Here is a 44,634-nt window from a genome sequence, read left to right as displayed (position 1 = left end):
ATTGTAAAGAATCAAGACTTTATTTGTTTAATCAAAACTTTATTATAAATGAAGCAAGAGTTTTTTTAGTAGAAACACATACGTCATGCCCATTGTTTCATTCACTTGCATCTGAATGATGTCTGGCTGCTGATATTCGACTGGATCCTCAATGGTTACAATACTTTTTCCAAGCTCTTGCTTCAAATAATCAATTAGCGCATAAGTCGTTGTTGTTTTGCCAGAACCAGTCGGACCACTAATTAGCAAAAGTCCTGCTTGTTTCGTCGCCATCTGCTGAAGCGCGGCTACATTTCGATAAAAATACGGAATCTCATGAAGTTGCTTTTGGTGTGTGTGATTAATCAGCCGCAACACAAGGCTTTGATAGTGTTGAGTGGGAAGAATGGAGACCCGACAATAATAGGTAAGTTCTTGATTTTGAAGCCTCAAGAGACCTGATTGAGGTTGTTTGGGGTGCATGAGTGAGAGTGAGGCTTGGAATTTAATATAGGCTAATAGACTTTCATATTGAGTGATTAAAAGTTCTTCGTATGGGACCATAAACGCTCCGACTCGAAATTCGATGCACATCTTTTCATTCTTCATGACAAAGTGAATGTCACTCGCTTTTAATTCGTGAGCACGTTCTAAGATAGCTAAAAGTTTGGATTGAATTGGCATTGATCTTCACCTCCTGACATATATTACGCTTGAAACTTTAGGTTTCTTTTTTTTGTTTGAAAAAGATGAACGGGGTAGATACCGTTTCACGCCAACGAAATGTGATTATACTATAGTAACGAAATTTTATTAAAATAGGTGAACAGATATGAACAATAAAATAACAGAAGATAAAATGTTACAGGTTTTAGATACTTGTTATGAAAAAGCTATTCAAGGGCTACCAGGTTTTGAAACTGCTCAAGAACTTGGAGATAAATATTTAGAAAAATATCAAGATGTTGAGAAAGCCATTGATAAATTTATCGCTCTTCAAGAAGCGAAATGTATGACAAGTGGATTTATAACTGGATTGGGAGGAGTGTTAACTTTGCCGGTTGCTATCCCTGCCAATGTAGCATCGGTTTTATATGTTCAAATTCGAATGATTGCTGCTATTGCCCATATGAGAGGATATGATGTGTTAGATGACCAAGTTAAAACATTTATTTATGTGGCGTTAACTGGGAATTCTGCAGGAGAAATTTTAAAACAAAGTGGCATTCAAATTGGTGTCAAAATGGGGACATCTTTAGTAAAAAAAATCCCAGGTAAAGTGTTAACTAAAATTAATCAAAAAGTCGGATTTCGATTATTGACCAAAATGGGGAAAACAGGTGCAATTAATTTAATTAAATTAGTTCCGATTACAGGTGGAATTGTGGGAGGAGGTTTTGATTTGATTAGTACAGCTACAATTGCTAAAACAGCTAAAAAAATTTTTGTCTAAAACTTCATCCGAACTTCATGGAAAAATATTGCATAATTGATTAGAAGTCAGTAGAATAGGATTATAATTGATGAAAGTGATGTGAGAGAATGTTTTGGACAATTCCCTTTTTTATAACTGGCGGTGTTCCGTTTATTTTAGTTTTAATTGCCTTATTTCAAAAGATAGAGTGGCGTGGTGAAATTAAACGACATGCACGTGCTCAATTTCAAAATAATTCATGGGCTAAATTTGCACTAATTTATGCTGGAATTTGGATTGTGATGGCGATTGTGTCTAATCTGATTTCCTTTATCCCGCTTTTAAATGTGTTACTGAATATGGCAGTGACTGGATTGGTTGGGTATGGGTCTGTTGATGTCCTAAGAAAAATTCGTCGTGGTGAAGATTTTACGATTCGTGACTTTTTCCCGACTGATGAGTTAGGGTCGGTGATGGCCTTAACGTTTGTAAAGGATATTTACCTCTTTTTATGGTCATTATTATTTGTCATTCCAGGCATCATTAAGGGCTATTCGTATTCACAAGTTTATTATATTGCGAATGAAAATCCAGGGATGTCAGTGGATGATATCATTACTGAAAGCCGTGAAATGATGGATGGACATAAATGGGAGTTATTTATTTTACAAGTTAGTTTTATTGGTTGGGGAATTTTAGCTGCCTTAACGTTAGGGTTAGTAGGACTTTACATTTTGCCACTATACTCAATGTCTCTTTATCTATTCCACGAGTATGTCAAAAAGGGCTATCTTCAATCAAACACTCATAAAAATGTGTACACAATTTATTAAGAAGGGACTGAAAAGTCCCTTTTTTATGACGTGAAATCTGATGAGAAGAGAGGGAGATGATGAATGAGATTGAGATAAAATGGGATAATCTTTAAACCTAAAAACATTAGAATTTAGACTAAAATAAGGATTGTTTTTATGTCAAATGGGTTTTTCTTTAATAAATGAATTCAAAGTAGAAATATTGATTTATTAAAGAAAGGTAAAACATGTTAAGAATTGACTGTTTTTGTTTTTTCATTAATATAATTGAAATTTGAGAGGATAATTTTGAGTATCTTAAAGGAGGAATCGATGATGTTATATCTTGTTTATATTTTCGCAGGAATAGGGGCAGGTGTTGTAACAGGACTTGCAGGTCTTTCGGCGGCAGTCATCATTACACCTTTACTAGTCAGTATTTGTGGATGGAAGAGTTATGATGCTGTAACAGTTGCGCTTGCAGCAGATGTTTTGGCTAGTTTATTGACGGCATATACTTACTATAAAAACAAAAATATTGATTTAAAGCATGGGATGCTAGTAGCAATGACTGCTTTTGTCGGAACGATTGTTGGGAGTTACAGTGGATTTCTTTTTTCTCAGTCGCAACCAGATGGACTTGGCTATATTTCAATGTTAACAACTATTTTTCTCGGGATCAAGTTTTTAGTCAAACCCATTGAGGAAGGGCATGATGCAGAAGCTGGACTAGAACAGATTAGTAAGAAAAAAATGATACAGGCCATGATTTTTGGATGTGGAATCGGTTGGATTTGTGGTTTTACTGGAAGTGGCGGAGGAATTTTAATGCTGACAGTGTTCACTTTACATCTGGGTTATAATTTAAAAGTAGCGGTCGGAACAAGTACGATGATTATGACACTAGTGGCTTTAATTGGAACGATTAGTCATTTTTCTATGGGGGCAAGCATACAGGTTATTCCGATGTTAGTCGTGATTATCTGTTGTGTAGTAGCGGCTTATGTGAGTGCTAAATTTGCGAACAAGTGTGAGATTAAAACGTTAAATAAAGTAGTAGGAATGTGCCTTGGTATTCTTGGAATCATCACGATTTTAATCAAATTAATATAATTGAGGTTGATCAGTTACCATTTAAAATAATGGCGATAACAAAAAGGATGTCTTGCTGACATCCTTTTTGTTAGTTCTATTAAGATAGCGTATTGATTAGAGCGGAAGAATAGATCTTGTAATATGATAATTGAGCTTATAATCTCCGAGTGCGTCTTCAACGGATAAGATAATGGCATAGTTTCCTGTTTTTTTGATTTTTAGATGGTTGTAATAAGAGGTCGAATCGGTTATTTCAAACTCATCGATAACGCCGGTTTCATTGATTAGATAGTAATGATAAACGCCACTAGAGGTTGGGATAACTTCAAATTCTAGAGTTAGCTTGCTACCACGTGTTAAATTTCCTTCGTGAACGAGATAAAGACTCGTTTGAGGTTCAACAATAGCTCCACCTATTGTATAATTCACTGGAATAAACGGTTTTTGTTTGGGATAAGAGAAACGAGTCTCTGTCTTTAAGTCACTTAATTCATAGGTTACACCTGTTTCAGTGGATGTAATTTGCTCAGCGATATGATCTAAGACGGCATCACAAACCGTTGAAGTGGTGATGGTTGAAAAGGCAAAAGGACCTAATAACAGTGCTCCACTCAATGTGATAAAAATTCCTGTTATGATGATGACGAGTAAATATTTTTTGATAATAGACATGCTACCCTCCCCCCCTTAAAGTAACCGCTTACTAATAGTGTATCACATGTCTGTTTATGACGAAAGCCTTAATAGAAAAAGTTTTTTTATGGCTTAAGAAAAATAATTTCAAAAGGCATGAGAATCTCTGAAGCATTCATCTTTAGTGGCAATACTCTCTTACTTTACCGTTTACTAGATTAACTAGGGGACGGAATAGGCTCTGTGTTTTATTTGAATGATCATGTTACCTACTCTTTAAAACGTCTTATTTTAAGGGAGTTTTATCAGTGCGGAAACGTTAAATGAAATTTTTAAGTCGATTTGTGCTATAATAGGTTAGTTAAGAAAGTGAGTGATGATATGATCCGAGTATCGCAGATTAAAATTTCAATTGAGGATCCGATTGAAAAAGTAAAAGAATTAGTGTTAGCACAATTAAAGCTTCGTGAAGAAGATTTACTGGAATATAGAATTTATAAACAGTCAATTGATGCGCGTCGTCGCGGAAAAATGGAGTTCGTTTATACCGTCGATATTGCCCTTAAAAATGAAGACCAAATTTTGAAGTTAAATCGACCAAATATCGTTAAAGCACCTGAATTAAATTATGCGTATCCCTCTATGGGAGAAAAACCGATGTCTCACCGTCCAGTAGTCGTTGGCTTTGGACCTGCTGGGATGTTTTCAGCATTAATTTTAGCGGAAATGGGGTATAAACCAATCGTTCTTGAGCGTGGTGGAAGTGTGGATGACCGTGTGAAATCGATTGAGGAATTTTGGAGCGAAGGAAAGTTAGATCCAAATTCAAATGTTCAATTTGGTGAAGGTGGAGCCGGCACGTTCTCAGATGGGAAGTTAACGACGCGTGTTAAAGATTTACGTGGACGTAAGGTGTTAGAAGCGTTAGTTGAAGCGGGAGCACCAGAAGATATTTTATATATGGCACATCCTCATGTTGGGACGGATTTATTACGTGGTGTCGTTAAAAATATTCGTGAAAAAATTATTTCGCTTGGTGGAGAAGTTCGCTTCAATACACAAGTGACAGATTTTATCGTCGAAAATAATCAAATCACAGGAGTTAAAGTAAAAGGTGGAGACGTCATTGAATCTAATCATGTGATTGTGGCAATTGGACATAGTGCACGTGATACGTTCTATCACATGTATGATCGTGGGGTTCAATTTACAGCTAAACCATTTGCAGTAGGAGTTCGTGTTGAACATCCTCAAACGCTAATTGATCAAGCTCAGTATAAAGAATTTGCAGGTCATGAGAAATTAGGAGCAGCAGAATATCGTTTAACACATACGGCATCAAATGGTCGAGGCGTTTATACGTTCTGTATGTGCCCAGGTGGTTTAGTCGTTCCATCAAGTTCTGAAAAAGGGCGTCTCGTAACGAATGGAATGAGTGAACATGCGCGTGATCAAGAAAATGCGAATAGTGCCTTATTAGTGCAAGTATTTCCAGAAGACTTTGGATCAGATCATCCATTAGCAGGGGTGGAGTTCCAACGTCGTTTAGAAGAAAAAGCTTTTGGTATGGGTGGAAGTAATTACACAGCCCCAGCTCAACTTGTTGGGGACTTCTTAAAAGGACAAGCGTCTAAAAAACTTGGAAGTGTGACCCCTTCTTATGCATTAGGTGTTAAATTAACGAATTTGAATAAATTATTACCAGATTATATTACAGATGCCATGCGTGAAGGCTTAATTGCATTTGATCGTAAACTAAAAGGATTTGGGATGCATGACGCTGTGATGACGGGAGTCGAGTCTCGTTCATCTTCTCCAGTACGTATTGATCGTGATAGCGAAAGTTTACAATCATTAACGGTTAAAGGGATTTATCCATCAGGTGAAGGAGCTGGATTTGCAGGTGGAATCGTCTCAGCGGGTATCGATGGAATTAAATGTGCTGAGGCATTGGTTCGTGAATTTCACAAAATGTAATTAAAATTAAATAATTAGATAAAACGCGTTATAAATTCATCGTATTTCATCATATTATGATAGGGATTAAAGAGCATTAAAATCATATTACGAGGTGAATTTATGGCGCGTCTTTTATATATAAAGGCTAATCCGAAAGCTAATGATCAGTCGTTAACCTTTACATTATCTGATTTTTTTATTAAACAATATCAATTATCACATCCAAATGACACGGTCGAAGTGTTAGATTTGTATCAAACGATTATGCCGATTATGGATTGTGAGCGATTAGCATTGTATAATCAAGGAAAAGAAACAGAAATTCGGCATTTAGCAGAGCAATTTAAATCTTTTGATAAGTGTGTGATTGCGGCCCCCGTTTGGAATCATAGTTTTCCAGCGATGCTAAAAATTTATTTAGATAATATCGTGTATCGTCATGTGACATTTGGTTATCAAGACGGAAAAGTAGCTGGTCTTTGTTCGGATATGAAAGTGATGTATATTTCAACATCCGGACAACCTTATAGCGGCAATCGTTCTTTTTTAAATCATCATGTTTCGCAAGTTGAAGCTGTGCTGAGTCTCGTTGGAATTACTGACGTGGATTCAATTACCCTTTGGGGACGTAACAGTTTTAACGAGGATCAACTCAAACAACAAATTTGTTTACTACAAAATCAAATGGTTCAAAAAGCCAAACAGTTTTAAAAAAAAGGTCACAAAGCCAAATGCTTCGTGACCTTTTTTTAAGGCTTCAATTTAATTACTTGACCAGGTGCTAATTGTAAATCTTCATTTAACATCAATAATTCTTCAGGTGTTAATTTAAACCGAATGAGTAGATCTTGAATCGTTTCATCTGATTTAACGACGTGTTGATTGAGATGTGGAAGTAGGGGAACTTTAATTTGACGGTTAGCTTTAATAATGAGGGGTTGATTTCCATTCAGTTGGATCAATACTTTTGGAGTAGTTTGAAACAGATTGGCAATCGTTTGAATTGAATCAGTCGATTTAATCATATAATTTGCTACTTCAATACGTTCATTTTCCATACGACTCACTTCCTTCCTTTTCTTCACGTCATGATGTAAGAAATCGCTTTATCTACTATAACGTATGCAAAGAGATTGGGCAATTGACCTATTTTAACTCATTATTTTAGTCATCAAATAAACACAATTTTGACTTTCACTCATACCATACAGTAAAAGAGTGAAAGGAGGAGTACAGATGAGTAATATTTTAATTGCTTGGGTAACCTATACGATTGTCTTACATCTTGAAATGAACAGTTCATTGCACGAAGAATTAGAAGCAGACATCAATCAGCTTATTATTTTAGGTTCATTACTTCATAGTAATGAAGTAAGTACGACTCTTCGTTCTCGACTTGAAAAAGGGGCTTTGCTTCTTCATGAAAATCCTCAGCTACGTGTCATTGTGACGGGAGGAAATGGAACAGATTTGAAACTTCCAGAGGCCCATATCATGAAAAACGTATTGATAGAAGAATTTGGGATTTCAGAAGATCGTATTATCGTTGAAGATTTAGCCAGAAATACATTTGAAAATTTATTGTTTTGTAAACCTTTAATTAAAGAAGAACGCGTTGCGATTGTAACCAGTGAATTTCACAGCATTAGAACGAGATTACTTGCTCACCGATTACATCTTAACTGTCAGCTTATTGGAGCGAAAACTGATTCAAGAAAACGATATAAGTGGGAATTAAGGGAACAGTTAGCACTTGTGAAATCTTTATTTTTAGATCGAGAAAAACGGTAAAATTTAATCATATTTGTTAGGAATTGATGTTTTTACAAGAAAGTATTGAACTTTCTATTCTGAAGGACTATAATCAACTCATCAGTCGAAACTATAAGTCCCGATAAGTTTTCTAGAGTTTTTGAAAACTTTAACAAGACTATAGTTTCTATTCGTACTAAAGTATTTGAATAATGATGACTGAAATCAGATCGTGACAGGATTAATCAGTCAGTATATAGAGGTGAGTTCGTGGAAGCATGTTGTGTTGATTCAATTCATAATGATGTCATTAAAAAAGTAAAAGATGTCATGCCAAGTGATGAAGAATTACTGAAATTATCAGATTTATATAAAGCGATGGGAGACTTGACTCGTATTCGAATCATCTCAGCCCTTGTTAACTCGGAAATGTGTGTGTGTGATTTAGCCTCCTTACTAGATATGACACACTCAGCGATTTCACATCAGTTACGTGTTTTAAGACAGGCTCATTTAGTCTCGTTTCGTAAAGAGGGAAAAGTCGTTTACTATTCTTTAGATGATAATCATATTAAAATGTTATATGAACAAGGATTAGTCCATGTTTTACATCAACATTAAAAAAGAAATCAGTGCGTACCGCTGATTTCTTTTTTGCTTTTTGCACACTAAATGAGAGAGAGGAAGATATTCATTAGAGAAAGGGGGATAAAAAATGATGAGAATATTAATGATTGTCGTCTTATTAGTCATTGTTGATTTTTTTACTGGCTATGTGAAGGCCTATTTGAAGTGTCAGTTAAATAGTTCAGTGGGATTAGATGGATTGATTCGTAAGGCCATGATTTTATTTTCGATGCTTGTGTTTAAATTACTCGATGAGATGCTTGGCTTTAATTTACTCAATTTATTACCAAGTGAGGGGATGTTATTTTTTTGTGAAATGGGAGTGGAGAACGTCGGATTAATGGAGATTTTAGGAGGTGGTGTAGTGTTGCAAGAGGGGACCTCGATTTTAGAAAATCTTCATGAACTCGGAGTACCTATTCCTACGGTTTTGGCGCGACGTATTGAACGAATTAAAGAGGTGTTTTTGGATGAAAGGGGAGATAAATACGAATCAACCGACGGATGATGGGATGATTGCAGCAAGGGTTAGGGCTTAAATTAAATTGGGATGAGAAATGAATGATGAGCTTTTCTGTTTAACGAATATATGAGACGACGGTTAAAGAGATATCACGAAATAGTTTTTTTGTCATAGGATGTAGTATAAACAGTGAGATAAATGAATAAATTGATACAAATGAGGGTTTGTATCCTGAAAAAGAGTAGCGTGTAACTACTCTTTTTTTGTACCAGGGGGAGTGAGAACATGATTGTGAATGAAGAAGGAATTTTAGAGTTTTTAAGTCAAACGAAAGACGCATTAGACTCTTATATCAATTTACGAAATACAAATATCTTAAGTGTTGCCTTTACAAAGGATGAATATGATGATTTTTTAAGTTTACTCTTTCATTTACAAATGTATGAACGCGAGTTAAACGAACTCATTGAAACGGAAGACTTAAAAGATGAACTTGTTCTGTGCTTAGCTGAGTTACTTATTTTCGATATTATTGAAGTTTGCCGTGAATTGCATGATGATTACGGCGAAGAAGCTCAATTAAAAGTTAGATATGGAGAACTTGATGAAGCTAAAATTGCGGTCATTCGATTGCTAAAAGGATTTCACCGGCCTTTAGTGGCAGATTGGCAGACACTTGATGAGGTCGCGACTGATGCTAAATTATTTATTACGATTGAAACTAAAGGAGACTATGCCTATTTTAAATCACATGAAACACAAAAAGACGCGTATTTGTATGCTATTAGTCATGGGATTGCAAAAGATCAGGTGTTTAATCGATTATTAATATGACCTCTTAGGAGGTCTTTTTTTGATAGGGATAACTGAAGATTCAACAAAGAAAAGGCTTTTGTCGCTATCTTTTATTAGAGGGGAATGTCAGGAAATATCTTCAATTAGCGTAATAAAATGAGGGGCGAGAAGCGTATAGTTTAATATAAAGTAAGGGGGGATCAGGGTGGGAATCAATCGCTTTAAACGATGGGTTTGGCAAGGTCGTTATCTTATTTTTTGTATCGTTACAATGATAATGGTTGTTTGTTTTTTACGTACTAAAGGAACAAATTCACAAGAAAGTGGGATAGCTCCGTATCAAGAAGAAAGTGTCCAAGTTTTGAAAAAATTAGAGGAAGTGAGTGTGAGTGAAGTACTAGACATGATTGCAAATAAACAAGCTAAAGAGCCCGATAGATTAGAAATAAATCAAGAAGAATGTGATTTTAAACAATACTTTGCGTCTTCTGTTTTTATGGGAGACTCGATTGTTGAGGCCTTTACCGCGTATGATTATTTAGATCCTTCTTCTGTTGTAGCGAAAGTTGGACTTCGACTTGCAACAGCAGAGGAAGAAGTTCAAAAAGTCATTCGTTTAAGTCCTGATGAAGTCTTTTTACTTTTCGGTGCGAATGATTTACTCGTCTATAAAACGGCGGATCAATACATTGAACGATATGAGGCCTTAATTCAAGAAATGAAACAGGCATTACCTCATTTAAAGGTTTATATTGTGTCTATTTTTCCGATTCGAGAAGATATCGCCAAAAATATACCTGAGTTAAGTTTAGAACGTGTCACAGTTTTTAATGAGGCATTAAAGACATTATGTGAGGTGTCAGATTATCGTTTTTTAGATGTGGCTTCTTATGTGAGGGAAGACATGTATGAACCGGATGGAATTCATGTAAAATCGACGTTTTATCCGATTTGGATGCAAGTGATTAAAGCGTATAAGGAGGCAGAGCCAAAGTGATGAAAAAGTTAAGCATCTTGGTTTTAGGAAGCTTTATTTTAATCAGTATGTTAACAGGATGCGAGAAAGCAACCAATGTCTCACTAGAGCAGATTAAAGAGGCGCTACTCGTCGATGAAACGCGGGTTAAAGAGGTGGGGAGTAAGGAGTTAAGACGGTTCATTGGAGTTAATCCAAATGAGATTTTGGGTTATGTTTATTACGTGTCGATTTCATCGATGGAAGTTGAAGAGATATTGGTTGTCGAGGTTAAAGATCGTTCGCAACTTGAGGACATCGAGTCAATGGTTGAGGCTCGCGTTGAAAGTCAAATCAATCGTTTTAGCGGCTATAAGCCAGAAAATTGTAGCTTACTAGATAACTATGAGCTAAAAGTTCGAGGGAGTTATTTGTTTTTTGCGGTATCAAACGAAGTCGACACATACTGTGATGCCTTTTTGAATGCATTTAGGAAGTAGGGTGAGAATCAATGGTTTTTAGTAGCTTGTTTTTCATGTTTGTCTTTTTTCCTATCGTGTTTCTGGCTTATTTTTTGATGCCAAGACGGGGACGAAATCTCGTTTTATTAATCGCAAGTTTAGTATTTTATGCGTGGGGAGAGCCAAAATATATCGTCTTGATGCTTTTATCCATTGTTGTTAATTACGTGTTGGTTCTTTTGATGGAAAAAAATCCGAATCAAAAAAAAATCTTATTTATGGTGGCACTTCTTTTTAATTTAGGGTTACTTGGATTTTTTAAATACTATGATTTTTTCATTGAAAATGTTAATTACCTCTTTCATTTAAGCTTAGAGGGTCAACATATCCCGCTTCCGATTGGAATTTCATTTTACACGTTTCAAATTTTATCGTATGTTATTGATGCATATACTGGAAAAACTAAAGCGCAACAAAATATTATTTCATTCGCCTTGTATGTCACGATGTTTCCACAACTTGTAGCGGGACCGATTGTCAAATACACTGACATCCAAATTCAATTAAGCGAACGTCAGGAGAGTTTTGAAAAGATTGGATTAGGTGCGGAGCGCTTTATCGCAGGTCTTGCTAAAAAGGTGTTGCTTGCGAATACTATTGGGTATTTATTTACAACGATTCAAGAGATGGAATTTGGTAGTTTGTCAGTCCTAACGGCATGGCTTGGTATGATTGCTTTTACATTACAAATTTACTTTGATTTTAGTGGATATTCAGATATGGCGATCGGTCTTGGAAAAATGTTTGGCTTCGATTTTTTAGAAAATTTTAATGATCCGTATATTTCAAAAAGTGTCACGGAGTTTTGGCGACGTTGGCACATGTCACTGGGAGGGTGGTTTCGAGAATATGTTTATATTCCACTTGGAGGAAATCGATTAGGAATAAAAAAACAAATCAGGAATTTACTGATTGTATGGTTATTAACTGGACTTTGGCATGGAGCGAGTTGGAATTTTGTGATATGGGGCGTTTATTATGGCGTCTTGCTTTTTATTGAAAAAATCATCTTAAAGCAATGGCTTGAAAAATGGCCTTCATGGTTAAGACATGCGTATACATTAATCCTTGTGATCATAGGTTGGACGTTTTTTAGTATTGAAAATCTAGGGGACTCCTTTTCTTATTTAAAGGTGATGTTTGGATTTTCAGGACACGCGTTGTATGATAAAACGTCGATGTATTATTTGATGAGTTATGGCCTCTTATTGATTCTAGGAGTTATTTGTTCGACGCCACTTTTAAAACAGATTCAAATGACCTTAAAAAGCACCAGGTGGGGTGGATTACTGCTAGTGGTGCAAGTCACGCTCCTTCTTTTAAGTACGGCTTATTTGGTGACAACGACGTATAATCCATTTCTATATTTCAGGTTTTAGGAGATGAGCTCATGAGGAAAGGGATGTATTGGAGTAGTTTAGCGTGTGTGTGGGTGATTTTTATTTTTGTGTTTTTTACGTTGAATTTATTAAGTGATAATGTAGCATTTTCAGAAATGGAGAACCGGAGCTTAGCACAAAAACCAACGTTTAAATGGGATCGGGTGCTAGAAGGTCGTTATAGCAGTAAATATGAAAAATATGTAAACGATCAGTTTTTTGGGCGAGATGCTTGGGTCCAAATGAAGTCTCAAACCGATTTGTTACTTGGACAAAAGGAGAATAATGGTGTCTACTTTGGATCTGATGATTATTTAATAGAGGCTTTTCATCCCGCTTCAGAGGAGATTCTTAATCAAAATCTGATAGCGATTAATGATTTTTCTAAGGAGTTAAAAACGTCTTTTTTAATGGTTCCCAATGCGGTCTATGTGTTAAGTGACAAACTTCCAAGAGAGGCACCGGTTATCGATCAACAGGCGTCTATTTTAAATTTTGCGAGTCAGTTAAGAGAGGATATCTTATTTGTAAATGCTACTGAAGCATTGAAATCGCATAAAGAAGAAGCGATTTACTATAAGAATGATCACCACTGGTCAACTCTTGGTGCCTACTATACATTTTTACAGTTGGCAAAGAGTTTGGATTTAGAAGTGGATTTGGACTATCATGTTTTAACGGTCACGGAGTCATTTGATGGAACGTTGAGTGCGAAAAGTGGATTTGAAGCGAGAAGTTTAGATACGATTGAGGTGTATTTACCACAAACGGATGTTTTGTATGTCGTAACGTATGTAGAAGAACAGCAAAAAAGCACTACGGTTTATCAAACAGAGGCGTTAGAGGGAAGAGATAAATACACTGTTTTTTTAGGTGGCAATCATTCGCTAGTTAAAATTCAAACGACCTCTTCAAGTGAGAATCGGTTGCTAGTCCTTAAAGATTCTTATGCCAATGCCTTGATTCCTTTTTTGATTCCGTATTATGATGAGATTTTAGTGGTGGATCCGCGTTATTATTTTGATGATTTAGAGGCACTCATTGAAAAGGAAAAGATTAATGAATTGTTATATGTCTATAATGCGAATACTTTTTTTAGCGACAATTCTTTGAATTTAGTCTTAAATAATGACTAAAAAAAGCAGAGCAAAAAAGAGACATTGGCAAAACGCCCATTCCTCTATTGTGCTTTTCGCATATATAAATAGTGGGCACTTATTAAAATAGAGGAGTGATAGAATGCCTTATATTGTAGTGGATGCAGGACATGGTGGACATGATAAAGGAGCTCATTATCATGGGTATAATGAAAAAGATATTACCTTAACAGTGGCAACCAAAGTAACAGCTCGCTTAAGAGAGCTTGGATTTAAGGTGACACAGTTACGAACAGATGATACATATGTTGGAAATGCCTCAGCCAGAGGACGCGAAATTGCTGAATTACAACCTAATTTAGCGATTAGTATTCATGTTAATAGCGCAGGTGGTGGAGGGGAATCAAGTGGAGCGGAGATCTATACCCCACTTAAAGAAGATAGTGCACGTTTTGAATATTATTTAAAACAAGAATTAAGTCGTTTAAATAATTTCCGTGCGATTTATTCAAAAGCCTATACAGGTGAGCTTTATGAACGATTTATTGATCCTGAAACCTTAAGATATACACAAACGTATAATTATACGGATTATTATGGAATTATCCGTGAATCTTGGCGTGGAGGTGTTTCAACGGATATTATTGAAATGTTTTATTTAGATAATGAAGCGGATTTATATACGTTCTTAAATCAAGAAGATGCTTATGTTGAAGCAATTGTTGTCTCATTATGTAAAGCGTTTAATGTAGATTATGAACGTGGAGGACTACGAACAGAAGAATCAGACTTAGTGAAAGAAACGAAAAAAGAAACCTATTATCGTGTGATTTGTGGTTCTTATTCAAGCTTAAATGATGCGAAACAAGTTCAACAAAATTTAGTGAATCAAAATTATTCAGGGGTATGGATTCAACCGGTTGAAATGAAACGTTAACGAAATGAAAAGGTAAGATTCTCTTACCTTTTTTTTTATGTTATCATAAATTTAACGAGGTGAATCAGGAGCGTTTTACATGTGTTAAATGGAAGGATGCAGTTTAATGAATTTAAGTGAGCGAATCGGATGAAACCAGGAGAGGGATATGTTTTATTTAATCAAGCAATGTATGTGAAAGGGAAAAGCTATTATCTTTTCTGAATCATCTAGTTAAACTCGAATTAAAGCGTGAAAAATCACCTCAAAAGAATATTAAGCTATTGTCCTACAGTTGTTCATTCCATTAGTGATAAATTTATTTAGTCAAATCAGATTTTATTTTAAACACGATCTGTTTGGTCAACTGAATCAGTTGAGATTAATTGCTCTTTTAGAATAGATTAACTTTCAAGGAATGATTTCTCTAAAAGCTCAAGGCTAAAGGAAACGGGCGCTTTAATTTACTATCGTCAGTTCGTTTGTCAAAGGAAATGAAAAGTCTTTTTATCAAAAAGAAGCGGTGATTCAATGTTTGAGTTACGTTGAAGAAGGATAAAAAATTAAGACTTACATCAAGTTAAACCCCAATAAGAGCAAAGAGGACTTGATCTTGTCCTTGGTGAAACAAGGTGAAGCTGATGGACTGCGTTAATTGATGAAGGTCGAAAAAAAATAAAGAAAAGGTTAGCAAGGATGGGGAAGCAACATGAAATTACAATTCGAGACGTTTGAAGTTTTACTTGAACGTAAAAATATTAAAAATATGTACTTAAAAATTAGACCAAGTGGTGAAATTGTCGTGACGGCGAATTCGAAGATGGAACTTTCGTTTATTAAAGACTTTATTTTATCTAAAGAAACTTGGATCCATCAAAAGCTGCAGCAGATAGCGAATACTTCAACGGTTCTGTCAAAAGATGAGATTCGTTATTTGGGGAAGACATTAAAAAAGCGTCGATTGGCTTCTAATCACACGTGTTTTTCAATTGAGGCAGATAGTTTACGACAAGAAATGCCGCCAAGTGTCAGCGAAGAGAGGGCTGAACGGTTATGTGAGGCGTGGCTTCAAAAGCAGTTAGAAGCGTTAATTCATCAATATATGAGAAAGTATTGGCGATATTTTGAGCAGTCAGGAATTCGGCCTGTTGAAGTGAAATATCGTCAAATGATATCAACATGGGGTGTTTGCCGTCCTGTTAGAGGGAGTATTACGTTTAATAAGCGTTTGATCCATGAGAAAGAGACGTTTATTGAATATGTGGTGGTTCACGAATTATGCCATTTGATTCATCCTAATCATAGTACGAAGTTTTATGAGTTAGTCGCTTGTTTATTACCTCAGTGGAAAGTATATGCTAAAAAATAATTTTTCAAAAAAAACAGTAAACTTTTCCATAAAATGGTAATATAATGAGGTATAGACAAAGAGGTCTTAGATAAAAGATAAAAGGTGGACAAAGGCGTTCTCAAAAGAGGACGCCTTTTTGATTTTCTTCTGACGTCAAAGAACAATCGTAACTCACCCCATTTCGTTAAAGAAAACAGTTTTTTAAAAATTGAGGAGGGAATGAATATGACGATTGATTTAAGTGTAGTGATTGATACGCTATGGATGGTCATAGCATCCATTTTAGTGTTTTCGATGCAAGCTGGTTTTGCTTTAGTAGAAAGTGGATTTACACGGTCTAAAAATGCCGCCAACATTATGATGAAAAACTTTATGGATTATTCCATTGGAACGATTATTTTCTTTATTGTTGGGTTTTCACTTATGTTCCATGGTAGTGTTGCCGGTTTATTTGGTATTCCGGATTTATGTGTAAGTGGTGATTATACCTCTTTAGGATTGATAGTTCCGCTACTTGCTTTCGTCTTTTTCCAAAGTGTGTTTTGCTCAACTTCAGTGACGATTGTTTCAGGAGCCGTAGCTGAACGAATGAAATTTTCAAGCTATCTGATTTTTAGTTCCTTGATGACGGCTATTATTTATCCGATTAGTGGTCACTGGGTTTGGGGTGGCGGTTGGTTAGCACAACTTGGATTTCATGATTTCGCTGGTTCATCAGTTGTCCATGCGCTAGGTGGATTTGCCGCTCTTGCTGGTATTATATTGCTTGGAGCTCGGCGTGGAAAATTTAATCAAGATGGGAGTTCAAATACTATTCATGGTCATAGCCTAACAATGGCTGCTCTTGGTGTTTTTATTTTATGGATTGGATGGTTTGGATTTAATGCAGGTTCAACATTAACTGCGAGCGATCCATGGGCCATTGCTCATGTTGTCATGACCACCAATTTAGCACCAGCAGCGGCGGCTGTTACAACGTTGATGATGTCATGGTTCAAAGGCAAACCAAGTGTGGGAGCGGCATTAAATGGTTCATTGGCTGGATTAGTCGCTATCACGGCAGGTTGTGATTTAGTTTCACCACTAGGAGCGATTGCGATTGGGGTCATTGCCGGAATGGTTATGATGTTTGGAAATGATTTATTAGAGCGAAAATTTAAACTTGATGATGCAGTAGGGGCAATTCCTGTTCACGGTTTTTGTGGGGTTGTCGGAACAATTTTGACTGGACTATTTAGTACAAGCAACGGCTTGTTTTATACCGGAAGCTTTAGCTTTTTAGGAATTCAAATAATAGGTGCCTTCGTGATTGCTTTGTGGGGATTTGTCATGGGATATCTTCTACTAGCTCTTTTGAAAAAAATCAGTGGAATACGGGTAAGTGCAACAGAGGAAGAGAATGGATTGGATTTATCTGAACATGCTGAATCTGCTTACGGTGAATTTTTACTCAAAGAAGATGTCAAAACATCTGAAAACTAAAAAAACACCCTAGCTCTGAATTGAACTAGGGTGTTTAACTATCAAAAAGGAGGCCAATAGGCCTCATGAAAAGTAAATAAATTTGGGGTAAATTTATTGGTTCTCTGGAAAAGAGAGTAAACTAGATTGGTTCATCTAATTTTCAAAATATAGAAAAGAACAGCCATTCAAGTGGCTTGTTTCAATAATAACATATTTTTCCTTAAAATGAAAGTGTTTTTGGATAAAAATGTAATAAAAAGCCAATAAATGTAATAAAATGTTATCTAAAAGAGGTGCAATTCTTTCTAAACTCTAAAATAGAGGATTTAATTGAAAGGGGAGTGAAATTGTAAAGAAAGGAAGCAAGTGAAGATGAGATCAATGCGTTTAAATAGTGTTAGCTATCTTATTTTAGTTGGAACTCGTTTAGTTGTTTAATGAAAAAACTAAACGACCTAGCGTAAATAAATAATATGACTATTTATGAAACCTTGTTAAAGGATTAGAAAAAAGAAGTGTTCTCTCGGACACTTCTTTTTTTCGGAGTTTTAATGATATATTTTTTCACAATCCGAACAAAAGTTTAATTTTTATTGACAAAAAAGGTAAATCTTATGCTATACTATAACAAACAAATGTTCGAAAGAAGTGGTAAGAATGGAAACGAAAACTAGGTTTCGTTCTATTTTGTGTATTGATTTGAAAAGTTTTTATGCTAGTTGCGAGTGTGTCGCTAGAGGGTATGATCCCTTTCAGGTTTCCCTTGCCGTTGTTGGAAGAATGGGGGAATCAGGGAGCATCGTTCTCGCAGTTTCCCCCGCTTTAAAAAGACAAGGAGCCAAATCAAGGTGTCGAGTTTATGAGTTAGAAGGTTATCAAAATGTATGGTTTGTCCCATGTAGAATGAATCACTATTTGAAAGTATCACAAGATATTTTGAAAATATATTTGAGGTATGTTTCTTATGAGGACCTTCATATTTATTCAATTGATGAGGTATTCATCGACATCACGTCATATTTGCGTTTATACAAATGTGATGCATACACGTTAGCTAAGCAGATGATGTGCGATATTTTAAAAGAGACGGGAATTCCCTCAACTTGTGGAATTGGTCCGAATTTATTACTTGCTAAAGTTGCCCTTGATATAGAAGCAAAGAAGGCCGTTAATGGCATTGCACAGTGGAGTTATACAGATGTTAAGACAAAATTATGGCCATTGACCCCGTTATCTAAGATGTGGGGAATCGGTATTCAGCTTGAAAAACGTTTAAACCGGATGGGGATGTATTGTGTTGGAGATATTGCACAATATCCACTTGACTTTTTAAAACGTGAATTTGGTGTTTTAGGTGAACAATTATATCAGCATAGTCATGGAATTGACGAGAGTGATTTACATGACGTTTATCAAAGTAGGTATCCAACAATCGGAGGAGGTCAGGTTTTAATGCGAGATTATTATGCTTATGATATTAAAACAATCTTACTAGAGCAGGTTGAGGAAGTGATGTTCCGCTTACGAAAGAAAAATCTTTATTGTGAAGTGGTGCATCTGGCAATCGGCTATAGTAAATCCGTTAGAGGTGGATTTTCTAGACAAACAAAACTTTCTCAGGCAACTGATTTGACAGAATCCGTATTTGAAGCCTGCTTGAGACTATTCGAGGCCAATTACACAGGACAACCGATTCGAAAAGTGTCCATTTCACTTGGTGGATTAGTTGAGCGTGGGCAAACTCAACTTAGCTTATTTGAAGACGTGACGAAAAAACAGCAGTTGAGTTATGCGATGGATGAAATTAGAATAAAGCATGGTAAAAATGCCTTGTTACGAGCTATTTCTTATGAAAAGGGAGCAACAGGACGTTATCGTAATACGTTAATGGGTGGTCATCAGGCAGAATAAAGAGGAGGTGATAACGATGAAAGATCGAGGGATGATGAAATGGAAAGCCTTTGTCTCGATGGTAGAACAACAACAAGCTATTGAGGAGGTTCTAAACGAATTGTCAAAGATAGAAAAACCACTACTAGATGAGTGGCAACATGAGCAAAACTCTAATTTAGTTGTTGAAGGCTTTTTAAATCAAACAACCATTACGCTTGTTTACTTTGAGCGAGGACAGTTACTTAGGGTAAAGGGAAACGTTGAAAAAATCAATGAGGCCTATCGTTATTTTATCCTATCAGATGGTCACCAAAGAAAGAAGATTTCATTTAGTAGTGTCGTCGAAGTAAAAGGATAGAAAAGGTCATCTTTATATTTTTATGGTATAATGGGGAGAAGTTATGAATTAGGAGAGATTAGTTTGGAGCAGTTTTTAGTTGAGATTGATTATGTCCTTGAATTGTTAAATCAAGCCCATTGGACTGATTATTTAGTGATTACCCTTATGTATCTAATTTTAATTTTAATGATGATAGGAAAGTGGAAAAAAAGTAAGCGACAAATTTGGTATAACTATTTGTGGCTGATGTTATGTCCACCTGTTGGAATTTATTTAGTTAGCCAGAACCGTAAAATTAAAAAGAAAGAAAAAAAACAAGTCATTACCATTTCAGTAACAGGATGGGCCATTATATTATCCTCTATTTTCATTTATTTAGGATGGATGCCAAAACCACAGTATCAAGAAAGTCTAAATCAAAGTCATGTTGGACTTGAAGTTCGGCCTAGTCATCAAGAACTCCAGGTTCATTTTATTGATATTGGACAGGGGGATTCGACCCTGATTATTTATGATGATTTTCATATTTTAATTGATGGTGGAAATAATGGAGCAGAAGATATTTTATTAAATTATTTAGAAGCCGTTGGTGTTGATGATTTAGAAATTGTGGTGGCAACTCATCCCGATGCCGATCATATTGGAGGATTGGCAGAAGTGCTACAGACATACTCGGTTGATTTGATTATTGATTCGGGCGAAGCCCATACCTCTCAAACTTATAAAGCGTATTTAAAGCAAGTTGAAGAACAAAAACAACTAGGGGCTCAATACTTAGAAGATGATGATTTAGTATTTGAACTTGCAGATGGAGTGACGTTTGAAGTAATCGAAACGGGTGATGATAACGGTGATCGTAACAATAACTCAGTTGTAACGAAGTTAACATATAATGATGTTGCCTTCTTATTTACAGGAGATATGGAATCTGACGTTGAAAAGAAAATTTTATCTCGGGATTTAGATGTAGATATTTTAAAGGCAGGACATCACGGTTCAAAAACGTCGTCTTCGATGGCTTTTTTAGAGGTGGTAAAGCCTAAAACAGTCGTGATTAGTGCTGGAAAAAACAATACCTATGGGCATCCACATCCGGTTTTATTAAACCGCTTAAAAGCTTATACGGAGGATATTTATGTGACAGCTGATCTTGGACATATCGTGATTACGACGGATGGCCAAACATATGAGGTAGAGACTGTTAAATAGCACAATATTTTACAAGTATAGACACTTTATTAAAGTGGGAAACTAAAAGTAGCAAAAAATGCTACTTTTTTTACTTTAATGAGGTGATGGTCTTGAAAAAATCGATAAGTTTCTTACTTATTGTGATGAGTTGGTTTGTAGTCTCACAAATCATTCAAGCTCATGCTGAATCGATAGATGAGACGGCTGTAAAAGTCATAGAACCTAAAAAAAATTATCAAGGATTTTATTCGATAGATCCGGAAACATTTGATTATTTATATACGTTCAAGCAAACAGACTCCAAGCACTTTGCCAATTTTATTGATGGATTGATTGAACATGATGCGTATGGGAATTTAGTTGGCGCTGTTGCTAGTCATTGGGAAAGTAATGAGGATGCAACGATTTGGACGTTTAAGTTGAAAGAAGGAATTAAATGGTATACAGATGAGGGGAGTGTTTACGATGAAGTCAGGGCGCATGATTTTGTGGCTGGACTTTGGCATGCTGCTGATTTTCAATCTCAAACCTTATATCTTGTCAAAGATGTTATCAAAAATTTAGAAGCCTATGTCAATGGAGAAGTAACATTTGATGAAGTGGGGGTAAAAGCGATTGATGATTATACGTTACAATATGAGCTAAATTCTCCGACTCCGTACTTTCCAAGCATGACGACATACTCGATTTTACTACCGGTGAATCAAAGTTTTCTAGAATCGAAGGGAAGTGGATGTCGTCTTGGAAGTCCAGACTTATCGAATTGTTCATTTGGAAATTTAAATCCAGAGTCTATCCTTTATAATGGCGCGTATCGTTTAACAAACTTTACTTCAAAATCTGTGATTGAGTATACCGCAAATGTTGATTATTGGGATGCAGAATCAGTTTATATTCCAAAAGTAAAACTCATTTATTCGGAAAGTTTGGATCCGACTAGTCTATTTTTAGCTTTTGAACGAGGAGAAATTACATCAGCTCCGATTGATGTTTATAATGCGGCTATTTATGCCTTTGCGAAGAAAAAGTATGGCGATTCTATTTTTGTGACGGAAACAAGTAGCGCAACCTCTTTTGCTTGTTTTGTGTTTAACCGTCAAGCGTATCACTCTCCGTTAGATCCCCGAATTGACATTTCGCCTAAAACAGCTAAGCAACGTGAGGATACGAAGTTAGCGATTTTAAATCAAGCTTTTCGCCAGGCCATTTTACATGGACTGGATGTATCAGCTGTTAATGCACAAAGTGTTGGTGAAGAACTGAAAGAGATTTCCGTTCGAAACTTAATTACCCAACCTGACTTTGTTCAAACCTCTTATCATCAAACATATGGTGAGCTAGTCGGCGATTCATTAAAACGACTCAATCCAATGTTATATCCCGAAAACTTTACGGTTGAAGATGGTCAAATGAGCTATTTTAATCCAGGACTTGCAAAAGAATTGATGCAAGTAGCTAAAGCGGAATTAATGGAACAAGGGGTAGATTTTCCAGTTTATCTCGATGTTTTAATCAATGGTGAGAGTGAAATGAGTTTTAGAAGTGCCCAAGCATTAAAGAATAGTCTTGAAACTGAGTTAAAAGGAGATGTGGTGATTAATTTAATCACGACTTCAAGAGAACATCTGGCCGCGACTAAGTCAGCTAGTCTAGTGAATACCGATCTTTATTTTGCAACCGCATGGTCACCTGATTATGGTGATCCTAAAAGTTATATGGATATTTTAGATCCTAAGCAGGGAGATATGTTGAAATATTTTGGATTGAATCAAGCCGTGATTGAAACCGAAGAAGATCGTCAAATTAAAGAACAAATTGGACTAAATAAATTTGGATATTTAAAACAAGCCGCATCTGATGTTGTAAATGACCCAGATTTACGGTATGAATTGTATGCGCAGGCTGAAGCTTTTGCGATTGATCAGGCGTATTTTATTCCTCTTTCAACCTCTGGTGGAAGTTATGCCGTCTCAAAAATTATTCCGTATACCAAACCCTATAGTTCTTATGGTTTATCGACGATGAAGTTTAAAGGAATGCAAATTAGTGATCATATCATTACCGTCGTGGAAAGAAACCAATATAAAGAACAGTGGATACAAAAACGTAATCAAATCGTTCCGTCTATCAATGTCGATAAAATCCTTCCTTAACTAAAATTAACAACTGAATTTTTGAAAATGTTCTTTTCATCTTTTCAAATCTTAGATATAATCGAATAAGGAAAATTTCAGTCGAAGGGCGCAACGTCGTCACTTGGGAAAGGAGAGTCACGATGAGTGTTTTAACTGTTACCAACTTGAGTCATGGGTTTGGGGATCGTGCGATTTTTGAAAATGTATCATTCCGTTTATTAAAGGGTGAGCATGTCGGTTTAATCGGAGCAAATGGTGAAGGTAAATCAACATTTATGAATATTATTACTGGAAAATTAGTGCCAGATGAAGGGAAAGTAGAATGGTCACGTAATGTTCGTGTTGGATATTTAGATCAGCACGTGGCACTACAACCTGGTATGACCATTCGTGATGTGTTAAAAACAGCCTTTCAATATTTATTTGATATGGAAGCTAAAATTAACGATTTATATATGAAAATGGGAGAAGTTGATCCTGATGAGATGGATAAACTTCTTGAGGAAGTCGGGGTTTTACAAGATATTTTAACAAACAATGACTTCTATGTCATCGATGCAAAAGTAGAAGAGGTGGCTAAAGGATTAGGACTTCAAGATATTGGACTTGACCGCGATGTTTCAGAATTAAGTGGTGGACAACGTTCAAAAGTATTATTAGCGAAATTATTACTGGAGAAGCCAGATATCTTATTACTTGATGAGCCGACGAACCACTTAGATGAGGCGCACGTGACATGGTTAACTCGTTATTTACAAGAATATGAAAATGCTTTTATTTTAATCTCTCATGATATCCCATTCTTAAATAGTGTAATTAACTTAATCTATCACATGGGGAATCAAGAATTAAACCGCTATGTAGGAGATTACGATAACTTTGTTCGTATCTATGAAGCAAAAAAAGCACAATTAGAGTCTGCTTATAAAAAACAACAGCAAGAGATTGCTGATTTAAAAGATTTCGTTGCTCGAAATAAAGCCCGTGTTTCAACACGTAATATGGCGATGTCACGTCAAAAGAAATTAGATAAAATGGAAGTGATTGAGCTAGCTTCTGAGCGTCCAAAACCAGAGTTTAACTTTAAAGGGGCTCGTACAGCCGGTCGTTATATTTTCCAAACAAAAGATTTAGTGATTGGATATGGTGAGCCATTATCATCTCCATTAAACTTAACAATGGAACGTGGGCAAAAAATTGCGATTTGCGGAGCAAATGGAATTGGGAAAACAACGCTACTTCGTAGCCTTTTAGGTGAAATTCAACCGATTTCAGGATCTGTTGAACGTGGAGAATTTTTACACATTGGTTACTTCGAACAAGAAATCAAAGGTGGAAAAGATAAAACATGTTTACAAGAGTTCTGGGATGAGTTTCCTCATTTAACACAAGGGGAAGCTCGTGCTGCGTTAGCGAAATGTGGATTAACAACGAAACACATTGAAAGTAAAGTCATGGTCTTAAGTGGAGGAGAACAAGCTAAAGTTCGCCTTGCTAAGTTAATTAATCGTGAATCAAATGTTTTAATTCTCGATGAGCCAACGAACCACTTAGATGTTGATGCGAAAGATGAGTTAAAACGTGCCATTAAAGAATATAAAGGAAGTGTGTTACTGATTTCCCATGAACCTGAATTCTATCGTGATGTGGTGACAGATATTTGGGATGGAGAAAAGTGGACCACTCGTTTAGTTTAGTTAAAAAAGCATGAAAGCCTGTTAAAGAGCTTTCATGCTTTTTCTTATTTTATGAAAGTGCCACCTTTTGATGAAGAGCTTGTTGTTGATTGGAAAGTGACATCCTTTAATGATGTTATTTTTCTTTATAAGGAGAAGTAAAAGATGATTTGGATCGTGGATTTCTGTCTGTTTTGTCATAAGAGAGGGTTAACGTTCATAAAGACTTAGATACTGAGAATGTAAACTAAGGATAAAAACAAGGAAAATTTCGTGGAATTGCTAAGTTTCTTGTATATTTGCACTTTTTCTCTCTTATAATGAAGTGAAATGCAAAATTTTTAGGTAGGGATGAACATGAAGCGTAAAAAAAAGGTGGAATATAACGAAATTTGGGTAAAATCAAGTGTTTGTGTTTTACTTGGGATTGGCGTCATTGGAGGAGTTTGGTTAAAACGTCGCGAAGAAAAAGCGGAACAGGATTTAAAGGAAATTGGGCAGGCATTGTTGAATGAGCATATCAATGAATTAAAACAAAAATTTGGATATGAAGAGATTGACTGTCAGTGTACATTAAATCAAATTGAAGTGGTTTCTAAAAAAAGAGATGAGTTTTTGTTAAGGCTTAACTATGATTTAGTGATTGCAAATGAGATTGAGCGAGATTATAGCACTCAGACCTGGATGATGAGAGTCAAACACGTCAATGCAAAAGGATATGAAGTTATTGAGCAAGGGGAACAGTTGAATGATTTATAAAAGGGTTTACAAAAAAAGAAAAAGGTGATAGTTATTCAACGGAAAATGTGATATAATGACAGATATTTACATATTCCGGAGGGGATAGAATGAAGCAGGGTGAGTTATTAGCGACAGATGGGATTAAAATTGACTTAGAGCGCGAGGACATGCTAGATGTCATTGAAAATGATTTAGAACATCACCATCACATTATGGCCTATTTTTACGAATTTCCCAAACATTCAGTTAACCATCAAGAGATTTATTTAAGTGTGGTTGTGCAGCCCGTTTTTTATGAGAACTTTGTTAAACATAAGCGTTCTTTGGTTGCAGCTTGGGGAAAAGTTTTATTTTATGAAGAGGATTACTATGATGTCACACGATTAGTGGTTCAATATGATAGCTTAGTGAAACTACATTTAAAGTTATATGAACCAAAAGATGTAAAGCCATCTGTGCATCATAAAAAAATTGAAGTGGCGTATGACCCATATGGTTTAATGAACTATGTGGCTGAAAAGTCTGAATGTAGCGCGTACCAGTTAAATTATGAAGCATTAGATAATTGGCGTAGTAAATTCTTCGCTAGTTACTATGAACTTTATCGAAGTATCAATGCCCGTGAATCGTATCAAACCTTACATAGCTTAGATAGGATGCGTTGGTTAATTTCAACGATGTGGATTCTTAAAGCTGGAAAAGTCCCGAATCATTATTTGAATTGGTCTAGAATGGAGGGTCCAGAGTCAATTTTAACTGCTGAAGAACAGGAGAAATTAATCAGCTGGCGTGTTGAGGGGACGCTAGAGGATTTAAAAGAAAAGGTCGACCTGATTCTAGAGGAATTCAAAACTTTACATAAAGAAATTTGTTGGAAATTAGATTTAATCGAAGATGAAGCATTCATCGAACGGATTCTGACGCGAATTCAAATTAAATAATGAAAAAGTCATCTTAGTTAAGCTAAGGTGACTTTTTTGATGAAGGTGGAACAATTTATTAGCTAGGATAATGTCAAAAAAAATGATATGATGAATAATAAAAATGAAGTTTGGTGAGAAATATGGTGATTCAAAAAGGTGTTAAAGAGGTGGTGGGATATGTCTACCAACAAGGCGATTTAAACTTAGAATATTTTCAAGCTAATCGTGCACAGCATGGGACAAATGCTCATCAAGCAATTCAAAAAAAATATCTTGATGAGGAGTGCGAAGTTTATCTCGAAATGAGTGTAAAGCATCAAGAACACGATGTTATTTTAAGTGGTCGTATGGATCTATTACTTCATCGAGATGAACGCATCATTATTGGAGAAATAAAATCGACGACCCGACGATTAGAGCTCATTGAAGAAAATGACCGTCCGGTACACTATGCTCAGGCCAAAGTCTATGCTTATTTATATTTACTTAAACATCCCGAGCTAAATTCAGTCATCGTTCGGTTAATTTATTGTAATTTAGACGGGACAGAGGAGCGGGCTTTCGATCAAGAATATACACTTGATGAGTTAGAACCTTTCATGAATCACACATTAGAGGTTTACTTACAGTGGTATTTTATTTTATTAAAATCAATGCAGTTAAAATTAAAGACAGCCAAAACCCTTCAGTTTCCATTTGGGGAATTTCGTGAATATCAACGTGAACTCTCAGGTGCCGTGTATCAAACCATTAAGCAAAAAAAGAATTTATTATTAAGAGCGCCAACCGGCATCGGAAAAACAATGGGAACTATTTTTCCAAGTATTAAAGCGTTAAGTAACACAGAACAAAAAATTTTTTACTTGACCGCTAAAACGATTGGACGGGACGTGGCAGAGAAAGCATTTGACCGTTGCCATGCAAGTGGATGGCAAGCTAAAGTGACCACTATCACTGCTAAAGAAAGAATTTGTTTTATGGATGAAGTCAAATGTGATCCGAAATTTTGCCCTTATGCCGCAGGTTATTTTGATCGTATTAACGAGGCAACTAAAGATTTATTCGAATCAGAACAACTGTTTAATCGCTCAAGAATTGAAACCTATGCTAAAAAACATCAAGTTTGTCCATTTGAGTTTTCACTTGCCATGGCGTCAATTAGTGATGCGGTTATTGGTGACTATAATTATATGTTTGATCCTCGCGCTTTTTTAAGACGTTTCTTTGAGGAACCTTCGTCTCATATTGCGCTCATTGATGAGGCACATAACTTATATGATCGAGCCTGTGAGATGTATAGTGCGAGTTTGTCAAAAGAACCAATTCAAGAGCTTAAACGTTTATTTAAAGACCGTCATAAAGGCTTATCTAAGTCACTCGCTAATTTAAACATGAAATTTATTGAGTATCGTCATGAATTAGAAGAAAAGAAAGTATTTGATTTATTTAAAGAGGATATGGACTTATCCTTTTTAAATCGTGCCCAAGATTTACTTGACGTCCTAGAGAAGTATTTGTATCAGCATCAGGACACAGAATACAAACCACAATTGATGAATTTATACTTTGAATTGCATCAATTTTTAAGAATCTCAGACTATTTTAATGAAAGTTTTAGAGTCCGTTATGAACGGTTTGGCATTGAGGTCAAAGTAAGTATCGTTTGTTTAAATCCAAGTCTTTATTTGAGTGAGAAAATGGAGAAAGTTCGCTCGACCATTTTATTTTCAGCGACGCTACATCCACTAGATTATTATCAAACGGTGCTACTTCATGAAGAGGCGTGTGAAAAAATCTTTTTACCATCCCCGTTTAAACGTGAGCATCTTGATTTATATGTTCAGCACGGAATTTCGACAAAATATAAGCAACGTGAGCGTTCACTTGCTCATCTCATTCAGATGATTTATCATGTGACGAGACAACGAGTTGGTAATTATATGGTCTTTTTACCCTCCTATCAATATTTAGAAATGGTTTATGAGGCTTACCTTGCGTTAGTTCAGGATGAGCAAGAGTTACTTTTTCAGCAGCGGGATATGAGTGAAGAAGAGCGTGATGCCTTTTTAGAAAAGTTTAATGAAACGAATGTCACAACGTTAGTGGCTTTTTGTGTACTAGGAGGTATCTTTAGCGAAGGAATTGATTTGATTGGAGATCGTTTAATTGGGTCATTGATTGTAGGAGTAGGATTGCCTCAAATCAATCCGTTGACTGAGCAACGCCGTGATTACTTTGAAGAAAAGTTCCAAAAAGGTTACTTATACGCTTATGTTTACCCTGGATTTAATAAAGTCATGCAAGCAGTCGGGCGCGTGATTCGAACAGATGAAGACCGAGGAACGGTGATGTTAATTGATGAACGGTATTTAGAGCCGACTTATTTAGCTCTATTTCCTTACGAATGGCAGCACGCAAAGTTTATAAGATAAAAAAAACAGCAAGTTTATTTGCTGTTTTTTAAATATATTTGGGATTGATTGACAATCTAAATAGTCTATGTTATTAATTAGATAGCTAATAATTAGATATCTAATTATATAAAAGCGGAAGGAGAATCATACCTATGAATCCTCATCAATCTAAACATTTACATCATGTTTTGTTTAAAACATTAAAAGCTCATCGTACGATTTGTCATGAACAATTTACGAAGCTTGATTTGACGGTAGGTCAGCCCAAAATATTAGATTTCTTATGTGAACACAATGGTTGTTCTCAAAAAGAATTAGCGAAACACTGTCATATAGAACCTGCTACAGCTACAAGTTTACTGGGGCATTTAGAACGCAATGGCTTAATATATCGTCAAGCAAATGATAGAGATCGCCGTGTTTTAAATGTGTATTTAACAGATGAGGGAAAGAATCGTCAACACATGGTTCAAAAAGTATTTGAACAAATAGATGAAGATTCATTTAAGGGATTTACAGAAGAAGAAAAAGCAAAAACAGTCGAGTATTTAAATCGAATTTGTCAAAATTTAAAGGGAAGGGAGTCTCAACACGATGAGTAATTTATTAAAATACTTAAAAGGGCATGCTATTTTATGTGCTATCATAGCACCTCTTTTAATGCTTGTAGAAGTAGCGATGGACTTATCATTACCGACACTACTTTCAAACATTATTGATATCGGGATTGCAAATAATGACTATGCCTATGTCGTAGCAACAGGGATTAAAATGTTAATCTTTGCCATCATCGGTTTACTTGGTGGAGTTGGATGTGGGATTTTTGCCACGATTGCTGCCCTGAATTTAGGTCAAAATCTTCGTGAGGGATTATTTTCAAAAATTCAAAGTTTATCCTTTTTAGAGATTGACCATTTAAAAACATCTTCATTAATCACGCGTTTAACAAATGATATTACTCAAGTTCAAACGATGTTTTTAATGGCTTTAAAAATCTTAGTTCGTGCGCCATTTTTATGTATTGGGGGACTATTTATGGCTTATCGATTAAGTCATAAATTATCGATTATTTTAGTCGTTGCTATTCCAATCATTTTAATCTTTGTCGCTCTAATTATGTCAAAATCATTCCCGTTATTCAAAACCATGCAAGAAAAAATTGATAATGTAAATAATGTGATGCGTGAAAACTTACTTGGGGTACGTGTAATAAAAGCCTTTAATATGGAAGAAAAACAACATGAACGCTTTGATGAAACAAATGATGATTTAATGAACCAAAGTATTAAAGCGCAAAAACTCATGATTTTATTAAATCCAGTTGTGATGCTAGTCGTTAACTTTAGCGTGATTGCCGTCTTATGGTACGGAGGATATCTCGTGAACGATGGTTTGCTTGAAACAGGGAAAATTTTAGCGTTCATTAACTACTTAACTCAAATTATGATGTCGATGATGATGGTCATTATGATTTCGATGAACTTATCACGTGCAAAAGCATCAGCTGATCGTATCAATGAAGTTTTAAAAACTGAATCAAGCATTAAAGAATCGAATCACCCGCAACACTTAGATGCCTACGATATCGAATTTAAAAATGTTTCCTTTAAATATCATGATCACAGTGAAGAGGTTTTAAAAAATATTTCATTCCATATCAAACAAGGGCAACAAGTCGGAATTATTGGAGGAACAGGATCAGGGAAAAGTTCTTTAATTAGCTTAATTCCACGCCTTTATGATGTAACAGAAGGAGAAGTTTTAATTGGTGGGAAGAATGTTAAATCTCTTCGCCTCAAAGATTTACGTGATCAAATTGGGGTCGTACTACAAGAAAGCATCTTATTCTCAGGAACGATTGCTTCAAACTTCAAATTTGGATATCATGAGGCAACAGAGGAAGAATTAAATAAGGCTGCAATAGATGCTCAAGCTTTAGAGTTTATTCAGACAAAAGAAGATGGCTATGATACGGTGGTTGAACAACGTGGGAAAAATTTATCAGGTGGTCAAAAGCAACGTGTCTCAATTGCCAGAACGTTAATTAGAAATCCTAAAATTTTAATTTTAGATGATGCCTCGAGCGCTTTAGATATGGCGACTGAAAGTAAATTACAACGTGCGATTAAAGAGCGTATGAAAGATAGTACCGTCATTTTAATTGCTCAACGTATTTCAGCAGTTATGGATGCAGATCAAATTATCGTCCTTGATCATGGTCAAGTCTCAGGGATTGGAACCCACGAAGAATTATTAAAAACGAATGAGATTTATCGTAGCATTGCCATTTCACAATTAGGAGAGGAGGCGGTTATGAATGAGTAGACCACAACCATCATTTGGACCTCGCCCAGGTGGCCCTGGAGGCGGACCTGGTGCTCGATTTGGACATCAAAAAGAAAAACTTAAAAATCCTAAGCATACCATTAGACGTTTGCTTGGCTATATTGGGAATCAAAAACTTGCAATTATCATTGTTTTTATTTTATGTATTATTACAACACTCATCAGTGTCTTAGCGACTCGTCTATATGGAGATATTATTGATGATTATATTATTCCAGGTGACTTATCAGGCCTTCAAAGAATCTGTTTAATGCTTGGGGGAATGTATGTTATTAGTGTCTTAGCAACCTACATTCAAAACTTAATCATGTTAACTTTATCGCAAAAAACAACGGCAAAAATTCGCCGTCATCTATTTAGTAGTTTACAAAAGTTACCACTCCGTTTCTTTGATACGCATTCAAGTGGAGATTTGATGAGTCGTTTAACAAATGATGTTGATAACATTAACATGACCTTATCTCAAAGCATTACCCAATTATTCTCAGGTATTATCATGATTCTTGGAATGTTAGTGGCTATGATATTATTGAGCCCAGCGTTAACCATCGTTGGCTTATTAACGACACCGTTGATGTTTTTAGTTTCACGCTTTTTAGTCAAGAAAACTCAACCTTTCTTTGTGAAGCAACAGCAAGATTTAGGGGAGTTAAATGGCTATGTGGAGGAAATGGTTTCAGGTCAAAAGGCAGTCTTCTTATTTTCTCAAGAAGAATTTGCTGAGGAAAACTTTGCAACGATTAACCGAAAACTAACGAAAAGTGCAGTGATGGCCCAAGCTTTATCAGGATTTATGGGACCTGTCAACAACTTTATTAATAATATTACCTTCTTAATTGTTGCTGTTTTTGGTGGAATTTTTATTTTATCAGGAATGAATATGACGGTTGGAATTGTGTTTACGTTTATTTTATACATGCGAAACTTTACAAGACCAATCAATGAAATTTTAAACTTAGCGAATACGATTCAGTCTGCATTAGCTGGAGCAGAGCGAGTCTTTGATATTATGGATGAAGCGCCTGAAGAAGATTTAGCTGATGCTAAGGACGTTGAAAATTTAGATGGTGATGTCATCTTAAACCGTGTTAAGTTCTCTTATGATACCGGTAAAACGATTTTAAAAGATGCTTCAATCCATGCTCGCCGTGGTGAAACGGTGGCCATTGTAGGACCAACTGGAGCGGGTAAAACGACAATTATTAATTTACTAACGAAGTTTTATGATATTGAGAGTGGTGAGATTTTAATTGATGGTGAAAACATCAATGGGATGACTCGTAAGAGTTTACGCCAAAGTATCTCGATGGTTTTACAGGATACCTACTTATTCTCTGAAACGGTTCGTGAGAACATTCGTTATGGTCGTTTAAGTGCAAATGATGATGAGGTGATTCATGCGGCAAAGATGGCCAATGCTCATCAGTTTATTATGCAATTACCAGACGGTTACGACACCATCTTAGCCGATAATGGAAGTAATCTCTCTCAAGGACAACGTCAGTTACTCGCGATTGCTCGTGCGATTTTAGCACAGTCTTCTATTCTCATTTTAGATGAAGCCACGTCATCCATTGATACGAAAACAGAAGTTGAAATTCAAAAAGCGATGTTACATTTAATGGAAGGTAAAACGACGTTTGTGATTGCTCATCGTTTAAGTACGATTCGAAATGCCGATCAAATTCTGGTGTTAAATCAAGGTGAAATCATTGAACGTGGAAATCATGATACTTTATTAGCTGCAAATGGTTTCTATGCTAATCTATATAACAGTCAATTCCGTGAATAATGAAAAAAGATGTTAAGGACTTAGTCTTTAACATCTTTTTAAGTTTGAATGAGAATATCTTGTTATGAGATCATATCAGGTCCTTTACTTGAAATTCTAATTACCTATTGCAAAGTAGCTAGGTAATAAGTCGTCAAAAAAGAAAGAATTTTGCATAAAGTAATAATATAAACAGAAAAAATATGGCAAAAATTATGAAAACGTTTATAATTAAATTAGGAAGAAAAACTAATCGTTAAAAGGGGAGGCGGTTAAGTTGAAACGTTTATTTGATATTGAAATCTCATTATTGTTAATGGTATTACTTTCACCACTTTATCTCATCCTTTCCGTGATTGTTCTATGTGATTTAGGTTGGCCGATCATTTACAAACATCGTTATCCAGGATTAAATGAACAACTATTTACGATGTATCGCTTCAGAACCATGACAAATGAAACAGATGAACGAGGGCATCTGTTAAAGCCAACGCAACGATTAACACGCATTGGAGCTTTTTTGAAAAAATATAGTTTAGACGATTTGCCAGAACTTTTCAATGTCTTAAAAGGTGACATGAGTTTGGTAGGGCCACGTCCGGTATTAATTCGAGCAATTCCCTCAAAAAATCAAATTCGCATCAAAAGACATGCCGTCCGTCCTGGGATGACAGGATGGAGTCAGATTCATGGACACAAACAGTTAACATGGGAAGAAAAATTTAAACTAGATTTATATTATATCGAGCATCAAAGTTTAGCTTTTGATTTGAAAATTATCGGAATTACGATTCTTCAACTGTTCGGAGTTCATCGAATATAAAAAAAGTCATCTTAAGGATGACTTTTTTTTATATTTTATTTTGCTGCTAATTCAGCGATTTTAACAATGACTTCTACTCCTTTTTCCATTGAAGGAATTGGAATATATTCAAATTTTCCGTGGAAGTTATGTCCACCTGTGAAGAGATTAGGCGTTGGTAACCCCATAAATGATAATTTTGAACCATCTGTACCACCACGAACTGGAACAATTAACGGTTCAACCCCAACTTCAATCAATGCCTTTTTAGCAAGTTCGACAATGTGCATTTTATCTTTGATATGAAGGTTCATATTATAGTATTGGTCTTTTAATTCAAGTTCGACTGTATGAGACGGATACTTTTGATTAAAGTCTTGAACCACTTTTTCGACGAATTTTTTACGTGCATTAAATTGCTCCGTATCAAAGTCACGGATGATGTATTTTAAAACGGCTTCTTCACAGTGACCACTAATGTCAATTAAATGGTAAAATCCTTCGTAATGCTCTGTATGTTGTGGTGTTTCATTCACGGGGAATTGGTTTGCAATTTCAGTGGCGATTAACGCCGCATTAATCATTTTATTTTTAGCATCCCCTGGGTGAACGCTTTTTCCATGAATGGTAAGTTTAGCGCCCGCCGCATTAAAGGATTCATATTGTAGTTCACCTAGAACACCCCCATCCATCGTATAAGCAAAATCAGCCTTAAATTCTTCAACTTTGAAGTGATCAGCGCCACGTCCAATTTCTTCATCTGGGGTGAATGCTACTTTAACCGTTCCGTGTTTAATTTCAGGGTGTTGAATTAAATAATCCATTGCTGTCATAATTTCAGCAATTCCTGCTTTATCATCTGCCCCAAGTAAGGTTGTTCCATCTGTTGTAATGAGCTGTTGACCCACGTATTGATTAAGAGATGGGAAGTCAGTTGGGGATAAGACAATGTTTTTTTCCTGATTTAAAATAATGTCTCCCCCTTGGTAATCGATAATTTGAGGTTTAACATGGTCAGCATTAAAATCAGGGCTTGTATCCATATGAGAGATAAAAGCGATGACTGGCGCATCTGATTCACAATTTGCAGGTAATGTCGCATAAATATAGCCATTTTCATCCTTTTGAATGTCTTGTAAGCCTAATTCTTTTAACTCTTCAACTAATACATCACCAAATGCTAATTGTGATGGAGTGGAAGGAGTCGTCGTAGACTCAGGATTTGATTTTGTGTCAAAGGAAACATATTTGATAAAACGATCGACAACAGTACGCATAATAAACCCTCCAATTTTTGTTTGTCTATAGTTTGGTCATCTAAAATCAGATTATGTATAGCATAGCATAGATTGGAAAATATAAAAAGAATTCATAAAAATATCCATTCTTTTTAATCGGGTGTGATGTGATATAATAAAAAGAGTCAAATAAGATGGGGTGAATGAGCGTGGAAGAAAAAAATACATTCCTAGATGATGTGATTGAAATAGGCGTTAGTTTAATGATTGGATATGCGATTTCAAGATTTGTTCGAATTGCTTTAGCACGTGGTGAGTCAATGGTTCCAACGATTAAACATAATCAAATTGTTCTGATTGATCGTCGTGCTTACAAAAGGCGAGAACCTAAAATTAACGACTTAATTGCCTTTAATGCACATGTTAAAAATCAGCATAAATTTTTCTTAAAACGTGTCATTGGGGTGAGTGGTGATCAGATTAAAATTGATCAACATCGCGTCTATGTGAACGGGAAATTAATTGATGAACCTTACTTGAATGAAACGATGATTGAAGTAGGGTCAAAGACATGGCGTGTCCCAGAGGGAAAACTGTTTGTCATGGGGGACAATCGAAATCATAGTTTAGATTCACGTGCCATCGGATTTATAGATGTTAAAGAGGATGTGTTGGGCGTGGTCAGACAAATCAAAAAATAAGTGTGTGGTGGAAGAAATGAACGTAACTCGTGAAGCAAATAACTTAAGATTTGAAATAGAAGAAAAACAAGCCGGGCAAAGTATCCGAGACTTTTTGATGACGTATCATCTTGCTCGTAAAAAGATTCATGAGTTATATATGTCAAAAAAGGTACAACTAAATGCTCAGATTGCTGATTTTAATAAAATTCTAGAAGTGGGCGATATCTTATTAATTCCCGTCTTTGAATCAGAGGGGATTGACTTCAAGCCACAAAAAATGAACCTTGATATTGTGTATGAAGATGAACATTTACTCATTTTAAATAAACCGGCGGGAGTGATGGTACATCCTGATCAAAAAGATGGACTAAATACGTTGGTGAATGGCGTAGCCTATTATTATGAGCAAAAAGGTTTCAATGAGCGGATTCGTTATATTCATCGGATTGATACTGATACAAGTGGTGGCATCATTTTTGCCAAACACTTTATGGCGCATAGCTTAATGGACTATCAATTATCTGAAAAACAAATTAGACGTTGGTATTTAGCTCTCGTCAGTGGCAATCTGAAAACGAGAAAAGGGCGTATTGATGCTCCAATCGGAAAGGATCGCCATCATCGTGCCAGACGTCGTGTCGCTAAAAATGGGGATCAAGCTGTGACTTTATATGAAGTCAAAAAACAATTTAAGACGTATTCACTCGTTGAATTAGAACTTAAGACAGGGCGTACACACCAAATTCGAGTTCATATGAGTCATTTAGGACATCCATTACTAGGGGATGTCTTATATGGAGGGGTGGCTAAAGTAGGAAAATTAAAACGCCAAGCCTTGCATTCAGCAAAAATTCAAATGCAGCATCCAATGACAAAGGAGAACTTATCATTCAGTATTCCAATGCCATTAGACATGCAATCTTTAATTAAATAGCATCAAAAAATGTCCGAAGTTCTTATTCAACTTCGGACATTTTTGATTGACGCCAATCATAAGGTAATAAATCAATCAGTTTAACCGCACGTTGACGATTAATTAAGACTTCAGCCTCAATGTTCGCATCATTTAATTGACTAATAAATTCACGACATCTCCCGCAAGGAGGAAGGATATTTCCACGCTTGTTAATTGCGACCATTTTAACAATTTCACTTTCACCAGCTGTAATCATGGCAGCAGCAGCTGAATGTTCAGCACAAAATCCCATTGAACAAGCTGTATCAATACAGACTCCTGTATAAATATGACCTTCTTTCGTTAAAATAGCAGCGGCAACACTTGATGCTTCAGCAGTAGATGATAGTCGTCTTGGTTTTAAAACGGCTTCCGCTTTTTCAATTAATTCTTCAAACATTTTAATCACTCCGATTCAAAAATCGTCAATTACCTATTTAAAGTTTATGCAATCATACTAAAAACATAAATCATGAAAGAATGTTGGTAAAAAGAAGCATATTGAGAACTCTAAATAGTGGGGTAAATAAGGTTAACATAATTTAAAAGGAAATGCAAGGGCTAAACATGGATTTTGAAGGATTTTAAAAAAATTAGTCTTTTAATGCCATTAAACTTAACTTTGAGTTTAAAGAGCGTTGATCAATTATTTTTTAAGTGATTAAAGAGGTGACTTTAAACGTTATTCAGGATTCAAGATACAAAGAAAAGGTCAATCAACTGGCCAAAAGTTTTCATCAATTAGGTGGTTCTAAAAAGCATCAGATTTTATTTTAGAAGTTAGTCGTCAATCTCACTAAACCACTCAAGGAAAGGGTTGTTTTTTTATTGAAAAATTACCGAATTTAAACAAAACAAACAGTCCTAGCAGAAGGTAATGTGGTAAAATAAGGTTAATGTTGTTTGAGATAACAGTTCAAGACTGGAGGGAAACGATGAATCGAATTTTACATTATCAGTTGAGTCTTGATGTTTTGCGACATGATGAAAAACTTAAAGGAAGAAGTATCATTCAAATAGAGGGGGAATCTGAAGATTCAACGCTTTTTTTCTTATTGTATCATGAGTTAAAAGTCCTCGAAATTAGGTTGAAGCAGGGTGCGCTCTTATCTTTTGAACAGGAAATTAAAACAGTTCAGACCAATTATCAAGTCAATGAAATCAAAGTCTTTTTACCTCAAGGAGATATTGACGAACTAGAGATCAAGTATGAGGGAACAATCAGTGGCTATGAATCAATTTTTCCATATATTAAAGATTCGCTTTCACCTGAGTTTTCAATCCTTCGAAATGATTGTCTCGTTTATCCGATTCTTGCGAAGGCGAATGAGGAAAGCATTAGACTTGGAATTTTAAATGAATTTCATTATGACATATACGTCACCGTTCCAATGCCTTATGTGGTAGCTAGTGGGGGACGATTCATTGGGGTTGAAAAAACACCTCAATTCCAAACGTATCATTATAAAAGTCATCGCAAAATGTGGCGAATTGACATTTGTGTGGCCAAGTATCAAATCATTGAAACTGAATCTATTCGGTTATTTGTCTTTGAAGAAGATGTCAAGAGAACATATGAAAAAGTTATACTAGAATTAAATCGAGTCTTTGAATTATTTGAACAACGATTTGGATGTTGTGAACGGGTGGTACCATTTAGTATCATTGAAATTAAAGAGGGATTTGGTTCTCAAGCAGGCGAAGATTATTTATTGATGGAAGAGCATGGATTTAAAGAAGGTGAATACGATCACACACATCTTTATCATGAAATTGGACATGGGTGGAATCCTCGTGTGAACCATGAAATGAGAAAAACGCGTTTCTTTGACGAGGCCTTTGCCTCCTATTTTGAAGCCATTGCAATCAAGAAATTTTATGGAATAACCCGATATGAGGAAAAAATGGAATCCTATCGACAATCTTTTTTGCAAAGGGTTCAATATGATCGTCTAAATCTCGAACCGATTTGTGATTACGGTCAATATAATATTTCGTATAATAGTTATACAAAAGGGCCGTTTGTTTTAGCAGCGTTAGAATCGTTAATGGGAGAAGCAACGTTTAATCGATTTATTCAATTACTTATTCAAACCTCTAAAAAGCACCCCATTGATTTTAATGACTTTCAAAAACTAGCTGAAAATGTTTTATCCTATGATTTATCGACGTTTATGAATGATTGGATTTATGGGAAAGAAGCCCTTGATGCGTTAATAAAAAGGTATTTCGATGGGGAGGGTCAGTGATGAAAATTGAAAAAGTACCGAGTGGCAGTTCAATGTTTCAGGTTCATCTTCAACTTCATCATACGTGTTTTAAGATTCAAGAAGAAGATGAGGTCTATGAATACGCATTTGATATTTTAAATCAAGAACAAGCGTTATTATATGCGAGTACTGACCATTATTTAGACGAGGTCATTGAGGAATTTTTGTTTTACAGTGGCTTTATTCATGTCATAAAAGATCAGCAAGGCACTCTTTTATACGAGGCTCCTCCTAAAAAACGATTTAAAGTGTTATTAAGTGAGATTCAACCGAGCCAATTTTATATTAATGAAAAAAAGTTAACAGAGTTAGCAACCTGGGTTAAAAGTGACAAAGATATTTTGATTCCTGTAACAAAGTTTCAGGGTCAATGGGTTGCACTAGATGGACATACTCGATTGAAGCTAGCACAGTTGTTAAACATTAAAGAAGTTTATGCATATGAAGAAGAAACAGATGCATATATTGAGGACTTTGTTTTGTTTTGTAAAGAACAACAAAAAGACTCCATTTACGATCTTCCGATTATTTCAGAAACGGAATATGAAGTCTTATGGAATCAATTTTGTGAAAACTATTTTAAGTTTTTGAATCAAGAAAATTAAATAGTTGGATTTAACACAAACGTCTCAATTAATTCATCACCATTGATGATTTCAATCGGTTTATTTTGAATGAAGCTATAGCATTCAGGATTAAAAGTTCCAAGGGTAACAAAAATTCCGTGATTCACTTGGTTTTGTTTCATTTTTAAGTAAAGACGATCTAAGTAAGCCTGACCAATGCTTTGATTTTGGCCTAATAAACAAGAGACCAATACTTTGTCGTCATCTAAATACATTTCAAGATCATAAAAATGTTGATTCATGTGTGGGGTTAAAAAGACGCGTTTATAACCTTTAGCACGGAATAAATCAGCAACAAGTTCCCCAAAATCATAGGGATTCATGGATGCGATTTTATCTTTTAGTTGAGATTTTTTAAACGTTAATTGCTTCATTTCTAAATCAAGTACTTCTTTTTCTTGCTTTAATTCTAATGAAAAAGTATGGTATCTTAGGATACAAATTAATAAGAAGCATCCAACTAAAATAAGCAATGTATATTGTGTTAAATCCCAGTTTTTGATTGAAACGTTCAGTGTATAGCGAATTTGAAATAAGAAAAAGATAGAAAGTAAAATAGATAAATAGAAAAAGACGGTAAACTTAATTTTACTTTCTTTAAATTGTTTAGAAGACATTATCATCACTCCCAAAGTCATTTGCTTATATTATGATAAGAAAAAATGATATTTATACAAATAATGGACAAATGAGGTAAAAAATGAAATTCTTTTTAATTTTAATAGGAACTATTTTCTTTTCAGTAGTTGCCTATTTAGCGAAAGCTCTAACTTTATCCGGTGCTATTTTGGCCTTAATAGTAGGCATTTTAATAGGATTAGGTGGCGGCATGTATGGATATGGGTTGTTAGGATTATTTTTTATTGGTTCGATGTGGTGGTCTTACTACAAGGAAGAAAGAAAATATCATCTCTATCATTTGCATGAAAAAGGAGCTAAGCGAGATAGCATTCAAATCATATGTAACGGTGGAATTCCAGCGCTTTGTTGCCTAGGCTATGGAATCAGTCACGAAGAAGTCTTTTTAGTTGCAACGGCTGTTAGTTTAGCCAGTGCAACGGCAGATACATGGGCATCAGAAATCGGTGTTTTAAGCTCACATCCACCTCGCTCTATTTTAAATTTTAAGCCATTAGATAAAGGGTTATCAGGTGGGGTCTCAGTTATTGGAACCCTTGCTTCAATTGCTGGTGCTTGTTTAATTGCTAGTTTTAGTGCCACTTGGTTGACGGTTTTTAGCCTTTCATCACAGACTTGGGGCACGCTATTTTTAAGTGTTTGTCTCCTAGGAATCCTAGGTTCAATTCTAGATAGTTATCTGGGGAGTTTAATCCAACCTAAATATGAATGTGTGGAGTGCCACCTTATAACAGAGCGACGTCTTCATCATGATCAACCAACGAATTTAGTAGGCGGTTGGTCATTGATGAATAATGATTGGGTTAATCTATTAAGTCAATTCATCGTGACGTTACTTGCGTTCCTCTTGATGAAATAAAAAATCCCCTACTTTCGTAGGGGATGTAAGTTAGTGTTTTTGATTCATTTGACGTGTACGTCTAGTTTTGGCAGATTCTGTATAACGGGCGGCTTCAGGCGTTGATTTTTTTACATCGATACGAACATCAGCCACGTTACCTGTTCCAAACTCCACATCTGATTTTTCTTTAACACTTTGCATAGAGGCGTTCATTGGAGAACCCATTTCATTTTTACCCATTTTAGATCTTCCTTTCAAAATTCCATTATATTTGATTTGGAATTTTGATATTATTATGTGAGAAAAGAGTGATAATTATTGAAAGAAATTAATATAATCAGAAGGGAAATGGTGCTAAGATGACATTAGACTTTTATAATCAACATGCAAAGGAATACTTTTTTCAAACGGTTAAAGCAGATTTGAGCGCGACTTATAAAAAGTTTTTACCGTTTATAAAAAAGGAGGGATTGATTTTAGATTTAGGGTGTGGATCAGGTCGTGATAGTTACTATTTTAAACAAAATGGATATCAAATCGTAGCTGTAGATGGGTCGAAGGAATTAGCGACGCAAGCTAGTCTTTTACTTGGACAACCTGTCTTAAATCAATTATTTGAAGACATACAATTTAACGAAGAATTCGATGGTGTTTGGGCCTGTGCATCTTTATTGCATGTTAGCGCTAAAGAGTTACCATCAATTTTAATTAAAATAAGAGAGAGTTTGAAAAAAGAGGGTGTATTTTATATCTCAGTGAAAGAAGGGGAAGGAAGTGGGGTTGAAGACGGACGATTTTTTCAATATTACTCACCGTCGCAATTTCATCACTTAATTAGCCAATGTGGTGGATTAAAGATTGAGACAGCTTGGAGTCATACTGAATTAAGAGATGAAGGAAATAAAGTCGTTTGGCTCAATGTCATTGGCCGTAAATTATGAGATGAATAGGATTTGATTTCGATAAAAAGAAAGGACGTATCGGATGAATAGCATGGGGGCAATGAATCAAAAGAAACGTACTAATACAAAAAGAAAAAACGTTATTAATGACTCAATGAGAGGGGAGATTAATAGCAAGATGGAAATGGAAGAAACGAAATCAACAATTAGTCCAGTAGCAGGAAGTGCGCATAATTTATTAATGCGTAAACATACCAATGAGTATCAACATAATTTAGAATATTTAAAAAAATACCGTTTAGAAAATGATGAAACAGCACTTGAATGGTTAATTTTTAATAACACCAATTTAGTTCATAAAATTATTGGACGTTATACAAAGTTTTATCATCATAAATTAGATTACGATGATTTATTTTCAGTGGGACTTGAAGGGTTAATGAAAGCCATTGAAAAATTTGATTTTACATTTGATAATAACTTTTCAACTTATGCGACTTACTGGGTTAAACAAGCAGTAACTCGTACGATTGCAGATGAAGGGTTCACGATTCGAATTCCCGTTCATATGTTTGAATCGATTAATCAGGTCATGCGATATGAACAAAAAGCGGACCAAGAAGATGAACCCGTTGATGTAGATAATTTATGTGGAGAATTAAAAATTCCAATTGAAAAATACGAAGCGGTTAAGCGTGTGCAGACTTATATGTTAAAGCCAACATCATTAAATGGATTTGTATCTAAAGAAGACGAAGATACTGAACTTCAAGATTTAATTTCAAATGAAAATGAAATGTTAGTTGAGGGAATGTCGCGTATTTATGATAATCCTGAAAAACAAGCGATGGATGAAGATTTAAAAGCATACATGGATAAAATGATTTTAAGTTTAAATCCACGCGAACAATTTGTGATTATTCATCGCTTTGGATTAAATGGTGAAGAGAAGAAAACATTAGAAGAAATCGGTGAGATTGAAGGCGTAACACGTGAACGTATTCGTCAAATTGAAGCAAAAGCAATGAGAAAATTAAGAACATTATTGATGCGTTATAAAGAATACTTAGTTAATTAGATTAAAAAAAGAGACGATTTTTGTATTTAGTGCATAAACGTCTCTTTTTTTGAGTTATAATGTAGGTTGAATAAAAATAAAAAAGTAAAGGTGAAAATAAATGATTCCAATTGATGCACAAACGCCATTAGATGTGTTTGAATTTGATGCTTTAGTTTATTATCCTGAATCCACGGAGCTATTCCCTTATGGAGTCGTTGTGAAGAGACTGCGAGAGTTTCAATTTGCCATTGGCTGTTTGAATTTTAAACCGATGCCACGAGTACCCAATCAAGAGGAGTTATTTTTAAAAACGCCTGGATTTCTTTGGACCTGTCCAACGCTTTTAAAAGAAAAATTTTTAGATAACCAAGTCACAATTCGCGATGTTCTCTCGCATTATCTGCAGGCAAATATTGAAATTGGATTAATCAATACAGCGTTTCAACCTTTGAATGTCTCTGCACTCCTCGAGCTATTTCCAAGAGAGTTGCTAATCATTCCACCACTTAAAACAGAATTGTTGGAAGAATCTAAAACTTTACAAGAAGTTGGGATTCATGAGTCTATCTTTTTCAAAGATTCTTATGGTGGAGAATGGATTCTGAATCGGAATAATATTTCAACGGTTTGTTTAATTCGAATTGCTTTACAAACAGACCCTATTAAGTTGAAAATTCTTTCACAAGCCTATATCATGAATGAAATGACTTTAAACCTGGTTCGAGAAAATGAAAATCCAGATGAGTGGGATCAGTTGACTCTAAGAGAGTTATTAGAGTTAAAAAACTGGCTTGAAAATTATACGGCATTTCATCCATTATCGAAACCGTATAAGGATGCTTTTCGTACTCATTCTATTGAAGATGTTGAAGCTTGGATTAGTATGCTTAAATTTTCAAACTAAATGAATAAGTAAGTCAAAAGAGGAACGAGAAGATTCAATGAGTCTTAACGTTCTTTTTTTATCTGATGATAAAGAAAATACTAGTTTGATGAAGTGAGAAGTCATCATAAACAGAAATAAGATTCAAAACTAAAAGCTATTAGCAAGAGGGAGTATCATTTAAGTTTTGCAAAAGATTCAATGATTTTAAGGTTTGTTTGAATTTGGAAGTAAAGTTTTGGGTCGATTTATGATAGAATGGGGTATATTGCACAATTAGTTGAGGGAGGAGACGGGGCAGCATGATTAAAAAAATAGACCATACCCTCTTAGGGACAGCCTATCACACGTGGTTACAAAGTCTTTTTCATTTTTCTTATGCAGATTATTACCAACCCTATATTAATAAGTTTGGCGTAATCCGTGTTATTAATGATGATATTTTGCATGTAAATAGTGGGCATGATTTACATAAACATAAAGACGTAGAAATCATCACTTATATGATTTCAGGGGAGTTAACACATACCCCTAAGATTGGGATGCCAAAGAAATTAACGCGTGGGGAACTTTATTATATGAGTGCAGGTAGTGGAATGGAGCATGCGGAATTTAATTGGGGAGAAAAACCAGTTCGTATGATTCAACTCTGGATTAGACCGAATCAAAAAAATGTGGCACCAAAAGTAGAATATGGATGCTTTAAGCGAGAGCAACGATTTAATCAATGGCAAAAAATCGTGAGTGACTTGGAACATGAGGCTCCCATTCAAATTCATCAAGAGGTTAATATTTGGGTTAGCGAAGTTGAAGCTAATCGAGACCTTGATTTTGACATTTTAAAAAATAGACAAGCTTATCTGATTCAATTAGAAGGTGAGTCTATGATTAATAACATTGCTATGTCAGAAAAAGATGGCATGGAAATTTTTGAAGAGCCGATTAAGATTAAAACGGTAAGACCGTCTTTATTTATGATAATTGAGATGAATATAAACGGGAAGTAGCACATAAATATAAAAGCGACATAGAATATATTGTCCCACAGCAAAACACACGATCAATCGGTTTCCTGGGCTAGGATTAAAAAGATCGTGTGTTTTTTTTTTTT

44 protein-coding genes are annotated in these 44,634 nt (G+C 35.4%); 37 read left to right on the top strand and 7 right to left on the bottom strand.

Annotated features, from left to right (window positions below; genetic code table 11):
• Positions 1 to 42: 42 nt before the first annotated feature.
• Positions 43 to 663: an ATPase, T2SS/T4P/T4SS family gene (locus J6D32_RS02925; RefSeq protein WP_262952080.1), complete on the bottom strand. Its 621-nt coding sequence runs from the start codon at positions 661 to 663 to the stop codon at positions 43 to 45.
• 148 nt (positions 664 to 811) lie between these two features.
• On the opposite strand from J6D32_RS02925, the gene J6D32_RS02920 reads away from it, so the two are divergent.
• The 3 genes from J6D32_RS02920 to J6D32_RS02910 all read left to right on the top strand — a co-directional run bounded on the left by J6D32_RS02920 (position 812) and on the right by J6D32_RS02910 (position 3,300).
• Positions 812 to 1,432: an EcsC family protein gene (locus J6D32_RS02920; RefSeq protein ID WP_287467261.1), complete on the top strand. Its 621-nt coding sequence runs from the start codon at positions 812 to 814 to the stop codon at positions 1,430 to 1,432.
• A gap of 89 nt (positions 1,433 to 1,521) precedes the next feature.
• On the top strand, positions 1,522 to 2,226 hold the full coding sequence (locus tag J6D32_RS02915) for a DUF975 family protein (protein ID WP_006785816.1): 705 nt from the start codon (positions 1,522 to 1,524) through the stop codon (positions 2,224 to 2,226).
• Positions 2,227 to 2,520: 294 nt separating this feature from the next.
• Positions 2,521 to 3,300 (top strand): sulfite exporter TauE/SafE family protein, encoded by a 780-nt coding sequence (locus tag J6D32_RS02910; protein WP_006785817.1) that lies wholly within the window; start codon positions 2,521 to 2,523, stop codon positions 3,298 to 3,300.
• A 96-nt stretch (positions 3,301 to 3,396) separates the two neighbouring features.
• Here the strand turns inward: J6D32_RS02910 and J6D32_RS02905 are convergent, their stop codons facing one another.
• Positions 3,397 to 3,954 carry a hypothetical protein gene (locus J6D32_RS02905; protein WP_009606178.1) on the bottom strand — a complete coding sequence of 186 codons (558 nt, stop codon included), beginning with the start codon at positions 3,952 to 3,954 and terminating at the stop codon, positions 3,397 to 3,399.
• 342 nt (positions 3,955 to 4,296) lie between these two features.
• On the opposite strand from J6D32_RS02905, the gene J6D32_RS02900 reads away from it, so the two are divergent.
• Positions 4,297 to 5,892, top strand: coding sequence for an NAD(P)/FAD-dependent oxidoreductase (locus tag J6D32_RS02900; RefSeq protein WP_147633318.1), 1,596 nt, complete (start codon positions 4,297 to 4,299; stop codon positions 5,890 to 5,892).
• Between the two features lie 102 nt (positions 5,893 to 5,994).
• Positions 5,995 to 6,585, top strand: a complete 591-nt coding sequence (locus J6D32_RS02895; protein WP_006785820.1) for an FMN-dependent NADH-azoreductase — start codon at positions 5,995 to 5,997, stop codon at positions 6,583 to 6,585.
• 38 nt (positions 6,586 to 6,623) lie between these two features.
• On the opposite strand, the gene J6D32_RS02890 is transcribed toward J6D32_RS02895, so the two are convergent.
• Positions 6,624 to 6,932 carry a LysM peptidoglycan-binding domain-containing protein gene (locus J6D32_RS02890; RefSeq protein ID WP_006785821.1) on the bottom strand — a complete coding sequence of 103 codons (309 nt, stop codon included), beginning with the start codon at positions 6,930 to 6,932 and terminating at the stop codon, positions 6,624 to 6,626.
• 178 nt (positions 6,933 to 7,110) lie between these two features.
• On the opposite strand from J6D32_RS02890, the gene J6D32_RS02885 reads away from it, so the two are divergent.
• The 23 genes from J6D32_RS02885 (at position 7,111) to J6D32_RS02775 (ending at position 33,447) form a co-directional block, all read left to right on the top strand.
• The gene (locus J6D32_RS02885; RefSeq protein ID WP_006785822.1) at positions 7,111 to 7,665 is read left to right on the top strand and encodes a YdcF family protein; all 555 of its coding nucleotides are present in this window, start codon (positions 7,111 to 7,113) and stop codon (positions 7,663 to 7,665) included.
• A gap of 231 nt (positions 7,666 to 7,896) precedes the next feature.
• The gene (locus J6D32_RS02880; RefSeq protein WP_006785823.1) at positions 7,897 to 8,247 is read left to right on the top strand and encodes an ArsR/SmtB family transcription factor; all 351 of its coding nucleotides are present in this window, start codon (positions 7,897 to 7,899) and stop codon (positions 8,245 to 8,247) included.
• A 94-nt stretch (positions 8,248 to 8,341) separates the two neighbouring features.
• Positions 8,342 to 8,761, top strand: coding sequence for a phage holin family protein (locus J6D32_RS02875; RefSeq protein ID WP_009606169.1), 420 nt, complete (start codon positions 8,342 to 8,344; stop codon positions 8,759 to 8,761).
• A gap of 240 nt (positions 8,762 to 9,001) precedes the next feature.
• Positions 9,002 to 9,550, top strand: a complete 549-nt coding sequence (locus tag J6D32_RS02870; protein ID WP_006785825.1) for a hypothetical protein — start codon at positions 9,002 to 9,004, stop codon at positions 9,548 to 9,550.
• Between the two features lie 166 nt (positions 9,551 to 9,716).
• Positions 9,717 to 10,508 (top strand): SGNH/GDSL hydrolase family protein, encoded by a 792-nt coding sequence (locus J6D32_RS02865; RefSeq protein ID WP_006785826.1) that lies wholly within the window; start codon positions 9,717 to 9,719, stop codon positions 10,506 to 10,508.
• Complete coding sequence (locus J6D32_RS02860; protein ID WP_155061897.1) at positions 10,508 to 10,966, top strand: DUF4358 domain-containing protein; 459 nt, start codon at positions 10,508 to 10,510, stop codon at positions 10,964 to 10,966. Before J6D32_RS02865 ends, J6D32_RS02860 begins: the two co-directional genes overlap by 1 nt.
• Positions 10,967 to 11,043: 77 nt before the next feature.
• A complete protein-coding gene (locus J6D32_RS02855; protein WP_287467260.1) occupies positions 11,044 to 12,366 on the top strand; it encodes an MBOAT family O-acyltransferase in 1,323 nt (440 codons plus the stop codon).
• 11 nt (positions 12,367 to 12,377) lie between these two features.
• Positions 12,378 to 13,502, top strand: coding sequence for a DHHW family protein (locus tag J6D32_RS02850; RefSeq protein WP_040764171.1), 1,125 nt, complete (start codon positions 12,378 to 12,380; stop codon positions 13,500 to 13,502).
• A 103-nt stretch (positions 13,503 to 13,605) separates the two neighbouring features.
• Positions 13,606 to 14,400 carry an N-acetylmuramoyl-L-alanine amidase gene (locus tag J6D32_RS02845; RefSeq protein ID WP_006785830.1) on the top strand — a complete coding sequence of 265 codons (795 nt, stop codon included), beginning with the start codon at positions 13,606 to 13,608 and terminating at the stop codon, positions 14,398 to 14,400.
• A gap of 688 nt (positions 14,401 to 15,088) precedes the next feature.
• Positions 15,089 to 15,748: a M48 family metallopeptidase gene (locus tag J6D32_RS02840; RefSeq protein ID WP_147633292.1), complete on the top strand. Its 660-nt coding sequence runs from the start codon at positions 15,089 to 15,091 to the stop codon at positions 15,746 to 15,748.
• Between the two features lie 207 nt (positions 15,749 to 15,955).
• Positions 15,956 to 17,212, top strand: a complete 1,257-nt coding sequence (locus J6D32_RS02835; RefSeq protein WP_006785832.1) for an ammonium transporter — start codon at positions 15,956 to 15,958, stop codon at positions 17,210 to 17,212.
• Positions 17,213 to 17,851: 639 nt separating this feature from the next.
• On the top strand, positions 17,852 to 19,105 hold the full coding sequence (locus J6D32_RS02830) for a Y-family DNA polymerase (RefSeq protein ID WP_009606174.1): 1,254 nt from the start codon (positions 17,852 to 17,854) through the stop codon (positions 19,103 to 19,105).
• A 16-nt stretch (positions 19,106 to 19,121) separates the two neighbouring features.
• A complete protein-coding gene (locus J6D32_RS02825; protein WP_147633291.1) occupies positions 19,122 to 19,445 on the top strand; it encodes a YolD-like family protein in 324 nt (107 codons plus the stop codon).
• Positions 19,446 to 19,508: 63 nt separating this feature from the next.
• The gene (locus J6D32_RS02820; RefSeq protein ID WP_006785835.1) at positions 19,509 to 20,636 is read left to right on the top strand and encodes a ComEC/Rec2 family competence protein; all 1,128 of its coding nucleotides are present in this window, start codon (positions 19,509 to 19,511) and stop codon (positions 20,634 to 20,636) included.
• 92 nt (positions 20,637 to 20,728) lie between these two features.
• Entirely contained in the window at positions 20,729 to 22,771 is a 2,043-nt protein-coding gene (locus J6D32_RS02815) for a peptide ABC transporter substrate-binding protein (protein WP_272164172.1), read from the top strand.
• Positions 22,772 to 22,893: 122 nt separating this feature from the next.
• Positions 22,894 to 24,450, top strand: a complete 1,557-nt coding sequence (locus J6D32_RS02810; RefSeq protein WP_006785837.1) for an ABC-F family ATP-binding cassette domain-containing protein — start codon at positions 22,894 to 22,896, stop codon at positions 24,448 to 24,450.
• Between the two features lie 336 nt (positions 24,451 to 24,786).
• Entirely contained in the window at positions 24,787 to 25,188 is a 402-nt protein-coding gene (locus J6D32_RS02805) for a hypothetical protein (protein ID WP_006785838.1), read from the top strand.
• A gap of 89 nt (positions 25,189 to 25,277) precedes the next feature.
• Positions 25,278 to 26,111, top strand: a complete 834-nt coding sequence (locus tag J6D32_RS02800; RefSeq protein ID WP_006785839.1) for a hypothetical protein — start codon at positions 25,278 to 25,280, stop codon at positions 26,109 to 26,111.
• Positions 26,112 to 26,233: 122 nt separating this feature from the next.
• Positions 26,234 to 28,525 carry an ATP-dependent DNA helicase gene (locus tag J6D32_RS02795; RefSeq protein ID WP_006785840.1) on the top strand — a complete coding sequence of 764 codons (2,292 nt, stop codon included), beginning with the start codon at positions 26,234 to 26,236 and terminating at the stop codon, positions 28,523 to 28,525.
• Between the two features lie 134 nt (positions 28,526 to 28,659).
• Positions 28,660 to 29,109, top strand: a complete 450-nt coding sequence (locus J6D32_RS02790) for a MarR family winged helix-turn-helix transcriptional regulator (protein ID WP_006785841.1) — start codon at positions 28,660 to 28,662, stop codon at positions 29,107 to 29,109.
• Complete coding sequence (locus J6D32_RS02785) at positions 29,102 to 30,832, top strand: ABC transporter ATP-binding protein (RefSeq protein WP_009606184.1); 1,731 nt, start codon at positions 29,102 to 29,104, stop codon at positions 30,830 to 30,832. Before J6D32_RS02790 ends, J6D32_RS02785 begins: the two co-directional genes overlap by 8 nt.
• Positions 30,825 to 32,645, top strand: coding sequence for an ABC transporter ATP-binding protein (locus tag J6D32_RS02780; protein WP_055164098.1), 1,821 nt, complete (start codon positions 30,825 to 30,827; stop codon positions 32,643 to 32,645). Before J6D32_RS02785 ends, J6D32_RS02780 begins: the two co-directional genes overlap by 8 nt.
• A 256-nt stretch (positions 32,646 to 32,901) precedes the next feature.
• On the top strand, positions 32,902 to 33,447 hold the full coding sequence (locus tag J6D32_RS02775) for a sugar transferase (RefSeq protein WP_006785844.1): 546 nt from the start codon (positions 32,902 to 32,904) through the stop codon (positions 33,445 to 33,447).
• Positions 33,448 to 33,482: 35 nt separating this feature from the next.
• Here J6D32_RS02775 and pepT read toward each other — a convergent pair whose 3' ends face one another.
• Positions 33,483 to 34,703 carry a peptidase T gene (pepT, locus tag J6D32_RS02770; protein ID WP_009607314.1) on the bottom strand — a complete coding sequence of 407 codons (1,221 nt, stop codon included), beginning with the start codon at positions 34,701 to 34,703 and terminating at the stop codon, positions 33,483 to 33,485.
• A 170-nt stretch (positions 34,704 to 34,873) separates the two neighbouring features.
• On the opposite strand from pepT, the gene lepB reads away from it, so the two are divergent.
• Together lepB and J6D32_RS02760 are read left to right on the top strand one after the other, a co-directional pair.
• Positions 34,874 to 35,365, top strand: a complete 492-nt coding sequence (lepB, locus tag J6D32_RS02765; protein ID WP_009607315.1) for a signal peptidase I — start codon at positions 34,874 to 34,876, stop codon at positions 35,363 to 35,365.
• Positions 35,366 to 35,381: 16 nt separating this feature from the next.
• Entirely contained in the window at positions 35,382 to 36,281 is a 900-nt protein-coding gene (locus J6D32_RS02760; protein ID WP_006784880.1) for an RluA family pseudouridine synthase, read from the top strand.
• Between the two features lie 22 nt (positions 36,282 to 36,303).
• Here the strand turns inward: J6D32_RS02760 and J6D32_RS02755 are convergent, their stop codons facing one another.
• Positions 36,304 to 36,702 carry a cytidine deaminase family protein gene (locus tag J6D32_RS02755; RefSeq protein WP_009607312.1) on the bottom strand — a complete coding sequence of 133 codons (399 nt, stop codon included), beginning with the start codon at positions 36,700 to 36,702 and terminating at the stop codon, positions 36,304 to 36,306.
• A gap of 535 nt (positions 36,703 to 37,237) precedes the next feature.
• Between J6D32_RS02755 and J6D32_RS02750 the strand changes: the two genes are divergently transcribed.
• Both J6D32_RS02750 and J6D32_RS02745 read left to right on the top strand, forming a co-directional pair.
• Positions 37,238 to 38,551, top strand: coding sequence for a M1 family aminopeptidase (locus J6D32_RS02750; protein WP_287467255.1), 1,314 nt, complete (start codon positions 37,238 to 37,240; stop codon positions 38,549 to 38,551).
• On the top strand, positions 38,551 to 39,177 hold the full coding sequence (locus tag J6D32_RS02745) for a hypothetical protein (RefSeq protein WP_006784877.1): 627 nt from the start codon (positions 38,551 to 38,553) through the stop codon (positions 39,175 to 39,177). The genes J6D32_RS02750 and J6D32_RS02745 overlap by 1 nt, the downstream gene beginning before the upstream one ends.
• Here J6D32_RS02745 and J6D32_RS02740 read toward each other — a convergent pair.
• Entirely contained in the window at positions 39,174 to 39,815 is a 642-nt protein-coding gene (locus J6D32_RS02740; RefSeq protein WP_006784876.1) for a restriction endonuclease, read from the bottom strand. The two genes, J6D32_RS02745 and J6D32_RS02740, sit on opposite strands and share 4 nt — an antisense overlap.
• Before the next feature lie 83 nt (positions 39,816 to 39,898).
• On the opposite strand from J6D32_RS02740, the gene J6D32_RS02735 reads away from it, so the two are divergent.
• On the top strand, positions 39,899 to 40,696 hold the full coding sequence (locus tag J6D32_RS02735; RefSeq protein ID WP_287467254.1) for a DUF92 domain-containing protein: 798 nt from the start codon (positions 39,899 to 39,901) through the stop codon (positions 40,694 to 40,696).
• A gap of 30 nt (positions 40,697 to 40,726) precedes the next feature.
• On the opposite strand, the gene J6D32_RS02730 is transcribed toward J6D32_RS02735, so the two are convergent.
• The gene (locus J6D32_RS02730) at positions 40,727 to 40,918 is read right to left on the bottom strand and encodes a hypothetical protein (RefSeq protein ID WP_006784874.1); all 192 of its coding nucleotides are present in this window, start codon (positions 40,916 to 40,918) and stop codon (positions 40,727 to 40,729) included.
• A gap of 119 nt (positions 40,919 to 41,037) precedes the next feature.
• Between J6D32_RS02730 and J6D32_RS02725 the strand changes: the two genes are divergently transcribed.
• The 4 genes from J6D32_RS02725 to J6D32_RS02710 all read left to right on the top strand — a co-directional run bounded on the left by J6D32_RS02725 (position 41,038) and on the right by J6D32_RS02710 (position 44,530).
• Positions 41,038 to 41,619 (top strand): class I SAM-dependent DNA methyltransferase, encoded by a 582-nt coding sequence (locus J6D32_RS02725; RefSeq protein ID WP_006784873.1) that lies wholly within the window; start codon positions 41,038 to 41,040, stop codon positions 41,617 to 41,619.
• A 43-nt stretch (positions 41,620 to 41,662) separates the two neighbouring features.
• Positions 41,663 to 42,658 carry a sigma-70 family RNA polymerase sigma factor gene (locus J6D32_RS02720; protein ID WP_006784872.1) on the top strand — a complete coding sequence of 332 codons (996 nt, stop codon included), beginning with the start codon at positions 41,663 to 41,665 and terminating at the stop codon, positions 42,656 to 42,658.
• A gap of 100 nt (positions 42,659 to 42,758) precedes the next feature.
• The gene (locus J6D32_RS02715; protein WP_006784871.1) at positions 42,759 to 43,544 is read left to right on the top strand and encodes a hypothetical protein; all 786 of its coding nucleotides are present in this window, start codon (positions 42,759 to 42,761) and stop codon (positions 43,542 to 43,544) included.
• A 281-nt stretch (positions 43,545 to 43,825) separates the two neighbouring features.
• Complete coding sequence (locus J6D32_RS02710; protein ID WP_006784870.1) at positions 43,826 to 44,530, top strand: pirin family protein; 705 nt, start codon at positions 43,826 to 43,828, stop codon at positions 44,528 to 44,530.
• Positions 44,531 to 44,634: the final 104 nt, after the last annotated feature.

This window comes from Turicibacter sp., from assembly GCF_017941855.1.
Classification (GTDB): Bacteria; Bacillota_I; Bacilli_A; order MOL361; family Turicibacteraceae; genus Turicibacter; species Turicibacter sanguinis.
The sequence above is the reverse complement of the archived record's forward strand: the minus strand, read 5'-3'. Positions and strand labels throughout refer to the sequence as shown.

Coding starts and splice junctions, on each gene's coding strand:
- J6D32_RS02870 (WP_006785825.1), top strand. CDS start 9,002: ATGATTGTGAATGAAGAAGGAATTTTAGAGTTTTTAAGTCAAACGAAA.
- J6D32_RS02750 (WP_287467255.1), top strand. CDS start 37,238: ATGAATCGAATTTTACATTATCAGTTGAGTCTTGATGTTTTGCGACAT.
- J6D32_RS02725 (WP_006784873.1), top strand. CDS start 41,038: ATGACATTAGACTTTTATAATCAACATGCAAAGGAATACTTTTTTCAA.
- J6D32_RS02720 (WP_006784872.1), top strand. CDS start 41,663: ATGAATAGCATGGGGGCAATGAATCAAAAGAAACGTACTAATACAAAA.
- J6D32_RS02860 (WP_155061897.1), top strand. CDS start 10,508: ATGAAAAAGTTAAGCATCTTGGTTTTAGGAAGCTTTATTTTAATCAGT.
- J6D32_RS02810 (WP_006785837.1), top strand. CDS start 22,894: ATGAGTGTTTTAACTGTTACCAACTTGAGTCATGGGTTTGGGGATCGT.
- J6D32_RS02925 (WP_262952080.1), bottom strand. CDS start 663: ATGCCAATTCAATCCAAACTTTTAGCTATCTTAGAACGTGCTCACGAA.
- J6D32_RS02805 (WP_006785838.1), top strand. CDS start 24,787: ATGAAGCGTAAAAAAAAGGTGGAATATAACGAAATTTGGGTAAAATCA.
- J6D32_RS02760 (WP_006784880.1), top strand. CDS start 35,382: ATGAACGTAACTCGTGAAGCAAATAACTTAAGATTTGAAATAGAAGAA.
- J6D32_RS02910 (WP_006785817.1), top strand. CDS start 2,521: ATGATGTTATATCTTGTTTATATTTTCGCAGGAATAGGGGCAGGTGTT.
- J6D32_RS02800 (WP_006785839.1), top strand. CDS start 25,278: ATGAAGCAGGGTGAGTTATTAGCGACAGATGGGATTAAAATTGACTTA.
- J6D32_RS02845 (WP_006785830.1), top strand. CDS start 13,606: ATGCCTTATATTGTAGTGGATGCAGGACATGGTGGACATGATAAAGGA.
- J6D32_RS02830 (WP_009606174.1), top strand. CDS start 17,852: ATGGAAACGAAAACTAGGTTTCGTTCTATTTTGTGTATTGATTTGAAA.
- J6D32_RS02730 (WP_006784874.1), bottom strand. CDS start 40,918: ATGGGTAAAAATGAAATGGGTTCTCCAATGAACGCCTCTATGCAAAGT.
- J6D32_RS02715 (WP_006784871.1), top strand. CDS start 42,759: ATGATTCCAATTGATGCACAAACGCCATTAGATGTGTTTGAATTTGAT.
- J6D32_RS02740 (WP_006784876.1), bottom strand. CDS start 39,815: ATGTCTTCTAAACAATTTAAAGAAAGTAAAATTAAGTTTACCGTCTTT.
- J6D32_RS02735 (WP_287467254.1), top strand. CDS start 39,899: ATGAAATTCTTTTTAATTTTAATAGGAACTATTTTCTTTTCAGTAGTT.
- J6D32_RS02755 (WP_009607312.1), bottom strand. CDS start 36,702: ATGTTTGAAGAATTAATTGAAAAAGCGGAAGCCGTTTTAAAACCAAGA.
- J6D32_RS02825 (WP_147633291.1), top strand. CDS start 19,122: ATGAAAGATCGAGGGATGATGAAATGGAAAGCCTTTGTCTCGATGGTA.
- J6D32_RS02885 (WP_006785822.1), top strand. CDS start 7,111: ATGAGTAATATTTTAATTGCTTGGGTAACCTATACGATTGTCTTACAT.
- pepT (WP_009607314.1), bottom strand. CDS start 34,703: ATGCGTACTGTTGTCGATCGTTTTATCAAATATGTTTCCTTTGACACA.
- J6D32_RS02850 (WP_040764171.1), top strand. CDS start 12,378: ATGAGGAAAGGGATGTATTGGAGTAGTTTAGCGTGTGTGTGGGTGATT.
- J6D32_RS02920 (WP_287467261.1), top strand. CDS start 812: ATGAACAATAAAATAACAGAAGATAAAATGTTACAGGTTTTAGATACT.
- J6D32_RS02905 (WP_009606178.1), bottom strand. CDS start 3,954: ATGTCTATTATCAAAAAATATTTACTCGTCATCATCATAACAGGAATT.
- J6D32_RS02900 (WP_147633318.1), top strand. CDS start 4,297: ATGATCCGAGTATCGCAGATTAAAATTTCAATTGAGGATCCGATTGAA.
- J6D32_RS02745 (WP_006784877.1), top strand. CDS start 38,551: ATGAAAATTGAAAAAGTACCGAGTGGCAGTTCAATGTTTCAGGTTCAT.
- J6D32_RS02780 (WP_055164098.1), top strand. CDS start 30,825: ATGAGTAGACCACAACCATCATTTGGACCTCGCCCAGGTGGCCCTGGA.
- J6D32_RS02790 (WP_006785841.1), top strand. CDS start 28,660: ATGAATCCTCATCAATCTAAACATTTACATCATGTTTTGTTTAAAACA.
- J6D32_RS02710 (WP_006784870.1), top strand. CDS start 43,826: ATGATTAAAAAAATAGACCATACCCTCTTAGGGACAGCCTATCACACG.
- J6D32_RS02840 (WP_147633292.1), top strand. CDS start 15,089: ATGAAATTACAATTCGAGACGTTTGAAGTTTTACTTGAACGTAAAAAT.
- J6D32_RS02895 (WP_006785820.1), top strand. CDS start 5,995: ATGGCGCGTCTTTTATATATAAAGGCTAATCCGAAAGCTAATGATCAG.
- J6D32_RS02835 (WP_006785832.1), top strand. CDS start 15,956: ATGACGATTGATTTAAGTGTAGTGATTGATACGCTATGGATGGTCATA.
- J6D32_RS02795 (WP_006785840.1), top strand. CDS start 26,234: ATGGTGATTCAAAAAGGTGTTAAAGAGGTGGTGGGATATGTCTACCAA.
- J6D32_RS02915 (WP_006785816.1), top strand. CDS start 1,522: ATGTTTTGGACAATTCCCTTTTTTATAACTGGCGGTGTTCCGTTTATT.
- J6D32_RS02855 (WP_287467260.1), top strand. CDS start 11,044: ATGCCAAGACGGGGACGAAATCTCGTTTTATTAATCGCAAGTTTAGTA.
- J6D32_RS02785 (WP_009606184.1), top strand. CDS start 29,102: ATGAGTAATTTATTAAAATACTTAAAAGGGCATGCTATTTTATGTGCT.
- J6D32_RS02890 (WP_006785821.1), bottom strand. CDS start 6,932: ATGGAAAATGAACGTATTGAAGTAGCAAATTATATGATTAAATCGACT.
- J6D32_RS02875 (WP_009606169.1), top strand. CDS start 8,342: ATGATGAGAATATTAATGATTGTCGTCTTATTAGTCATTGTTGATTTT.